Annotated in this window: 51 protein-coding genes and 1 tRNA gene (1 of these 52 running past the window's edge); 1 reads left to right on the top strand and 51 read right to left on the bottom strand. The window is 48.7% G+C overall.

The window, feature by feature from the left end; translation table 11 throughout:
• Positions 1-792: 792 nt before the first annotated feature.
• The 34 genes from lexA to dprA form a co-directional block, all read right to left on the bottom strand.
• Positions 793-1,437: a transcriptional repressor LexA gene (gene lexA, locus HMPREF1246_RS02930; RefSeq protein ID WP_009014752.1), complete on the bottom strand. Its 645-nt coding sequence runs from the start codon at positions 1,435-1,437 to the stop codon at positions 793-795.
• Positions 1,438-1,887: 450 nt separating this feature from the next.
• Entirely contained in the window at positions 1,888-3,018 is a 1,131-nt protein-coding gene (locus HMPREF1246_RS02935; protein ID WP_021736649.1) for a hypothetical protein, read from the bottom strand.
• A 16-nt stretch (positions 3,019-3,034) separates the two neighbouring features.
• Positions 3,035-4,312 (bottom strand): amidohydrolase, encoded by a 1,278-nt coding sequence (locus tag HMPREF1246_RS02940; RefSeq protein WP_021736656.1) that lies wholly within the window; start codon positions 4,310-4,312, stop codon positions 3,035-3,037.
• Between the two features lie 23 nt (positions 4,313-4,335).
• The gene (locus tag HMPREF1246_RS02945; RefSeq protein ID WP_021736669.1) at positions 4,336-5,142 is read right to left on the bottom strand and encodes an S-methyl-5'-thioinosine phosphorylase; all 807 of its coding nucleotides are present in this window, start codon (positions 5,140-5,142) and stop codon (positions 4,336-4,338) included.
• Positions 5,143-5,147: 5 nt separating this feature from the next.
• On the bottom strand, positions 5,148-5,816 hold the full coding sequence (locus HMPREF1246_RS02950; RefSeq protein WP_021736647.1) for an HAD hydrolase-like protein: 669 nt from the start codon (positions 5,814-5,816) through the stop codon (positions 5,148-5,150).
• Positions 5,817-5,984: 168 nt separating this feature from the next.
• Positions 5,985-7,142, bottom strand: coding sequence for a M20/M25/M40 family metallo-hydrolase (locus tag HMPREF1246_RS02955; RefSeq protein WP_009014747.1), 1,158 nt, complete (start codon positions 7,140-7,142; stop codon positions 5,985-5,987).
• Between the two features lie 16 nt (positions 7,143-7,158).
• A complete protein-coding gene (locus HMPREF1246_RS02960) occupies positions 7,159-8,319 on the bottom strand; it encodes a hypothetical protein (protein ID WP_014128466.1) in 1,161 nt (386 codons plus the stop codon).
• Between the two features lie 9 nt (positions 8,320-8,328).
• The gene (locus HMPREF1246_RS02965) at positions 8,329-8,709 is read right to left on the bottom strand and encodes a hypothetical protein (RefSeq protein WP_035224233.1); all 381 of its coding nucleotides are present in this window, start codon (positions 8,707-8,709) and stop codon (positions 8,329-8,331) included.
• A 257-nt stretch (positions 8,710-8,966) separates the two neighbouring features.
• On the bottom strand, positions 8,967-10,265 hold the full coding sequence (locus HMPREF1246_RS02970) for a glycosyltransferase family 2 protein (RefSeq protein WP_009014745.1): 1,299 nt from the start codon (positions 10,263-10,265) through the stop codon (positions 8,967-8,969).
• A 13-nt stretch (positions 10,266-10,278) separates the two neighbouring features.
• Positions 10,279-10,965 (bottom strand): CDP-diacylglycerol--serine O-phosphatidyltransferase, encoded by a 687-nt coding sequence (pssA, locus tag HMPREF1246_RS02975; RefSeq protein WP_009014744.1) that lies wholly within the window; start codon positions 10,963-10,965, stop codon positions 10,279-10,281.
• A complete protein-coding gene (locus HMPREF1246_RS02980; protein ID WP_009014743.1) occupies positions 10,962-11,603 on the bottom strand; it encodes a phosphatidylserine decarboxylase in 642 nt (213 codons plus the stop codon). Before HMPREF1246_RS02980 ends, pssA begins: the two co-directional genes overlap by 4 nt.
• Positions 11,604-11,653: 50 nt before the next feature.
• Positions 11,654-12,394: a WecB/TagA/CpsF family glycosyltransferase gene (locus HMPREF1246_RS02985; protein WP_009014742.1), complete on the bottom strand. Its 741-nt coding sequence runs from the start codon at positions 12,392-12,394 to the stop codon at positions 11,654-11,656.
• A gap of 20 nt (positions 12,395-12,414) precedes the next feature.
• Entirely contained in the window at positions 12,415-14,025 is a 1,611-nt protein-coding gene (locus HMPREF1246_RS02990) for a peptide chain release factor 3 (RefSeq protein WP_009014741.1), read from the bottom strand.
• A gap of 117 nt (positions 14,026-14,142) precedes the next feature.
• A tRNA-Pro gene (locus tag HMPREF1246_RS02995) sits at positions 14,143-14,219 on the bottom strand.
• 79 nt (positions 14,220-14,298) lie between these two features.
• The gene (gene thrB, locus HMPREF1246_RS03000) at positions 14,299-15,234 is read right to left on the bottom strand and encodes a homoserine kinase (RefSeq protein WP_021736654.1); all 936 of its coding nucleotides are present in this window, start codon (positions 15,232-15,234) and stop codon (positions 14,299-14,301) included.
• Between the two features lie 21 nt (positions 15,235-15,255).
• Complete coding sequence (locus HMPREF1246_RS03005) at positions 15,256-16,557, bottom strand: homoserine dehydrogenase (protein WP_009014739.1); 1,302 nt, start codon at positions 16,555-16,557, stop codon at positions 15,256-15,258.
• A 13-nt stretch (positions 16,558-16,570) separates the two neighbouring features.
• Positions 16,571-17,023, bottom strand: coding sequence for an ACT domain-containing protein (locus HMPREF1246_RS03010; protein WP_009014738.1), 453 nt, complete (start codon positions 17,021-17,023; stop codon positions 16,571-16,573).
• Between the two features lie 67 nt (positions 17,024-17,090).
• Complete coding sequence (locus HMPREF1246_RS03015) at positions 17,091-18,086, bottom strand: NAD(P)H-dependent glycerol-3-phosphate dehydrogenase (protein WP_021736670.1); 996 nt, start codon at positions 18,084-18,086, stop codon at positions 17,091-17,093.
• 10 nt (positions 18,087-18,096) lie between these two features.
• A complete protein-coding gene (gene plsY, locus HMPREF1246_RS03020; protein ID WP_021736672.1) occupies positions 18,097-18,711 on the bottom strand; it encodes a glycerol-3-phosphate 1-O-acyltransferase PlsY in 615 nt (204 codons plus the stop codon).
• 22 nt (positions 18,712-18,733) lie between these two features.
• The gene (gene der / locus HMPREF1246_RS03025; RefSeq protein ID WP_016459518.1) at positions 18,734-20,062 is read right to left on the bottom strand and encodes a ribosome biogenesis GTPase Der; all 1,329 of its coding nucleotides are present in this window, start codon (positions 20,060-20,062) and stop codon (positions 18,734-18,736) included.
• A 14-nt stretch (positions 20,063-20,076) separates the two neighbouring features.
• Positions 20,077-21,126, bottom strand: coding sequence for a type 2 isopentenyl-diphosphate Delta-isomerase (fni, locus tag HMPREF1246_RS03030; RefSeq protein ID WP_009014734.1), 1,050 nt, complete (start codon positions 21,124-21,126; stop codon positions 20,077-20,079).
• Positions 21,127-21,141: 15 nt separating this feature from the next.
• Positions 21,142-23,184, bottom strand: a complete 2,043-nt coding sequence (locus tag HMPREF1246_RS03035; protein WP_021736662.1) for a bifunctional 4-hydroxy-3-methylbut-2-enyl diphosphate reductase/30S ribosomal protein S1 — start codon at positions 23,182-23,184, stop codon at positions 21,142-21,144.
• Positions 23,185-23,187: 3 nt separating this feature from the next.
• A complete protein-coding gene (locus tag HMPREF1246_RS03040) occupies positions 23,188-23,793 on the bottom strand; it encodes a 1-acyl-sn-glycerol-3-phosphate acyltransferase (protein ID WP_035224235.1) in 606 nt (201 codons plus the stop codon).
• Positions 23,790-24,461 carry a (d)CMP kinase gene (gene cmk, locus HMPREF1246_RS03045; protein WP_035224241.1) on the bottom strand — a complete coding sequence of 224 codons (672 nt, stop codon included), beginning with the start codon at positions 24,459-24,461 and terminating at the stop codon, positions 23,790-23,792. The genes HMPREF1246_RS03040 and cmk overlap by 4 nt, the downstream gene beginning before the upstream one ends.
• 8 nt (positions 24,462-24,469) lie before the next feature.
• Positions 24,470-25,714, bottom strand: a complete 1,245-nt coding sequence (locus tag HMPREF1246_RS03050) for an NAD(P)/FAD-dependent oxidoreductase (RefSeq protein ID WP_021736661.1) — start codon at positions 25,712-25,714, stop codon at positions 24,470-24,472.
• Positions 25,707-26,447, bottom strand: coding sequence for a pseudouridine synthase (locus HMPREF1246_RS03055; RefSeq protein WP_009014729.1), 741 nt, complete (start codon positions 26,445-26,447; stop codon positions 25,707-25,709). The genes HMPREF1246_RS03050 and HMPREF1246_RS03055 overlap by 8 nt, the downstream gene beginning before the upstream one ends.
• Positions 26,448-27,059 (bottom strand): SMC-Scp complex subunit ScpB, encoded by a 612-nt coding sequence (gene scpB / locus HMPREF1246_RS03060; RefSeq protein ID WP_021736652.1) that lies wholly within the window; start codon positions 27,057-27,059, stop codon positions 26,448-26,450.
• Entirely contained in the window at positions 27,031-27,780 is a 750-nt protein-coding gene (locus HMPREF1246_RS03065) for a ScpA family protein (RefSeq protein WP_009014727.1), read from the bottom strand. The genes scpB and HMPREF1246_RS03065 overlap by 29 nt, the downstream gene beginning before the upstream one ends.
• A gap of 49 nt (positions 27,781-27,829) precedes the next feature.
• Positions 27,830-28,483 carry a site-2 protease family protein gene (locus tag HMPREF1246_RS03070; RefSeq protein WP_009014726.1) on the bottom strand — a complete coding sequence of 218 codons (654 nt, stop codon included), beginning with the start codon at positions 28,481-28,483 and terminating at the stop codon, positions 27,830-27,832.
• Between the two features lie 107 nt (positions 28,484-28,590).
• Positions 28,591-29,367 carry a GTP-sensing pleiotropic transcriptional regulator CodY gene (gene codY, locus HMPREF1246_RS03075; RefSeq protein WP_016459515.1) on the bottom strand — a complete coding sequence of 259 codons (777 nt, stop codon included), beginning with the start codon at positions 29,365-29,367 and terminating at the stop codon, positions 28,591-28,593.
• A gap of 14 nt (positions 29,368-29,381) precedes the next feature.
• Entirely contained in the window at positions 29,382-30,290 is a 909-nt protein-coding gene (gene xerC, locus HMPREF1246_RS03080; protein WP_009014724.1) for a tyrosine recombinase XerC, read from the bottom strand.
• Positions 30,291-30,357: 67 nt separating this feature from the next.
• On the bottom strand, positions 30,358-31,686 hold the full coding sequence (gene trmFO / locus HMPREF1246_RS03085) for a methylenetetrahydrofolate--tRNA-(uracil(54)-C(5))-methyltransferase (FADH(2)-oxidizing) TrmFO (protein WP_014128482.1): 1,329 nt from the start codon (positions 31,684-31,686) through the stop codon (positions 30,358-30,360).
• Positions 31,683-33,947 (bottom strand): type I DNA topoisomerase, encoded by a 2,265-nt coding sequence (gene topA, locus HMPREF1246_RS03090; RefSeq protein ID WP_021736657.1) that lies wholly within the window; start codon positions 33,945-33,947, stop codon positions 31,683-31,685. Before topA ends, trmFO begins: the two co-directional genes overlap by 4 nt.
• Before the next feature lie 18 nt (positions 33,948-33,965).
• Positions 33,966-35,069 (bottom strand): DNA-processing protein DprA, encoded by a 1,104-nt coding sequence (gene dprA / locus HMPREF1246_RS03095; RefSeq protein ID WP_009014721.1) that lies wholly within the window; start codon positions 35,067-35,069, stop codon positions 33,966-33,968.
• Between the two features lie 281 nt (positions 35,070-35,350).
• Between dprA and hydF the strand changes: the two genes are divergently transcribed.
• Positions 35,351-36,568: a [FeFe] hydrogenase H-cluster maturation GTPase HydF gene (hydF, locus tag HMPREF1246_RS03100; protein WP_021736663.1), complete on the top strand. Its 1,218-nt coding sequence runs from the start codon at positions 35,351-35,353 to the stop codon at positions 36,566-36,568.
• Positions 36,569-36,614: 46 nt separating this feature from the next.
• Here the strand turns inward: hydF and sfsA are convergent, their stop codons facing one another.
• From sfsA to HMPREF1246_RS03185, 17 genes are all read right to left on the bottom strand, one after another.
• On the bottom strand, positions 36,615-37,772 hold the full coding sequence (sfsA, locus tag HMPREF1246_RS03105; protein ID WP_009014719.1) for a DNA/RNA nuclease SfsA: 1,158 nt from the start codon (positions 37,770-37,772) through the stop codon (positions 36,615-36,617).
• Positions 37,773-37,840: 68 nt separating this feature from the next.
• Positions 37,841-40,762 carry an insulinase family protein gene (locus HMPREF1246_RS03110; protein ID WP_009014718.1) on the bottom strand — a complete coding sequence of 974 codons (2,922 nt, stop codon included), beginning with the start codon at positions 40,760-40,762 and terminating at the stop codon, positions 37,841-37,843.
• Between the two features lie 179 nt (positions 40,763-40,941).
• Positions 40,942-44,718 carry a phosphoribosylformylglycinamidine synthase gene (locus tag HMPREF1246_RS03115; protein ID WP_021736674.1) on the bottom strand — a complete coding sequence of 1,259 codons (3,777 nt, stop codon included), beginning with the start codon at positions 44,716-44,718 and terminating at the stop codon, positions 40,942-40,944.
• A gap of 11 nt (positions 44,719-44,729) precedes the next feature.
• Positions 44,730-45,911: an enhanced intracellular survival protein Eis gene (gene eis / locus HMPREF1246_RS03120; protein ID WP_021736671.1), complete on the bottom strand. Its 1,182-nt coding sequence runs from the start codon at positions 45,909-45,911 to the stop codon at positions 44,730-44,732.
• Positions 45,912-45,923: 12 nt separating this feature from the next.
• Positions 45,924-46,814, bottom strand: a complete 891-nt coding sequence (locus tag HMPREF1246_RS03125; protein WP_306511538.1) for a DUF2156 domain-containing protein — start codon at positions 46,812-46,814, stop codon at positions 45,924-45,926.
• 83 nt (positions 46,815-46,897) lie between these two features.
• A complete protein-coding gene (locus HMPREF1246_RS03130; protein WP_016459513.1) occupies positions 46,898-47,509 on the bottom strand; it encodes a histidine phosphatase family protein in 612 nt (203 codons plus the stop codon).
• A gap of 108 nt (positions 47,510-47,617) precedes the next feature.
• Entirely contained in the window at positions 47,618-48,175 is a 558-nt protein-coding gene (gene efp / locus HMPREF1246_RS03135; RefSeq protein ID WP_009014713.1) for an elongation factor P, read from the bottom strand.
• Positions 48,176-48,207: 32 nt separating this feature from the next.
• On the bottom strand, positions 48,208-49,260 hold the full coding sequence (locus HMPREF1246_RS03140; RefSeq protein ID WP_009014712.1) for a Xaa-Pro peptidase family protein: 1,053 nt from the start codon (positions 49,258-49,260) through the stop codon (positions 48,208-48,210).
• Between the two features lie 124 nt (positions 49,261-49,384).
• A complete protein-coding gene (locus tag HMPREF1246_RS03145; RefSeq protein ID WP_009014711.1) occupies positions 49,385-50,608 on the bottom strand; it encodes a U32 family peptidase in 1,224 nt (407 codons plus the stop codon).
• Positions 50,605-51,621: an endolytic transglycosylase MltG gene (gene mltG, locus HMPREF1246_RS03150; RefSeq protein WP_021736673.1), complete on the bottom strand. Its 1,017-nt coding sequence runs from the start codon at positions 51,619-51,621 to the stop codon at positions 50,605-50,607. The genes HMPREF1246_RS03145 and mltG overlap by 4 nt, the downstream gene beginning before the upstream one ends.
• A 12-nt stretch (positions 51,622-51,633) precedes the next feature.
• Complete coding sequence (locus HMPREF1246_RS03155) at positions 51,634-51,948, bottom strand: DUF1292 domain-containing protein (RefSeq protein ID WP_009014709.1); 315 nt, start codon at positions 51,946-51,948, stop codon at positions 51,634-51,636.
• Positions 51,949-51,952: 4 nt separating this feature from the next.
• A complete protein-coding gene (gene ruvX / locus HMPREF1246_RS03160; RefSeq protein ID WP_009014708.1) occupies positions 51,953-52,369 on the bottom strand; it encodes a Holliday junction resolvase RuvX in 417 nt (138 codons plus the stop codon).
• On the bottom strand, positions 52,366-52,629 hold the full coding sequence (locus tag HMPREF1246_RS03165) for an IreB family regulatory phosphoprotein (RefSeq protein WP_009014707.1): 264 nt from the start codon (positions 52,627-52,629) through the stop codon (positions 52,366-52,368). Before HMPREF1246_RS03165 ends, ruvX begins: the two co-directional genes overlap by 4 nt.
• 75 nt (positions 52,630-52,704) lie before the next feature.
• Positions 52,705-53,235 (bottom strand): TetR-like C-terminal domain-containing protein, encoded by a 531-nt coding sequence (locus tag HMPREF1246_RS03170; protein ID WP_009014706.1) that lies wholly within the window; start codon positions 53,233-53,235, stop codon positions 52,705-52,707.
• A gap of 15 nt (positions 53,236-53,250) precedes the next feature.
• The gene (alaS, locus tag HMPREF1246_RS03175; RefSeq protein WP_021736665.1) at positions 53,251-55,875 is read right to left on the bottom strand and encodes an alanine--tRNA ligase; all 2,625 of its coding nucleotides are present in this window, start codon (positions 55,873-55,875) and stop codon (positions 53,251-53,253) included.
• Positions 55,876-55,962: 87 nt separating this feature from the next.
• A complete protein-coding gene (locus tag HMPREF1246_RS03180; RefSeq protein ID WP_016459512.1) occupies positions 55,963-57,165 on the bottom strand; it encodes a pyridoxal phosphate-dependent aminotransferase in 1,203 nt (400 codons plus the stop codon).
• Between the two features lie 160 nt (positions 57,166-57,325).
• Positions 57,326-57,671: the final stretch of a hydratase gene (locus HMPREF1246_RS03185; RefSeq protein ID WP_009014703.1), read on the bottom strand. 1,955 nt of this gene lie beyond the right edge of the window; 346 of the gene's 2,301 nt are visible here — the last part of the coding sequence; its start codon lies off the right edge, out of view — the gene reads right to left on this strand; the stop codon is at positions 57,326-57,328.

Raw genomic sequence — 57,671 nt, forward strand, 5'->3', positions numbered from 1 at the left:
GAAAAATCCCTCCCCTCTCCTATTTTACTTAAGTTTCCAAGACAAGGCCGTCACTTGATGATTTCTCGCTCACAGCATCCCAGACAAGATTCTTTTAAAGGACCAAAGGGAATTGTTCCTGTATAGCAAAAGAGCTGCTGTCTCTAAGCTGCGGATCCCCTCTGATCGGATTTTACTCACCTTGCTGTTTATTTGGCAATCTACGTATTTTCTTTATGCCCATTTTGCCTCCTGTCCAATCTTCTTGTCCCAATAAATCAAGATTGACTGCTCCATTAGACCTTTGCTGAGTGCTGGATCGTTATGGATAAATAAGCACATATGTCACCATATTTCTCTTCTAAGACGATTTTAGAAAATGATAGACACCTCTTATGAGAAAACATGCTCTAAATGCAGATTTGAGCTTATAAGCCAGATTTCCATATCTGTAGGGCCATTATAAGAAAGACAGTCAGTTCGTCTTATGAAGAAATGAACAGCAGTCTTTTAGAAAAATGAAAATAATAAACAGCTGATCATGAGAAAAGTAGGAGCAAGTGGGAGCCATAGGAAAAAGCATCCTATATAACATCAAAATAGTAGTAAAAGGTAAAATGTGAAAAAGTGCTTCTTTCGAAAAATAAAACCGCCTCTATATTTTATGTTAGAGGCGGTTTTATTGAAATATGCATATATTTAATCATAAAATAGATAAAAGCCCTTAAAACGCAAATTTAAGCGTTTTAAGGGCATGAAACCTTTGTTGGGAATTTCATGGCTTATTATCTATCGTAAACGAGCAGAAAACAATCAAAGAACACGGAAAACACCTACAACAACTCCGGTAATCTTAATATTATCCGTACCAACGATGGGTGAATAAGCGCTATTTTCCGGAACTAGACGAATCTGTTTGAGTTCACGGAAATACCGTTTTATCGTCGTTTCTTCTCCATTTAAAAGAGCAACCACGATATCCCCATTTTGGGCGTAATCTTGACGGCGAACAAAAACATAGTCCCGGTCAAGAATTCCGGCATCTTTCATACTATCGCCTTCGACGACCATCATGAAGACATCGTCCTTGGTCCCGAGAAGTTCTGTTGGAATGGGGTACATATCCTCGATATGTTCATCAGCAAGAATGGGATCGCCGGCGTGAACAGCCCCAACAAGAGGCACGCCAACTACTTCCTTCTTGCGCCAGGCTTCATCAGAAACAAGTCCATACGTACGGGGTTTATCCGTATCCCAGTTCAAGAAACCTAAACTCGCAAGCTTCTTCATATTGTTATGAACACTGGCACTGGAGGCCAGGCCAACACCCTTACCAATTTCACGGACGGATGGGGGATAGTTATTTTCAGAGATATAACTTCGAATAAATTCAAGGATCATTTCCTGACGGTCCGTAAGTCCATTAGCGTGTATCGAATTTGCTTTAGGTCTGCCCATAAGAAAGCCTCCCATACAAGGTATTTTAAAGAAATATACTATATGTAGTAGTATATCAAGAGTTCAAATAATAGTCAAACGTACGTTTAGTAAAAGAGAAGAAAATATGAATAAAATAAAGATAATAAAAGAAAAACGAACAACGGAATGCAAAAGTAAAATCATGATAGATTAAGGAAAAAGAAAATAAAGTTTACGCTAAGAGAATTCCGAGATTAAGATACGTAAAAGAAGATTGTCATTTTAGATAGGAGTGTAGCTTGCAGGAATGGTTGGCTGCAGCCACTTAAAACTGTACGCAGCTAAGGACGTGGGGAACAGAAAAAGCATTTTTTAAGCAGAAATTTTTACGTCCTATAATATATATTATGTAAAATAGTATAAAAATAAAGGCCGTAAAAAAATCCCGGAACCCTCTTTTCCTAAGCCGTTCCGGGATTGTATCCGTTCTTAAGTTGATTTCTTTTTTTGACCAAGAAGTGTAAATGACTGTACGGCTCGTTTAAATGCACTGAGCTTCAGGTCATAGTTGATGGTATCATCTGTTTGAAAGTGGATAACATAACCTTCACCTTGTGGATTAAGGAGATATGCATTGAGTAGGAAGACTTTCTTTAAGTCTTCATTATCGGTCGACTGCGAAAGACTTCCGCGAAGGTCACCGACAATGATGGGTTCATGATGAAGGATTGTAATATTGGGTGTATAGCTTGTGATTTTTTCGATGAAGTTCTTTTCTGCTTCATTGATAGTCGCCTTTGTGGCAGACCCTAATTCCTTGAAACTGTCATCGCTGAGCCTTCGGATCATCATGGAATCCGTATGGACACTGCTCAAGCTGCGTCCAAAAAGGACATTATCGGCACGCAGTGTATAAATACGCCACCCACTGGGAATTTCCATCTGGAATCCGAGGTTGGGGACGGTTAGGATATTTTCATCCGTATAATGGATCTTTTTCAGATCTAGATCCTTTGTGATTGCTTTTAAGGCTTCCTTGCCAGCTTCTTCATTGGCCTGTGTTGTACGGACCGTTACAACGCATAGATTATTTTTCTGCGTTTGGTATGCCCGTCCAATGATAAAGGGACGTCTTGTCTTTTCTGGATCTTTGGGAACACTGCGAAAATCATAGCAGCCTGCTTGCATCTCTTTTTCTAACTGAGCCGATGGGTTGTTCTTTTTTCCGTGAAGTTTATCACGCAAAAGAGCTGCCTTATCAGTTGTTTGGCCAGTGGCCTTATCATCCATGCCTACAATCGTATTATCCTGATCATCTTGGATTTTCTTAAGGAATTTCGAAAGTTCCCGTTTCTGTTCTCCTGAGTATTGTTTCATGGGAACAGAAATAAAACTGGGCAGTGTATAAAGATCCGCACTGATGAGAAAGTCTTCCCCAACCTTAAAGCGAACACCTGTTGTTGTATGATACAATTCTGTACTGCCTGGCGGAATGGTCATGGTAAAGCCACCGCTTTTGGGTGTATAGCGCTGCGGAGCGGCCGCCATGGCAGGATGCTGGATGCTGAGGCTTAGGACTGTAAAGGCTGCCGTAAAGAGTGCAGCTATCCGTTTTTTCACTTCTCTCCCCTCCCCTTTAGGCCCTGGAAAGTCGCTCAGCACAGCGCTGAGCTTCGGCGCAAACTTTTTCGTAATCAAGGGTCAGATATTCGCCGTTTTCATAAAGCAATTTTCCATCTACAAAAACATGGCTGACACTGTGGGAACTGGCGGCATTGCAAAGAAGGGAATAGCGGTCATTGCGGGGGAACCATTCCGGTTCTTTCAGATCATAAAGGACAAGATCTGCTTTGTATCCTGTTGTGACGGCACCCACTTCATCAAAGCCGATGGCTTTGGCGCCTTCTAGGGTTCCGCATTTGATTGCAGTTTTAGCGGGCACGCTCCTAGGATTATCCTCTTTGACTTTGGACAGCATGGAGGCTAGACGTACCTCTTCAAGCATATCCAGATTATTGTTGCTTGATGCCCCATCCGTTCCAAGACCGAGGACAATGCCTTTTTGGAGCATTTGGCCGATGGGGGCAATTCCGCTTGCCAGTTTAAGGTTGCTCTGCGGGTTGGAGGCAATGCGTACATGATGCTTCCTTAGGATTTCCATATCCTTGTCATCAACATGGACGCAATGGGCAGCAAGGGTTCCCAGCTCAAATAAGCCCAGTTCTTCCATCAAGGCAATGGGCGATTTGTCATATTTCTTGAGACAGTCCGCCACCTCCCCTTTTGTTTCCGCAAGATGCATGTGGATTTCGGCTCCTTTTCGGGCCGCTTCCTTTACGATGCTGCAAATATATTCCGGAGCGCAGGTATATGGCGCATGGGGGCCATACATCACATGAATCCGGTCATTTTCGACGCCGTTCCACGTATCAAATAGAGCTGAATTCTCATCAAGACGGGCTTTGCCATCGGCTGCGGAAGACCCGGTAAGGCCCCTTGATAACGCAGCACGGATTCCCGATGAAGCCACGGCACGGGCCGTGGCTTCCATAAAGAAGTACATATCGGCAAATGCCGTTGTACCTGTACGGATCATTTCCGCTATGCCAAGGAGACTGCCCCAATACACGTCATTTCCCGTGAGATGATTCTCCATGGGCCAGATTTTGTCCTGCAGCCAGTCCATAAGGACCATATCATCGGCATAACTGCGAAAAAGAGTCATAGCGATATGAGTATGGGTGTTTACTAAGCCCGGCGCAAGAAGATGGTCTCTGCCATCGATTACGAGGCTGCCTTGAACCGGCTCTTGACCGATATAGGCAATGCGTCCATCCTTTATCCCAACTTGATAGGTTTTTCCGTCATTTCGATCCAAGATCTCAGCGCCTTGGATCACGGTATCGTAAAACATCTGTTGCTTGTACCCTCTTTTCTTTAGATTTTATCAATGGGAAAACCACCCACAGCATGAGCCGCTTCCCGGCAGTGACAAGATGCCAAGGTCTGTTCTTCCTCTGTTAGGAAGGCATGGATGATGCGAGCAATGGTTTTGGCATTTTCATCCATCATGGCAACAACTTCCTCATGAGATAGGGCCGTCCAAGAAAGACCGGATCCCATATTGGTCACTAGGCTGCAATTGGCATAGCAAATCTCTGCTTCCCTTGCAAGGACGGCTTCCGGCATTTGGGTCATCCCTGCTATATCACCGCCCATAAGTCCATACATCCGAACCTCGGCAGCAGTTTCATAGCGTGGCCCTTCTGTAGCTACATAGCAGCCAGCTTTACTGTGTCGTACGCCAAGTCTTGTGAGGATGCCGTTGAGCCGCTCCCGCAGGACTGGACAATAGGGAAAGCTGAAGTCAACATGGCAGACCGGCATGACACCGCCATCAAAAAAAGTATGCTCGCGCGATTTTGTAAAATCAAGGATTTGACTCGTATTGACAAACGTCCCAGGAATCAAGCCGCGATTCAGGGAGCCTACAGCGGTAAAAGATAAGATTTCCGTTACACCCAACTTCTTCAACGCATAGATATTGGCACGATATGGAATGCGATGCGGCGGCAGACTGTGCCCCTTGCCATGACGAGCAATGAAGTAAACAGATGTATCATCGATCTTGCCTGCAAATCCTTCCGCCGTACCAAATGGGGTTTCTACCGTAATGGGGGACAGCGTTCCAAATATGGAGGTATCTTCGACACCTGTACCCCCAATGATTCCAATTTTGCGCATAACGTTCACCTCTGCTGATTCAAACTTTTAATGATAGAGAGAAGTTCCGGTAAAGATGCAATCGTATAGTTCGGTTTTATTTCTTGCTGGAAACGTATGGGGTCAAAGCTGGACCACCCGACCTTGACTGAAGCACGGCATCCAGCTCGCATTCCGCTCACTAGATCATAAGGACTGTCACCGACACAAAGGCATTCCTCACCGGAAAGTCCTAGCTTTTTTAGGGCAAGAAGGCTGGGTTCTGGATCAGGCTTATGAAGGGCTGTATCCCGTACGCCAATCACACCTTCTATATAGGGAGAAAGCCCCAGACAGCGTAGTCCCCGTTCACAAGTCTCATTGGTCTTGCTTGTCACAATGATGGAATGGATCCCCTTTTCCTTTAGGCGCTGACAGCCAGCCAAAACAGAAGGAAAGGGACGGATCGTTTCATCATGAACAGAAAGCTGATACGTCCGATAAAAAGTCAGCAGCTCGTCGAGATGGGCTTCATCCCCACCACTCAGCTGCAGCATGGCCTGAGGCATAGGAAGACCAAACGTCGTCAAGATTTTCTCATCAGGCGGGACCTTTCCATAAAAATGAGAAAAGGTTTGATGGAAACAATGAAGGATGAGGGGTGTTGTATTGGCAAGGGTTCCATCAAAATCAAATAAGATTCCTGAAATGGTCATGAATGGCTCCTTTTGTGTGTCGCTTACGTTTCATCTGATAACAACTCATTTTACCATAATTTACCGTTGAAATAAAATGCGAACGTCCCAAAGGGTGTGAAAAGTCAGGGACATCTTTGCGTCAAATTCGGAGAAAAACCCCTCTGTCAGCAGACGGAGGGGTTTTTCTTATAAAAGATGAAGCAACGCAGCTGCAAGGACCGATCGTTCAAAGAGGGAACTGACCAGGGCTTTTTCTTCATCCGTATGGGCACCGCTACCAATGACACCCATTCCACAAAGCGTCGGTATCCCCAGGCTTGCGGCAAGGCCCGCATCGGATAAGCCGCCTACTTGAATGCCCTTAATTGGACTCATGGAATAAAAGGCGGCCGCTTCCTGAAGCTTCACAATCAGGCCTTTTCCCCCTTCTTTTAGGTCCATGGCAGGAATCAGATGGGTCAAATCAAGATCCGCCCACGTATCGGGAACGGTCTGGCTTGCCGTGGCCTCCTTTAGGTTTTCCTTGATTTCCTGGGCTAGGCTTTCCGTGCGGTAGCGGACCCCAATACGCAGCGTACATTCCCCAGGAATCGTATTTTCACCAATACCGCCATCGATGGCTCCGCAATTGATCAATTTTCCTCGGGAGATATCATTTTTGCTTTCCAGATAAATGATCTTATGAGCGGCTTCCAAGATAGCGGAACGTCCTTTTTCAGGGCTCGTACCGGAGTGGGCTGCACATCCATGTACATGGATGGATACAGGACCGCCGCCATAGCGTGAGAGAACGACCTGTCCGTTTTCGGCGCAAGGTTCAAAGTTTAAAAAGGCTTTTGCCCCTGTAATTTCCCTGCGCAGCACGGCTTTTGCATTGGAGTGCATATGAAGGGTTTCCTCATCCGTTACAAAAACAAATTTAATTGGAGGCGTGACGAGCGACAGTGCGCTAAGGGCTTTAACCGCATAGAGACTTACGACAAGCCCGCCCTTCATATCTAGGACACCAGGCCCGTGAGCATACCCCTCTTCGTCAATGAAAAAAGGGCAGGTCGACGCTTTTCCTTCCGGAAAAACGGTATCCATATGGCCGGAGAGGATGATGGGACCCTCCCCTTCCTCTTTTCCCCGTTCCGCTATAAGAAGGTCCGGGGCGCCCGAGACTTTTTGGAGCCGTATGGTAAATCCCATGGCGGCCAATTCTCCTGCAAGAAGGCTTCTTACCGATTCAACCCCAGTTGGCTGTTTGGGCCCGCTTTCTGTTTCTACAAGGGTTTTCCACAGCGATAGCATTTCTTTTTCATGTCCATATAGGTAGTGTGTCAGTTTTTCATTGTCTTCCATTGGCAAAGATTCCTCCTTACAATAGTGTGACGACAAATCCAGCAAGCAGGACAGATGTGATGGTAACGGTGACAAAACCAGCTACAAGCATCTTTGGGAGAAGGTAGTGCAGCAAGGCTGCACGTTCCTCCTCATTTCTTCCCATGGCAGCGGATACTTCCTGAGAGACAAGCATCGTTGTAGGAAAACCAAAGGTGCAAGTCACGCCAAGACTCACGCAAAGGGGAAAAGGCAGGGAAAAAAGCCTATTTGTCACAAGCCCCGCCGTAAAAAGCCCCAATATACCCAATAAGGCCGTAGCTGCAAGCGGCGGAAGGACGGAGAGCACTTCCTGCGGGGTTGTCCGGCTCAAAGAAGAAAAGATCACGATGGTAACGAAAAAAAGGATGATGCCGCTTGACTGTGTTTTTTGAAGGATGCCTTTTTCCAAGAATCCCAGTGCGTAAAAAAGGGTCCCAAGAAGAAGACACATGACAAGGTAATGAACCGCCCCACCCGTGAATCTTGAAGCATAATAAGCAATGGAAGCAACAAAAGATAATTTTGCAAGGTGTACGGAAGGACGATCAAAAAGACTGGGAAGGCGGAGCGGCTTTTTGACCTTATTTTCTTCCCCTTCCGACGCATAGCGTTTTACGAAATCCACGTCGTCCCTGAGATTTTTGGCCAAATGGCGCAGCATCAGGGAAGCAATAGGAATCCCGAAGAATTTTTGTGTCACGAGAAGGACAAGACAGAAGGTTCCTACTGTCTCGATTCCTTTTTCCTGTACCGCGTCAAGGATAATGAGCATGGCCGCGTTCCCGCCGGCAAAAATGGGAGACCCTGCGATGGCAAGGGCTCCATCCATGAAAAATGGACCTAAATAGATGATAAAAATAACGGCCATCGTAACAGAAATCACACTGACTGCTGCCACCTTCCACTGACGGCGAAGTTCAGCAAAATCAATGGTGGTGCCCAAGGAGACAAGAAGCATTCCCACGGTCAGCATTCCGATTCCTGGAATATGGGCAAGTTGAATGATATCCTTGGGTAAGAGATTGAACCAAAAACCGATGGTTAGGATTACGGAAATCCCAAGAACCGTTGATAGAACAGCATTTGAACGCAGGGCGATGATTTCGCTCAAGGCGTAAAGAAAAAATAAAATCGTTATGGCAAGGATACCAGGCATAATCACACCTCACAAATAACTTGACAGATTCTTTCGGTGGCCTTTTTCCGGTAAAGAAAAATGGTCAAAAGCGTAATGAGAGTCAAACAAAGGGCTGACCCCAGCATACTGATGATAGGAAAAGAGCAGGTACCGCAATCGATGGGCATCAGCAGGCCTGTGGACACCATAATAACCAACGAAGATGCTGATCATCACTCTAGTTGATATAATGGCTCCAGCTATGATCAGTCGATTGACAAACATGAAGAGATAAGGGGTTGTTACAGAGGTTCCGAAAGCAAGATTGATAAATAGACCGTGAACGGCAAGAGTCCTATCGTCGCGGCACTGTGGGTAAAGGATGGCTGCAAACGTAATCCGTCCGGGTACCATAATAAGCTCCATCATATCGAAGGCGCAAAGAAAAGAGCTTCCTCGTCTGTTCTATTTCAATACGGATAATAGGCAGAATGAGTGCTGCCAATGAAAGCAATCTTTTTCGTCATTATCCGGTTCCCCCTTTTCTTCTCTGCTGCTAGACTGCGCAAGGAAAATGTAAATCTTACCTTACACCTCTTTATCGCGCTGTGTCAATAAAGAAGAGAAAAATAGAAAAAACACCCTTCCCGTCTGTTTCATTTGATACGGTAAAGGGTGTTCATTGTTTAGGATTTATTCTTATCCTTTTCTTTGGAAAGGATAATCTGCTTGGGTCCGTGTTCGGAACTTTCCGGAACCAGTACATCATTGAAACTGATTCCCCTCGTATGAAGCGTATGGCTCCATACATGTTCATGACGGTGAAGGAATCCCAGCACCGTAATGGGTATCCAGCTATAAACAAAGATCGGATAAAAGATGGTATAGAACCAAGATTTAGGTGCTGCGTGGATTTTTAGAAGGATTACGGCAGGAATGACGTACTGACCAATCCCAATGACCTGCCAGATTTCATAAGGCAGGATGGCATAGAGCACGTTCGTGTAAAATGGAACATAGGTGTAGATTGTACTGGCAATGACAAACAGCGTTGAAAGAAGGAGGAAATAAGGCTGAAAAAGATCGATGACACCGTCAAGGATGATGATATCCCGTTTTTTGATGCCTTCCTTCAGGAGCTTTGGAATATACCGTTCCCCCACATCAAAGTGGCCTTGTACCCACCTTTTTCTCTGGTTCCAAGACTGTTTAAAGGTCAGGGCCTTTTCATCATAGACAATCGCATTGTCACACCAAGTCGTTGGAATGCCTTCCAAGAGGGATTTCATGGTAAATTCCATATCTTCCGTCAAGCAGGTTGCTTCCCATCCGTACTTCTTAAGGATATCCACGGCAATGCACATCCCTGTTCCGCCAAGAATGCTGGAAAGGCCAATATTGTATTTGGCTCTGGACCAAACTGCATTGGTGATCCAGAAGGAAATGGCAAAGACACCGCTTACCCACGTATCATTAGGGTTCTTGGAATCAAGATACCCCTGGATGAGGCGTTCCCCTTTTTGATAGCGGGAATTCATTTCCATGAGAAAGTCAGGATGGACAAGGTTATCGGCATCAAAAATAACAACCGCGTCAAATTGACGATTCATTTCAAAAAGCCGCTTGAACATCCATTCAAGGGCAAAGCCCTTCCCCTTTTCCGTATCATTAAAGCGCTCATGAACGCTGGCTCCGGCCTTGCGTGCGACGTCCGCAGTATGGTCCGTACAATTGTCGGCTACGACAAAAATCTCGTACATGGAATCGGGATAGCGAAGCATGCGAAGATTTTCCACTAGTTCGCCAATCACTCGTTCTTCATTATGAGCTGCTGCAATGACAGCAAAGGTTGTCTTCGGCGTTGTAATTTTCTTTTCTTTTTTTCCAGGCAGGATTCCGAATAAAGACAGGACAAAATAGTAAATGGTAAAAAATACAATCATGACCTGAAGCGGAATCATGATGATGTCAAAGTAACTCGTCATGAAGGACTCCTACTTACTCCCCTGCTTTTTTCCCCGTAACCTTAACATAAATGGCGTTGAGGACCCCGCAAATCGTGTAGGTAAACATGATGATAAAAGGCCAAGCATGGAAATTGGTTACAAGCATATAAAGACCAATGGCAAAAGACAAGATGACAGGAACCTTGAAAAGAGGATTGCCGTGTCCCTTGAAATCAGGGTAACGAACTTCACTGTACATCAATTTTGCCACTAACAGCGTCAGGATGGCTGTCCCCATCGGCCCAAATTGATAACCAGAAAGCACATAGGTCACAAGGACGCAGGCACCAGCCGGCGCCGGCATCCCTTCAAAATACCCAGAAACAACGCTCGTGTTGACATTGAAACGAGCCAGGCGCAGTCCCGCGCCAAAAGTGAAGAGGGACGATATGATCTGTCCCCAAAGACCCAGATCCGTAAGACCATAAGTATAAATCAAGACAGCCGGAGCCATTCCGAAAGAACAAACATCGCAAATGGAATCCATTTCCTTTCCGAATTCCCCACTGACGCCAAGAAGACGTGCAGCCCGTCCATCGCAGGAATCTGCAAGGACGGCTAAAATAATGAAGATGGCAGCCCTTGAAAATTCACCATCCATGGAAAGATAGATGGATAAAACCCCAAGGACCATGCTGAGACCACTGATGCTGTTTGGAACCATGCGTCTATAATTCATTGTACTTGCTGCCTCCCCATAATTGTTATGCCGCCTTTGACTTTATCTCCCTTTTTGACAAGGATTTCTACGTCGCGAGGAACGATAAGCTCCGTGCTGGAGCCAAATTTAATCATTCCGTACGTTTCCCCTTGCAGAAGCTGCTTACCAAGCGATGTCCAAGAGACAATGCGCCGAGCAAGGATACCCGCAATCTGGACGACGAGAACACGGCTTTGTTCGTTTTCAAGTCCAATGGCCATGCGTTCATTGACGATGGGCGCAGATCCCTTGAAAGCGGGCTCAAAGCCGCCGCATGTATAGCGCAGATATTTAACATAGCCCTTCATAGGTGCGCGATTAGTATGGACATTGAAAACGGATAAGAAGATGGTTACCTTCTTTGCTTCCTCATGAAGAAATTCGTCATCAAAGAATTCCTCGACAGCCATGACAGTCCCATCAGCCGGGGAATACAAGACATGGGGATCATCCGGCAGGGGGCGGTCCGGTTCCCGAAAGAAATAGGCAAAGTATATGGTCAGGATGAGCGGAATCCCAGCAAATGCCGGATCAGCCAAAAAGCCGACAAGGATGGTCGCTGCAAGACCTGTAAAAATGAACGGATAGCCGTCCTTTATGATTGTATATCGGGTCACGCCCTCACCTCCACTATTTGGTTATTATAATACAATTCAACACCCTTTGTCTATTTATGGGTTCTTTTTTCCTTCTGGACAGCAAGGACAAAACGCGGCAGGGCCATCATACGACCGATTCGGCTCGGTTCCTTATAAAGACGATAGAGCCATTCCAGGGAAGCTTTCTGCATCCAGTGAGGGGCCCGCGTCGTCTTACCGGCAAGTACATCAAAGGATCCTCCCAGTCCAATCCGGATAAGGGGCCGCAGCTGTTTTGCGTGATCACGCAGCCAGTACTCCTGCTTGGGCGCGCCAAGAGCTGCAAATAAGATCTGGGCCCCAGAAGCATTGATTTCGTCAATGATTTCCTCTATATCTGTTTCTGAAAAATACCCATTCCGCGTGCCAACGATGGAAACGCCGGGAGCCAACATCTCAGCTTTGGCTTTTGCAGCTTCTGCGATACCAGGAGCGGCTCCAAAAAAGTAGAGTTTGATTCCTTCCTCAGCTGATTTTTTGATCAGTTCCACGAATAAATCAAAACCAGCCACCCGTTCAGGGACTTCATATCCTAAGGTGCGGCCAGCCCAGACCGTTCCCGCCCCATCTGCAAGAACCAAATCGGCCTGTTGAAGGAGCGTACCATAGCGTTTGTCGTTCCGTGCCATCATGATGATTTCAGCGTTAGCCGTGACCACCTGTGTGGGCATCTTCTTTGCAATCCGATCCATGAGGAAGGAGACTGCTTCTTCCATGGAAAAAGGCGTAACAGGAACGCCAAGGATATTAATGGCCTTTTTCATGAGCATACCCTGCTCCTTTCCATAAGTTAGATGGCTCTTGCTTCAGATGGCACTTCTGTGAAATTGATACCAGGATTCCGCTCCAAGAGCCAGTTAAGATTCCATTCATTGGAAACAAGAACGACGGGACGGCCAAGTTTATCATAGACAAGCATCCCATTATCAAGGCCCTTCATATTACGAATGGCCTCGGCATCATCAGCATAGACCCAGCGAGCCACACTGTAGGGCAGGCGATCCATGAGAAGTTGGGCGCTGTATTCATTCTTAAGGCGATAATCCAGAACTTCTAACTGGAGGACACCGACTACTCCTACAACAAAGCTTTCCATGCCAATATTCTTTTGACGGAACACCTGGATGGCCCCTTCCTGTGCCAGTTGAACAATACCCTTTTCAAACTGTTTGCGTTTGAGGGAATCCTTAGGCTGGACCTTTGCAAAAATTTCAGGCGGAAAAATAGGAAAATCCTCGAATTGGATCTTATTCTTTTCACTTGTAAGGGTATCCCCAATGGTAAAGATGCCAGGATCGAAGACGCCAATGATATCACCAGGATAGGCTGTTTCTACGGTTGTCCGTTCCTGTGCCATGAATTGCTGGGGCTGGGAAAGCTTAACTGGATGATTGCCTTGGAGATGCCAGACGGTCATGCCCTTCTCAAATTTGCCGGAGCAAATGCGCATAAAACTGATACGGTCGCGATGGGCCGGATTCATGTTGGCCTGGATTTTAAAAATGAAGGCGCTAAAATTCTCATCGTCAGGCATGACGACACCGCCATCCTTTAATTTGCGAGGCTGCGGCGCGGGGGACAGTTCCAGAAATTTTTCAAGGAAAGGCCGGACACCGAAGTTTGTCATGGCAGACCCGAAGAACATCGGCGTCAGTTCCCCATCCAGGACCTTTTGGAGGTCAAATTCATCACCGGCTAGGTCAAGAAGCTCAATGTCATCGAGCAGTGTCTGATAATTGGCCTCGCCGATGGCTTCCTTGATGGCAGGATCGTTTAAATCCCCCGTCGTTGATTTAAGGATCTTGCTGCCATGGCTGTTATCATTGTCAAAGAGTTCCACCTGTTTTTTGATTCGGTCGTAGACCCCGATATAGTGCCCATCAACCCCAATTGGCCAATTGATAGGGAAAGCATTAATATGAAGGATCTTTTCGATTTCGTCCATAAGATCCATAGGGGCCCGGCCATAGCGGTCCAATTTATTGACAAAGGTAAAGATCGGCAGTTTTCTTCGGTGGCAGACCCAAAAGAGTTTTTTCGTCTGTGGTTCCACGCCCTTGGCCGCATCAATCAGCATGACCGCGGAATCGGCAGCAATCAAGGTTCGATAAGTATCTTCACTGAAATCTTGATGGCCCGGTGTATCAAGGATATTAACGCGGTACCCATCATAATCAAATTGGAGCACGCTGCTTGTAACAGAAATCCCTCTCTGTTTTTCAATTTCCATCCAGTCAGAAACGGCGTGACGATTTGTTTTGCGGCTCTTGACCGATCCGGCAAGATGGATGGCGCCCCCATAAAGAAGCAGTTTTTCGGTCAAGGTCGTTTTACCAGCATCCGGATGGGAAATGATGGCAAAAGTCCGCCTTTTATTGATTTTATCCTGTAATTCACTCATCGATGAAACTCCTCCTAAAGCCCGGTTAAGGTCAATTCCGTATGCTATGTTCATACCCTGAAAGAGGCATGAAAAAACGCCACAAAGTTTCGAACTTTATGGCGTCAAATCACAAATTGGTCGGAGCGGCGAGATTCGAACTCACGACCTCTTCCACCCCAAGGAAGCGCGCTACCAAACTGCGCCACGCCCCGACAACAGTAATAATTTTACTCGATATTCTCCATAAAGTCAACCCTTATTTTTGAAATCACGAAAATAAAGGAGGCTTCATCAGAATCTTTCCGCTTCTTCTGCTAGAGAAACAACGGCTCCTTCCGTGTCTAGGCTGACCTGATGAAGGGTGCACGCAATGCCAAGCTTGCGGAAGGGTGCTGCTAGAGCCTCTGCAATGCGGGAGCGATCCTTTTCCTCCGGTACATAGGCCATAAGGGTCGAACCCGATCCTGAGATGACGGCATTGTACGCACCGGCATCGCGAGCCCCTTTGAGGGCTTCTGACGCCCCCGGGATCAGGGGAAGCCGATACGGCGTATGAAGCTTATCTTCCAGCGCTTCCGGAAGGTTTTCAAAGTGTCCTGTAATGAGTGAGCCGACGAGCATAGCTGCGCGGCTTGCAGAATACACCGCATCCTTATGAGGAATCTCTTTCGGCAGAACCTTCCTTGCCTCTTCCGTGGATACATGAAGGGCTGGGACCAAGACAATCATGCCCAGAGGACAGGCCGGCAGAAAACGCAAGCTTTTGACCTTGTCATCGGCCATGATATTGATGGTGATCCCACCGAGGATGGCAGGTGCTACATTATCTGGATGCCCTTCAATGAGGGTTGCTTCCGTAACCAGTTCCTTTTTGGTCAGCGGTGATCCCAGCATGGCATTAGCTGCCATAAGACCAGCCACTACAGCCGTCGAACTGCTTCCGAGCCCCCTTGATACAGGTACGTGTATGACGCTTGTGACGCGGATTCCCGTTTCCTTTCCCTGATATTTCTCCCATAATGCATAAAAGGAAGAGACCGCCAGATTATGGCGGCCCAAAGGAAGGATTTCGGCACCTTCCCCTACCCCTGAGACTTCGATTCCCTGCGGAATCCGTTCAAAAGTAAATACATTATAGAGGGAACAGGCAAGTCCTAAGCAGTCAAATCCAGGTCCGCAGTTGGCGGAAGTTGCAGGGACTCGGACCGTGACTTTTTGAACGTCCATACTTTCCACTCCTTTGCTGACTTAACAGATGGATTGGTCATCTTCAACGCGAAGTACGTTGCTGATGCGATTGACGACTTTCGTTACTGCCAATTCCTTTGTGGCTTCTTCCAGGTCATAAACGGAAACAGGATGAGTAATTACAACAATTTCTGCTAAATCACCTAATTTACGAGTCTGCAGGACATTGAAGAGACTGACCTCGTGTTTGCCAAAGACACTGGCAATCTGTGCCAATACACCAGGCGCTTCGTCGACGAGAAGGCGCACGTAAAACTGGGAGAAAACTTCCTCCTTAAGCGCCAGGGCTTTCTCTTCATAGCAGGTACAGCCAACCCTGCCATTGCATCCTTCACGGATGTTACGGGCACATTCAATGATATCTCCGCACACCGCACTGGCCGTCGGAAAACGGCCGGCACCGCGGCCATAAAACATGGCCTCACCAATGGGCTGACCTTCGATATAGACGGCATTAAAGACATCATCCACCGACGCAAGCGGGTGATTCTTACGAAGCATCGTTGGATGGACCCCCACAGAAATCTTCCCATTTTTCAACTGCTTGGCGATTCCCAAGAGTTTGATGGTGTAGCCCAGTTCCTCTGCATAGACGATATCACGAAGGGAGATCTTTTCAATACCTTCAATTTCGACTTCATCCAAATGGACCCGTGTATTGAAGGCAATGGAAGAAAGGATGGCAATTTTTCGCGCTGCATCAAAGCCACCGATATCAGCGGTTGGATCCGACTCGGCATAACCTTTTTCCTGTGCCTGTTTGAGCACTTCTGTAAAATCCATATGCTCTTCAGTCATCCGGGTCAGCATGTAGTTCGTCGTCCCATTGATAATTCCCATAATGAGGGAAATCCGGTTGCTTGCCAAGGATTCTTTCAGCGGTCGAATAATGGGGATTCCCCCAGCCACCGATGCCTCAAAAAGAAAATCGACATGGTGGGCTGCTGCCAACTCAAAGAGTTCTTTCCCGTGAACAGCCACAACATCCTTATTGGCCGTAACAACGTTCTTACCGGCCAATAAGGCTTTTTTCATGTACTCAAGGGCAGGATGCTCCCTGCCAATCAGTTCAACAACAATATCAATATCAGGGTCACCGGTGATTTCTTCGATATCCGTGACAACTGGCAGGGACGGATCCAAAGCATGCACCTTTTCCGGATGCCTTGCCAACACCTTTTTGATACGGATAGGTGTCCCCACCCGTTCCGTAATGAGCGCTTCATGATCTTTTAGGACAAGAATCACGCCTCCACCGACGGTTCCTGTGCCCAAAAGCCCAATATTGATTTCTTTTTTCAAAATAAGGACCCCTTTAATCGACCTGACCAAGCACGTCCAGCCGTTTTACTCCTTCGATGAGGCGAACCTTATCCAAAAGGGCCTCCATATCGATGGTGAGGAATTTTGTTTCCACGGAAATGGTTGTGTTGGCAACACCCTGCAGGGGAACACCTTGGTTGATCGTGATAACACTTCCCCCATCAGCGGCAATTGTGTTGAGAACGCTAGAAAGAACACCTGGTTTGTGTTCCAGGAGCAGGGAAATAGTGATGACCTTTTCACGACTTGCATCATAGAAGGGAAAGACGTAATCCTTGTATTTGTAGTATGCACTACGGCTTAGCCCAACCTTTGCAACAGCTTCATTGACAGTCTTAAGTTTACCGCGTTTGAGGATTTCCTTGACCATAATGGTTTTTTTGATGGCTTCAGGTAGGATTTCCTCTCTGACTAAATAGAACTCTGATTTTTTTTCGTTTGTCATGTTGCATCTATCCTTTTCCAAAGAATGTTTATCCTTTCTAGAAGGACATTATATCATAATTCAATAATTAGTTCCACTCTTTCTTCCCCGATCGTGACATAAGATCATGGGCCGCAAGAGTGATTTCCTTATGATGGTACAGAACTTCATAAAGTTGATCGATAATAGGCATTTCGACACCAAGTCTGTGAGAAAGGGCATAAACGGTCTTTGTCGTACTCATGCCTTCAATGACCATATGGGTCCCTTGCTCTATGTCCTTGGCAGCTTTTCCTTGGGCAAGCAAGGTGCCTGCCGTATGGTTGCGGCTCAAAGGACTTGTGCAGGTCGCGACAAGATCTCCGATTCCACTTAGCCCGGCAAAAGTTTCCTGATGGGCTCCCAATTTAAGCCCAAGTCTTGTCATTTCTGCAAGGGCTCGGGTAATGAGAGCTGCCTGACTGTTTTCACCAAGCCCCAGACCCGAAATCATCCCTGTCACAAGGGCATAGCAGTTTTTCAGGGCACCGCATAACTGAACGCCAAGGATATCGTCTGAAATATAGGGCCGAAAATATCCATTGAGGAACAGATCCTGCAGGATTTTTGCTGCCTTTGGATCTTTTGAGGCGATGACGGAAGCACTTGGCTGCTTTTGGGCAAGTTCCATAGCAAGATTGGGGCCGCTTAATGCTGCGATGGCCTGTGCCTCAGGAAAATAGCGTTCCAACACATCCGACATCAGCTTTCCCGTATCCCGAGAGAATCCTTTTGTACAGGTAAGAAGGATCTTTCCTTTCCCTTTCGTAACCCTGGAAAGGTCACTGCATACAGTCCCCATCCCCTTTGATGGGACAACAAAGACAAGGACCTCCGCTGTTCCCACCCATTGAAAATCATGGGTTACATGAATGGATGGTGAAAGCGTAAGGTCTGGCAGATAATCGTTATTGATCCGCGTCTGTTCAATGAGCGCGGCTTTTTCTGGATTCCGAGCCCAAAGCACGACGTCATGGCCATTATCAGCAAGGATTTTCGAAAGGACGGTTCCCCAGCTTCCTGCACCAATTACAGCGATGGACATGGTTTCCTCCTTATTTTTTATCTTTCACGGACAGATGACCTTCCCGAATTTTGTTTTCCGTGCCGTGAAAGAGTCGGACCATATTTTCATAATGGCGGACAATGACAACAGCAGCGATGATTGCCGTAAAAATAACAAGAGGAAGATCGTAGCCTAAATAATAGGCGCCAAGAGGTGCGCAAAAGGCAGCCACAATGGAACCCAACGAGACATAGCGTGTGACAAAGACGATGGCAAGCCATACGGTGAGGGCAAAAACAGAAACATCAGGCATGAAATAAAGCAGGACACCAAGCCCCGTAGCAACGCCTCGTCCGCCTTTAAAATGGAGGAAACAGGAAAAACTGTGCCCCAAGATGGAGGTAGCTGCACAAGCAAGCTGCGGCCAAAGGTCAGTGGACACAAAACGGCTAACCAACAAAAGAGCCACAACGCCCTTGCCCAGATCCCCCAATAGGACCAGGGAAGCCATGCGCGCACCGACCGTTCGAAAGACGTTCGTCGTCCCAATATTATGGCTTCCGTACTGCCTAATATCAATGCCGCAGATGGCTTTTACAAATACGAGGCCACAAGGAATGGACCCCATGAAATACCCGATAAGAGCTCCTAACAATACACTCATTCCAATGCGCCTTCCTTATGGGTCAGTTATCTTCATTCTTACCGCGTACAATGAGATTGATGGGCGTTCCTTGGAATCCAAAGGCTTCCCTCAGCTTATTTTCAAGGTAACGCTGGTAGGAAAAGTGCATGATTTCCGGTTCATTGCAGAAAATCACGAAGGTCGGCGGTTTGACCTTGACCTGGGTTGCATAAAGAATTTTCAGGTGCTTGCCCTTTTCCATGGGCGGTTGGTTCATAGCCACGGCATCGGTCACAACCTGATTGAGGACGGATGTTGAAATCCGCATGGCATTAGCTTCGGCCGCATCTTTGATAAGATCGGGCAGGCGGCTGATGCGCTGCTGCGTCAGGGCCGAAACATAAACGACATTGGCATAAGGCATGAAGATGAGTTCTTTTCGAATAGTTTCCGTATAATGAACAGTTGACATCTCATCCTTTTGATACAGATCCCACTTATTGACAACAAGGACAATACCCTTGCCTGCCTCGTGGGCATAGCCTGCAATCTTTTTATCCTGTTCGGTAACGCCATCAACGGCATCGAGGACCATGAGGACAACATCGGAACGGTCCACTGCACGTAGGGTACGGATAATGCTGTACTTTTCAATCGGTTCATCGATTTTCCCTTTGCGGCGCATCCCTGCCGTATCGATGAAGAGGTAAGTCTGACCATCCTTCATGACAGGAACGTCAATGGCATCACGGGTTGTCCCTGCCACATCGCTGACGATGGAGCGGGTCTGCCCAATGATGTCATTGAAGATGGAGGATTTGCCCACATTCGGTCGTCCAATGATTGCAACCTTGATGACGTCATCATGATCATCATCATCGGATTCATCCTCATCAGGAAAGTGGGATACAACGGCATCAAGCAGGTCGCCGAGGTTAAGTCGGTTGGACGCCGAAATCATATAGGGTTCTCCAATGCCCAGGTTATAGAATTCATAGGCTTCCAGTTCCTGGGTCGGCGTATCGGCTTTATTAACAGCAAGGACGACCGGTTTTTGGGCCATACGGATCAGTTTGGCCACTTCTTGGTCTTCTGTCGTAACCCCTGTACGGGCGTCACAGACAAAGAGGATGACATCGGCTTCCTTGATGGCAATCTTAGCCTGCTCCCGGATGGAAACGGCAATGGAGTCGGTATTGGCAATTTCAATCCCGCCCGTATCGACCATCATGAAGCGGCGGTCTAGCCATTCTGCTTCGGCATAAAGCCGGTCCCGCGTGACACCCGGCGTATCTTCCACAATGGAGATGCGGCTGTCCGCAAAAATATTGAATAAAGTTGACTTGCCGACATTCGGTCTGCCGACAATGGCAACAATGGGTTTACTCATATAGGATTCCTCTTTCAATCATTCTGGTCATACTTCCGGAGCCATGAAACAGCTTGGGCCGTCTCGCCGGTTAGATAATATCGCGCCTCGTGAAGATCCCTGAAGGTTCTGCAGCCAAGAAGGGTATAAAAGTCAAGAACCTTGTTCAGCAACCGCTGCAGAAAATGAATGGTTTCCTCAGTTCCTTCCTGCTGAATCTTTTGCAGCAGATTACCTGCCATGGCAACCGCTGAAGCCCCAAGGACCTGGGCCTTGACCACATCAAGGGCGCTCCTGATGCCTCCTGAGGCAATGACCCCATTTCCCCAACCAACCGTCTGTACGACGGATAGCAGGGACAGGACCGTGGGGATGCCCCATTCCGAGAGCTCTTCATTGCCTTCTGGGTAACGCTGATGCTCGATGGCAGGGAAATTGGTTCCCCCTGCCCCACCAATATCAAGGAGTGTTACGCCAACATCAAGGAGGTCCTGGGCCTCTTTTTTGGCCATGCCGCAGCCTGTTTCCTTGACAATAACAGGGACCCCAACACCTTGTACCATAGCTTCTATATGAGATAGGCAGTTCGAAAAGTCCCGATCCCCTTCTTCCATCGCAAGTTCCTGGGCAGGATTCAAATGAATCTGAAGGGCGTCGGCAGAAATCATGTCAATAGCGGCCTTTGCCTGCTCTACAGAGGCAAAAGCACTTAAATTAGCAAAGATGAGCCCCTTGGGATTGCACTTTCGGACAATCGTATAGCTATCTCGATGAAGCCCCGTTCGCACCGTACCAAATTGGGAACCAACGGCCATGGCTGAACCCGTTTCGCGGGCGACAATGGCCAGTGATTCATTGATTTTTGCGACCGCGTCTGCCCCGCCTGTGATGGCATTGATGATAATCGGATGGGCCAGAGCGGGCAGGCCTGGCAGTAAGCAAGTCAGGTCCACCTCATTACGGCAGATGCCTGACAGGCAATGATGAAGCAAATGAACGTCAGAAAAGCCGGAAGCGCAAGGCCCATCCCCGACACAAAGTGCGTATCGGATATGATCGAGCTTACGACTTTCCCGGCTTTTCATTGGAGACTCCTTTAATTAGTTGGCTTCGTTTTCTACCTCAGCGAGTTTTTCACCCAGATCCTGGGAGAGAGCGCCTTTTTTGCCTAGGTACTGGCTCATTTCAGCCTTTTCAGCATCTTCCTTTGCTTTGGTGATGCTGAGGGCAATCTTCTTATGTTCCGTGTCAACACGCAGAACCTTGACCTTGACTTCCTGACCAACTTCCAGAACATCTTCCGGTTTTTCGATACGCTGTTCGGAAATTTCGGAGATGTGGATCATGCCTTCGTTCTTATCATTCAATTTGACAATCGCACCGAAGGGAAGGAAGCGAAGAACCGTACCGGTAACAATGTCACCGACATGGATGTTCTTTGCAGCAGCCTGCCAAGGATCTTCCTGAAGCGCTTTAACAGAAAGGCTAATACGGCCTTTTTCAGCGTCGAGGCCTTTGATGTAGACTTCAACTTTGTCACCGACTTTGTAGAGATCGGCCGGTTTGACGCTACGATCCCAGGAAATTTCAGAGATATGAACAAGGCCCTGAACAAAAGGTGCAATTTCAACGAACATCCCGAAATCGACGATGCTCCGAATCGTCCCTTCAACAGTTTCACCTTCATGGAAGGTTTCAAAAGCCTTATCCATGGCTTCCTTGCGTTCTTCTTCACGGCGAGCGCGTTCTTCCTTATAGGCAGCGTTTCTGGCAGCACGTTCTTCTCTCAGGACATTTCTGCGGGAGAAGACAAGACGTTTCTTTTCAGGGTTGATTTCAAGAAGGGAAACTTCAAGTTCCTTACCTTCATATTCCTTGACATCATCCACATGTCTAAGATCAAGGTGAGAAGCAGGGATGAATCCTGTTAGGCCTTCATAGGCAACGGTCAGGCCGCCTTTAACGGCACGCAGGCCTTTAACGGTAACCACTTTCTTTTCATCAGTGAATTCTTCCGGCAGTTTCAGCCAAGCCTGGTCAGCTTCAGCTCTCGTCTTGGAAAGAACAACGAGACCATCCTGATTTTCGCTGGCAATGACTTTCAGCGTGACCTTATCGCCTTTATTTACAGTGGGAGCGACGGTTTCCTTGGTACCACCCTGAACCCATTGGTCAAAGGGTACGGAACCTTCGCTCTGGTAACCAAAGTTAACAACCACTTCATCTTTGGTTACGTCGATGACCGTGCCCTCAACAATCATACCAATGTGCAGTTTCATGCTTTCTTCTTGTCCCAACAGTTCTTCCATCGTTTCCATAGCTACAATAGCCTCCTCAATAATTTCCTGCGGTGTAGATGCACCAGCAGTAATGCCAATTTTTTCTGCTCCGGCAAGCATGGATAAGGTAATCTCGCTAGCGTCCTGCAAAAGATAGGTTCGGGGATTGATAGGGCGTGCAAGTTCCGCCAAATGGCGTGTGTTGGCACTGTTTTTTCCGCCAAAGACAAAGAACGCGTCACAGTTTCCAGCAAGTTTCCTTGCTGCTTCCTGACGTTCAGCAGTGGCTGTACAGATGGTCCTTTCCACTTTGTAGTCACCAGATCGTTTCTCCTGCGACAGATGAAGCAGAAGGTTAAACTTCCCTGCCTCAAAAGTCGTCTGGCTCACTACACCAAACTTATCTCTTACAGGAAGAGATTCCACGTCATCAGCTGTTTCGATGACCAGAGAATCCTTACCTGCCCAAGCCTTGATACTTTGCACCTCAGGATGACGCTTCTCCCCAATGATGATGACAAACCGGCCTTCCTTGGAAAGGGCGGCGGCTGTCTTTTGTGCTTTCCGCACATGGGGGCAAGTGGCATCAATGATCTTAAGTCCTTTTTGTTCGGCTTCCTCATAAATTTGAGGAGCTGCACCATGGGAACGAAAGATAACCGTATCACCAGCAGAAAAATCGGCCAGTGTTTCCTTGCATTGTACACCTTTTTGCGCGAGCGATTCCACAACCCGAGGGTTATGAACAATTTCACCTAGGGTGGCAATACTAGTATTATATCCTTTTACGTTCATTTGTGCAATGTCTATCGCACGTTTTACTCCATAACAAAATCCACAGGGATCTGCGACAATGATCTGCATGGCTCAAATGCCCCCATTTTCCTTGATGAGACGGGATATTTCACCCATCAGTTCCTCCGTAAAGGCTTCCGTATCTTTTTTACCGCCTTCAGCCCCAAAGACAGAAATAGGTTGACCAAAAACAACTTTGATATGGGGCCAGAAGCCTTTTTGTACTCCCAGGTTGGACCCTAGGATGGCTGTGGGGACTACTTGTGCCTTTCCCTTGATGGCAATCGCCATGGCACCTGGTTCTGCTTTTCCGAGCTTTCCCGTCCGGATCCTGTGCCCTTCTGGAAAGATTCCAAGGACCTTACGGTCTTTCAGAAGTTTCAAGGCATGACGAATGGCATGCGTATCGGCAGCCCCGCGATGGACCGGAAAGGCGCCCAAGGAGCGGTAAAGCGTTCCTAGAACAGGAACAAAAAGTTCTGATTTGGCCATAAAGTGAATGGGTCTTGAAGCCGCCGTTCCAATCATAGGAGGGTCAAGGAGACTGACATGATTGGAAGCGATGACAACAGGTCCTTCGTGAGGAATGTTTTCGCGGCCAATGGTCTCCAAACGGAAAAAGATGGAAAACAGTACTCTAAAAAGCAGCTGTACAAATCGGTACCACATGAGATTCATCTCTCCTTTTTAGCCAAGGACAGGATTGTTTCCGTGACTTCCTGAATGGACATCTGTGTAGAATCAATGAGCACTGCATCATTTGCCTTTTTGAGAGGAGAAATCGCCCTTGTCTCATCTAAACGATCCCGCTCACTGATTCTCTTTTTAAGGTCTTCCAAAGAAACAGTCTCCCCCTTCACCTTAAGTTCCTCAAAGCGCCGGCGAGCCCGTTCTTCCACGGAGGCAGTCAAAAAGACCTTAAGCTGGGCATGCGGAAAGACGACCGTGCCAATATCACGTCCATCCATGACAATCCCACCATTTTTTCCCATCTTCCGCTGCTGAGCAACCATTGCTGTGCGAACGCCGCCATAGGCACTGACCTGTGAAACATTCCGGGAAACTTCAAGGCTACGAATGGCATCTGTAACTTCGTGATCATTGAGATAGACCTGGTTCCGGCCATCTTCATAGCGGAAAGAAATCTTGATGCCTTGGGCCATTTGAGTCGCAGCCGATTCTGTAAGAGAAAGTCCTGCAGTTAGGCAGGAAAGGGTCACAGCACGATACATGGCCCCTGTATCGATATAGGCATAGCCAAGACTGGCAGCGACTTTCTTTGCAATCGTGCTTTTCCCTGCTCCCGCAGGGCCATCTATAGCAATGATGATCTTTTTCAATGTCATTCCTCTTTTCAAAGTTCAGCTGCTTCTTTTCCCGCTACATAGCCGGAGGAAAAAGCCGCCTGCAGATTATAACCGCCTGTAAAGCCATCTACATCCATGACTTCACCGGCAAAAAAGAGATTCGGGTAAAGCCTGGAAGCAAAGGTCGATGGTGAGATTTCCTTGATGCTTACGCCGCCGCTTGTAACAATGGCTTCTTCAAGAGGGCGCGTCCCCGTAACCGGAAGGGGAAAACCCTTGAGGACATCAACGAGACGAAGGCGTTCCTTGCGTGTCAGCTGATTGACAGGCTGCTCAGGCACCAAACAGGCCTCTTCTATGACAAAGGGGATAAGGGCCTGGGGCAGCAAGTCGTGCATGCCCGCTTTGAGGCCTTTGCGGCTGTATTTCTGAAAATCCCGCTGAAGCCGCGCGTCAAGCTGCTCCCGGGTAAGCGCCGGCTTAAGGTCGATGGAAAGATTCAAAAAGCCTTGCGGATGGGCTTTGAAATAACGCGCCGCTTCCCGGGAAAGGGTAAGAATAATGGGTCCGCTGACTCCAAAATGAGTAAAGAGCATTTCGCCAAATTCCTTTCCTACCAGCTTTCCTTTATCCCAAAGGGAAGCCTCTACATTGCGCAGGGATAGGCCTTGGAGGGCCTTCATGTCCCCCAGGTCGCAATTCAAGGGAACCAAAGCAGGACTCGGCGCAATAATGGTGTGGCCGACTTGCTGGGCAAGGTCATAGCCGTCCCCCGTTGATCCAGTTCGCGGATAGGAAGCCCCTCCTGCCGCAATGATAAAGGCATCAGCTTCATAATAGCGACCATCTGTATCATATACGGCACTGACCTTACCTTCTTGACACGCTAGCTGCGTGATTCGGCGGTGAAAGAAAATCTTTCCTCCAAGTCCATAAAGGATTCCTTCCAGAGTCCGAACTACATCGGAAGCTTTATCGCTTTGGGGAAAGACGCGGCCTCCCCGCTCCACTTTGGTTTTTAGTCCATGGCTTTCCAAAAGAGCAATCATATCTTCATTGGTAAAGCGATGAAAAGCACCGAAAAGGAATTTGCCATTACCCGGGATATGGGCAATCATCTCATCCATCGTGCAGTGATTGGTGATATTGCAGCGCCCTTTCCCCGTAATCATGAGCTTCCTGCCAGCCCGTTCCATTCGCTCCAGAATAGTTACGTCGGCTCCCCTCTGGGCTGCAGAGATTGCCGCCAAAAGTCCCGCCGCCCCGCCGCCAATGATAATGACCTTATTCATGATGCATCACCAGCTTCTTCAAATGCACGACTTCATCATCTGTCAATTCGCGATAGGCTCCTTTTTTGACACCCTGTAAAGAAAGGAAAGCGACCTGAGTCCGTTTGAGTTTCCTCACAGGATAGCCAATGGCTTCGCACATGCGCCGAACCTGGCGATTGCGTCCTTCGTGAATGGTGACTTCAAAAATTGACTGATCACGACGGGAATCATAGCGTTTGACCTCCACGAGGGCAGGCGCTGTCATCCCATCACACAGACGGATACCCGTCCTCAGCTTGTCCAGCTTTTCTTCTTCAACGTGCCCGTCGACAACGACTTCATAGGTCTTATTGATGTGATAACTGGGGTGGGTCATGCCTTGGGCCAAGGCGCCATCATTCGTCATAATGAGAAGGCCCTCCGTCATGAAATCCAAACGGCCCACTGGATAGACGCGTTCCCGTTCCTTATCCATCAGCTCGGCGACCGTCCTGCGGCCCCGCGGGTCCTTCATGGTGGTCATGACGGCAGGCGGTTTATTGAGCAGGAAATAACGGTGTCTTTCCTTGCGCAAGGGACGCCCGTCAATGAGGATCCGATCCGTAGGAGAGACCTTTGTTCCAAGTTCTATCACGGGCTTGCCATTCACGGTGACCCGTCCTTGCAGGATGATCTTTTCACACTCCCGGCGGCTTGCAACGCCAGAGGCTGCCATCATTTTCTGCAGCCGTTCAACTTGTACTTCCGTCATTTATTCATGCCCCGTCTGGTCCAGACTGGGTACTCCTTCCTCATGTACAGATTCTTTATCTCTTCCTATGTCCGCCGCCTCTTCCCTTTCAAAGACCCCATCCAGAAGTTCTTCAGGCAGTTCCGGCAACGCAGAGAGGGATTCAAGGCCAAAGGTCACAAGAAACTTTTCTGTCGTGCCATATAAAATAGGCCGCCCCATGACTTCCTTGCGGCCAACTTCCATAATGAGTTCCATCTCCGTCAAGGTACTAACAACCCCATCAACCTTGACCCCACGAATGGCTTCAATCTCACTTTTGGTAACCGGCTGTTTATAAGCCACAATGGCGAGAGTTTCCATAGCTGCGTTCGAAATCTTCTGTTCCTGCTTTTCGTAAAGATCCCGGATCACACTAATGGCCTCTTTTTTAGTGACCGCCTGAACGCCCCCAGCGACTCGCCTTAGTGTAAGGCCCCGATCCTCCGCTTGATAGGACGTTGAAAGCAGACTCAAGAGATCATCGGCTTCATTCAGCGAAAGATGAAGCGCACTGGCTATCCTGTCAAGGGATAGGGGGTCACCAGCGGCGAAAAGCAAGGCTTCAAGCTGTCCCAGTTTCGATATCGCCATGAGCGGTCTCCTTTCGTTCTGTAATATAGATAGGGGAAAAGGCGCCATCCTGCTGAATGGAAATCTGCTTTAGGCGCAGCAGTTCTAAAAGGGCCAGAAAGGCAGCAATGGTTTCACTCCGATTATGTCTGGCATGGATAAAGTCGGTAAAAGCCAGTTTCTGTTTTTTACTTTTCTTTTTTCTCAGAAGGTGGAGAACTTCTTCCATTTTGTCCTGGACATGGAACTCCTGCCGCGGAATAACAGCCGGGCGCTCGTCTGGAGCAGGAATCATCCTGATCAGGGTGCGAAGCAGATCGGCCATGGTGTAGGACTTGATCTTTCTTGTCCCTGTATCCAGCTTCATCGGTGCCCGAACAGCAAAAAGGCGGGATTCCGTAAGGCATTCCCTAAGGAGTCCAGCCCTTTTCTTGAACTTTTGGTAGAGAACAAGCATTTCTACGAGCATGTCCCGCGGATCGTTCTCTTCATCCTCTTCCGCATCATCCTTTGGCAGGAGCATACGGGATTTAATTTGAAGCAGCATCGCTGCAATGAGTAGAAACTCACTTGCCATATCAAGGTCATAGACCTGCATCTCATTGATGTATGAGATATACTGCTGCGTAATTGATACGATGGGGATATCGTAGATATCGACTTTATCTTTTTCAATGAGATGGACAAGCAGGTCCAGCGGTCCTTCAAAATCAGGCAGTTTGACGGTCAAGGCTTCCGACATAAAACGCAATCCCCCACAAGCTGTCCCCCGTAACGCAAGGCCGCTTCCCTTACGGCAGGAAAAAGGCAAAAGGCGTCAGCAGAAGATAGCTGACTTCACTAGCCAAACGAAGATAAAGCGTTGCAAGAGGACTGATGATGATTCCAATTATACCTGTAAAACACAGGACAATCAAGATAAGGTTCGAATAAGGCCCAACAAGATTGGCATAGCGATATTGCGCACTGGGCGATAAGAAATAGCTCAGGACCTTGAATCCATCCAAAGGTGGGAGAGGCACCAAATTGAAGAAGGCAAACCAAACATTGTATAAGCTTAGCCACTGCAGGAAAAAATGGACGCTGTAAAACGTTCGGGAAGCAAAATAGCGCAGGAAAAATCCGTCCAGTGAAAGGGCCAGGAAACAGAGAAACAAATTGGCCAAGGGTCCAGCAAGGGCCACCTTCATCATGTCATGTCGGGGGTGCCGATAATATCTTGAGTCGACCATGACAGGTTTGGCCCAACCAAAACCGACAAGAAGCAGGACCAAGGTTCCGATGATATCCAAATGGGCCAAAGGATTCATCGTAAGGCGCCCCTGCGCACCTGGGGTTGGGTCACCCAAATGCGTGCTCATGGCACCATGGGCATATTCGTGAACCGTAAGGGCCATAAGCAGGGCCGGGATGCGGTAGATAATGGTTGCATCAAGGGAAAGCATAATGGTATTCCTTTCTGAAACAACATAAGGAAGCATGACGTGGAACTGTCCGCTGCCCTTCAGATAAAAAGCAAGGGTGCCGAATAGACCAGCACCCTTGATGCAGATTATTTTCGATGTTCTTTTAGACCATCCCGCAGATATTCATTGAGGATACGGACATAAGTTCCTTTCATTCCCAGGGATTCGGTCTCGAGGACGCCCGCGCTTTCAAACTTACGCAGGGCATTGACGATGACGCTGCGCGTAATACCGGCCTGGTCAGCAATCTTACTGGCTACCAGAAGGCCTTCATCCCCTGGCAGTGCCTTCAGGATTTCAGAGATGGCTTCCAGTTCGCTGTAGGACAGATTTGAAAAAGCAATCTGAACCATAGCCTTTTTACGGGAGGCTTCCTCGATGTGTACAGCCTTGTCATGGAGCAGCTGCATGCCGATGACAGTAGCTGCATATTCTGACAGGAGTAAATCGGAATCGATGAACTCCTTCTTGAACTTTCCAAGGATCAGTGTACCTAGACGGACCCCGTTTCCAAAGATAGGGACAACCGTTGTATATTTGCTTTCAAAAAGACATTTGGTATCATCACTGAAGGCACACATATTCTTGACAAGTCGATAGTTGGAAGAGGTCTCACGAATCTGTTCCAGCCACTTTACATAATTTTCAGGAAAACGGCCAACGTCAAGGACCTTTTTGATCATCAGTTCACATTCAAATCCATCAAGGATTGAATAGCCCAGCAGTTCACCTTCACTGGAAACAATGTAGATATTGGCCTTGATGACGTCCTTGAGGACTTCGGCCATCTTTTTGTAGCTGATGACTTCCGTGTTCTGCAGAAGCTTGTTGATCATTCTTGTTTTTTCTAATAATGCCAGCATGCTGTCTCCTCCCATTACGCTCTTGGATGATGTTTCTTATACACCGATGCAATTCGGTCCGCTGTGACATGCGTGTAAATCTGCGTTGTTGATAAACTTGCGTGTCCAAGCAGTTCTTGAACGGAGCGCAAATCCGCTCCGTGATCGAGTAGATGTGTGGCAAAAGTATGCCGAATCGTATGAGGGCTGACGTGTTTTTGAATGGACGCCATTTCCACATAACGGTCAAGGATACGTCTCACACTGCGTGCTGTAAGAGGCGTACCTCGATGATTGACAAAGATGAAGTCATGAGAAGGGACTTCATACTTTTCCATGAGTACGCGCCGAGCTCCTGTCAAGTAAGCGTTCATGGCCCTAATACAGGGATGACCTAAGGGAACGATCCGTTCCTTATGGCCCTTTCCCAAAAGTAGGGCATAGCGATTGGATAGGTCCAAACGGGTCAACGTCAGTCCCACAAGCTCCGACACGCGGCAGCCTGTTGAGTAGAGAAACTCCAGCAGTGCCCGATCCCGCTGACCTAGCTCCGTAGAAAGATCAGGCAGCTCCAAGAGATGATTCATCTCGAACTCCTCTAAAAAAACAGGCAGTTTTTTTTCGAGTTTTGGGGTCTTGACCTTGGTAAAGGGATTCTTGTCCGTAAGGCCTTCACGCATGAGATATCGATAAAAGGACCGCAGGGAAGAAATGCGTCGGGCAATAGTTCGTCTCGCCTTTTCCTCCCGATGAAGCTGGGCGAGATAAGAACGGATATCAAGAAGGGATACCTCAAGCCAAGTAGCTTTCCCCCGACCTGACAAAAACACGGAAAAAGCAATCAGGTCATCTTTGTAGTTCAGGATTGTATTGGGGGAATCATTGCGTTCTACACGCAAATAACGAAGAAAACGCTCAGCCATTGGGTCCAGTACATTATTCATGGCAAGCACCTCCCCCATTCATGAAATTGTAGGTAAAATCCTGATAATTCATACTAGCACATATAAGTTAATTGTGCAACAAATTTTTATAATTTTCCAAAATATCCAGTGCTCTCATCGCGATGGCGTGATTCTTCTCTTTTTTACCACGGATACGTGGACCGTCCCACGGGGCAATGAGTCCAAAATTAATATTCATGGGCTGGAAATGCTTGACTTCTGGATTGCTGATGTAATGAGACAGGGCACCAATGGCCGTTTCCCTGGGGAAAAGAAGCTTTGCCTTTCCAGAAAGGGTACGGGAAAGGTAGATGCCTGCAGCAAGGCCGGAGGCTGCCGATTCCACATACCCTTCCACACCTGTCATCTGACCGGCAAAATAAAGGTGAGGATGACTCCTCAGGCTGTAATCGGCATCGAGAAGAAGCGGTGAATTGAGGTAAGAATTTTTATGCATCACACCATAGCGGATAAATTCAGCCTCTTCAAGGCCGGGAATCATCCGGAAAACTCGTTTTTGCTCTGGCCAACGCAAATGCGTTTGAAAACCAACCATGTTAAAGAGGCTCCCTGCCCCATTATCCTGACGCAGCTGGACAACGGCATAGGGATCTTCCCCCGTTCGGGGATCGGGAAGCCCAACCGGTTTCAAGGGACCAAATCGCATGGTATCCTCGCCGCGAACGGCCATTTCTTCAATCGGCATGCAGCCTTCAAAGACCATCCCATGTTCAAAGTCCTTTACGTCGGCCACTTCGGCTGTGCGCAGAGCTTCCCAAAAACGCAGGTATTCCTCTTTGTTCAAAGGGCAGTTGTAATAGGCGGCCTCCCCTTTTCCATAACGGGATGCCTTATAGGCAATCTCCTCGTTGATGGATTCCAAGGTCACAATAGGCGCGGCTGCGTCAAAGAAATGGAAATAGTCCTGGGAAACAAGATTCTGGATTGCGCCAGATAAGGGTTCACTCGTAAGGGGGCCTGTTGCTACAATGACGTAATCTTCTTCTGGAAAGGAAAGATCGATTGTTTCCTCTTCAATGACTGTCACGAGCGGATGATTCCTGATGGCTTCCGTAACTCCTTGGGCAAAACCCATACGGTCGACAGCCAATGCCCCGCCAGCGGGGACGCGGTGTGCGTCCGCCTGAGCCATGATGAGGGAGTCCAACCGCCGCATTTCCTCCTTTAAAAGGCCGACGGCATTTTCAATGTTATCGGCCCGTAGGGAATTGCTGCAGACAAGCTCACTGTAATATGCCGTATGGTGAGCAGGATCTGATTTTTTGGGACGCATTTCGTGCAGCTTGACAGGGATTTTCCGCGATACAAGCTGCCATGTGGCCTCACTGCCTGCAAGGCCCGCACCAATCACATGAACAGTCATAGTTTCTTTCATTCCTTTCCAGTTTTTTTCACGGCGGTCTTTTTAGTGGAAGCGGTCTTCTTGGTAGACGCGGTCTTCCTTACGGCAGTCTTTTTGGCCGTTGTTGTTTTTTTTGCAGTCGTTTTTTTCACTGTTTTTTCAGCGGTTCCTTCTGTTTTCGCAAGAGCGGCCTTGGCACTGACTTTCTTTAGTCCGCTCTTTTTGGCGCCGCTGTTTGGACACTCAGGATTGCTGCAGTGGTGCACGACCTTCCCGCCGCGCTGAACCGCTTCCAGCATGATATGACCGCAAAGGGGACATGTTTCGTTGATGGGCTTATCCCAGCTTGTAAAATGACATTCCGGATAATGGGAACAGCCATAAAAAGTCCGTCCTGTCTTGGTTTTTCTTACAATCAGATCATGACCGCAGAGCGGGCAGGCGACGCCAATTTTTTCGTAATAAGGTTTCGTGTTGCGGCATTCCGGAAATCCAGGGCAGGCAAGGAACTTTCCATGACGCCCTGTTTTTACGACCATCATACGGCCGCACTTCTCACACTTTACATCACTTACAATGACTTCCTGAGGTTTTACAGGAATTTCACGGTCGGCAATTTCCAGTTCCTTTTCAAAGGGCCCATAGAACTCCTTGAGGACAGTTTCCTTTTTAGTCTTGTGCTCACTGATGGCATCCAATTCATTTTCCATATGAGCAGAAAAGGGCACATCAATCAGATTGGGGAAATATTGGGTCAAAAGTTCAATGGTCGTCATGCCCAATTCCGTCGGCATGACTTTTTTTGCCTCCTTGGCTACATAACCGCGGGAAAGGATGGTCTGGATGATGGTGGCATAAGTACTTGGCCGTCCAATTCCCTTTTCTTCCAGTTCCTTGACTAAGGTAGCTTCCGTGAAATAGGCAGGCGGTTCCGTAAAATGCTGAATGGCATCATCGACGGAAATGAGGGTAAGGGGCGTCCCCTCCTTAAGGTGTGGAACCTTCTTTGTCTTTTCCCCGGCAAGTTCCTTTTTATCCATCAAAGTCAGGAAACCATCAAATTTAACAACAGATCCGGAAGCGCGCAGTTCGTAGGGCCCGCCGTTAATGATGAGGGTTGTGACCTCACTGACGCTGGGTGCCATTTGGCAGGATACGGTCCGTTCCCAAATCAGGCGGTAAAGCCGCAGCTGATCCCGTTCAAGATAGGGCGCAACCTCATCGGGGGTACGCATGACCGAGGTCGGACGGATGGCTTCATGGGCCTCCTGGGCATTCTTACGGCTGCTGTATACGTTTGGCTTTTTCGGCAAGTAGGCATCGCCATAAACCTCGCCGATATAATTGCGAATTTCCGCAACGGCAACACTGGCCAGATGGACAGAGTCCGTACGCATATAGGTAATGAGGCCGACAGGAGTCCTTTTTTCAAGGGCAATGCCTTCATAAAGCTGCTGGGCCAGCATCATGGTCTTTTTCGTTGTAAAATTAAGCCGCTTGACCGCTTCCTGCTGAAGGGAACTGGTCGTAAAAGGAGCTATGGGGCGGCGGATCCTGTCCTTTACTGCCGAAGAAGCAACGGCATAGGACTGGTTCAGCAGTTCCTTGGTCACGGTCCGGGCTTCCTCTTCGTTATGGATGACAAGTTTTTTGCCCTCTTTTTTCGTCACCTCTGCCGTAAATTTATGACTTGGTTTATCTGCCGTAAGGGTTACGGAACTCGTCCAATATTCCTGCAGCTCAAAGGCATCAATTTCCTTTTGCCGGTCGCAGATGATCTTGACTGCTACAGACTGGACACGGCCTGCCGAAAGACCTTTGGCAATCTTGCGCCACAAAAGGGGCGACAGCTTATAGCCGACAATACGATCGAGGATGCGACGCGTCTGCTGTGCGTCGACCTTATCCATATCAATGGCAGCAGGATGCTTGATAGCTTCTTTGACCGCATGAGGTGTGATTTCATGAAAGGAAATCCGGCAGTTGCTTTCTGGATCGACGCCCAATAAATAGCCCAGATGCCAAGCAATGGCTTCCCCTTCGCGGTCAGGGTCCGTTGCAAGATATATCTTGTCCGCTTTTTTGGCAAGGGTCTTCAGTTCTTTGATGAGGTCACCTTTTCCACGGATGTTGATGTACTTAGGCTCAAAATCATGATCCACGTCCACACCGAACTGGCTTTTGGGAAGATCACGCAAGTGACCCATGGAGGCCTTGACAGTATAGTTTTTTCCCAAGAAACGACCGATAGTTTTTGATTTTGTTGGTGATTCTACAATGACAAGATTAGCCATAAAACATCTGACTCCTTTTTAGCGAACTAAATATCGATTGCCCGCGCTTTTACGGACCATGCCGGCAACTTCCATACGCAGGAGAAGCATGCTGACAAAAGAAAGCGGCCAGGGAAAATGGGCCATGATTTCTTCCATCTGTTTGCCATTTCCTCCCTTGATAAAATCATAAAGGGCTTCTGCTTTTTTCCGGTCGGGAACGGGAAATGTTTCAAATAAAGAAAGTTCTACTGCGTGGGCCCCCTTGGGAACGTCCTCGGGAAAATAGACGTCCAAAAGATCCTGCGGATCATCAACAAGATGGGCACCTTCCTTGATAAGGGCGTGGGTTCCTTTGCTTGTGAATGATTCAATGGGGCCCGGTACAGCATAGACATCACGGCCTTCATCCGCCGCTAAGTGAGCCGTAATCATAGCCCCGCTTTTTAGTGCAGCCTCGACGACAAGCACTCCGGAAGAAAGCCCGACGATAATGCGGTTGCGCATGGGAAACTGATAGGCCATGGGCGGAGTAAAAGGGGAAAATTCAGAGATGACAGCACCCGTTTCGGAAATACGTTGAAAAAGACCTTTGTGTCGAACTGGATAGGGGCGCGCCAGGCCGGAGCCCAAAACGGAGATTGTCTTTCCTCCGCCAAGGAGGGCCCCCTCATGGGCTGCTGCATCAATGCCATAGGCCCCGCCACTTACGATGGCAATCTTCTCCGACGCAAGGACGCGGGAAAAACGTTCTGCAATGGATAGACCGTATCCGGTAGCTTTGCGTGACCCAACAACTGCAAGATAAGCCGTCAGATTCGGCAGCTTACCCTTGACGTACAGGACCCAAGGCGGATCCGCAATCTCCCTAAGTGAAGCTGGATACCCACTTTCCTGGATGCCAAGAAGTGAAATATGGGCGATTTCACAGTAATCGGCTATTTTTTGAGGAAGGCCAGGATCATACCACTTTCGGTAGTGCTGGGCTCCTTTTTCTGTGAGTATGCCTGACGCTTTCACCTGTTCGAAAGAAGCCTCAAAGGCTTCCTTTGCCGACCCAAAATAGGCTGCAAGTCGAGGCCCCAAAAGAGCGGCGCGGGAACCCAAAAGATGGGCCAGGGCTGCCATATAATAGACTTCCACGATGGATTCAACTCCTACTGCAAATAGACTGCAAATTCTGTCTTACAATGCTATGAAGATACCACGAATGAATAAGAATGTCCAATCTAAATTGAAAATTTTTTGCAAAATATGGAGGGATATACCAGGGGATAATGCCGGTTCATCCAGCTTTTTTCATCTTTCAGCGCCGATTTTCACCCTTTTGGGAAAAATCCCATCGACGGAGCAGGGAAGATGAGGTATAGTATAGAAGTCAAAATTTTTGAGGGATGGGTTCCCATCCCAGAAAGGAGCTTGCTATGGCCTCTTCGCTTAATGAAACCCCAGCGGCTGAACGCGTCCACATTGGACTTTTTGGCTGCCGCAATGCAGGGAAATCTTCCCTGATCAACGCCCTAACAGGACAGGACCTCTCCATTGTATCCGACTTCAAGGGCACGACGACGGACCCCGTCTCCAAGGCCATGGAAATCCTTCCTCTTGGCCCCGTACTGATTACAGATACACCTGGCCTTGATGATGAAGGGGCTCTAGGTGAAAAACGCGTCAAAAAAGCACGCTTTGTCCTGCGCAGCACAGATATTGCCCTCCTTGTTGTCGATGCGGCCCTTGGCCTGTCAGAAGCTGATCAGCGTCTTCTTAAGGAAATCAAGGAACGAAAGGTTCCCTACATGCTCATTGTCAACAAAATCGATATATACAGCGCTCCCCTCCTACCTCAGGCAGAAAAGGACCATCTTCTTTTTGTCAGTGCCCAGACCCATGAAGGCATTACGGAGCTTAAGGAACGCCTTTCCCGGATGAATCCCACTGCAAAAGCGCAGCGCCCTCTGTTGGGAGATCTTTTGGCGCCCGGCGATCTGGTTGTTCTTGTCGTTCCTATTGACGAGTCAGCACCAAAAGCGCGGCTGATCCTGCCTCAGCAGCAGACCATCCGGGAAATCCTCGATTTCCATGGAAGGGCCATTGTTGTACAACCTGACGAACTGCCTTCCACCGTCAAGGCCTTTCATGACAGTATTCGCCTTGTCATTACGGACTCTCAAGCGTTTTCTACCGTGAAGGACATGGTGCCGGAAGATGTACCGCTTACCAGTTTTTCCATTCTCTTTGCCCGCTATAAAGGAGAACTGGAAGCCTTTATTGAAGGTGCCAATGAACTAAAACGTCTGAAAGAGGGCGACCGTGTCCTGATTTCCGAAGGCTGCACCCATCACCGTCAGTGCAACGATATCGGTACAGTGAAGATGCCTGACTGGATCCGCCGCTTTTCCAGAAAAACACCGGAATTTTCCTTTACAAGCGGCAAGGGCTTTCCCGATGACCTTTCTTCCTTTTCACTGATTGTCCACTGCGGAGCCTGCATGCTGAACCCACAGGAAGTTTCCTATCGGCAGCAACTTGCAAAAACCGAGAACATTCCCATGACCAATTATGGGATTGCCATTGCTTATATGAACGGCATCTTAAGGCGCGTTCTTTCCCCCTTTCCGGAACTTGTGAAAAAAGTCAAATAAAACATGGACCCACTCTGTATGTCATCACAGGATGGGTCCTTTTTCTTTACCCCTTTTCTTTTACTGCCCGGGCATCGAGACGGTTCATGCGGAACCTTTCGACGATATCCATGAAGCCTTTTTCATGAAGCGGGTTCTTTATAAACCCAAAAAGATGGGACCCATCTTCCGGGCAGTCTGTCGCACCAAAGTGAGAGATGGACCAGTCTGCGGCCTTTATCAGTTCCCGCGCCATGAGATGTTCCAAATCATCCTGGGTCCTTACGGGAAGGGCAGCAAGAACCTTGGCTTCATTACGAAAATAATCAATATGCCAATGCATTCCCTTGCGCTTCCGTTTATGCCGTTCCAGCCGTTTCATGAGATTTTTTTTTGCAGATCCGACATAGACATAAAAGCCCTTGGGAAAATGTACTTTCCCTAAACTGCCTACGGCAATATCTCGATTTTCGGCAAGTTCCAGAACCACAAAGTAGTCCCCGGCGTCCTGATTTTCCTCTGCAAGGAGCGTCTCTGGGTACATAAGAAGTTTTCCTGGTTCAGGATAAGTAAAGGTCTTATCCCAGGAAAGGGAAAAGGCCTTCCAATCAAGGCGGGGTGCGCAGCGCCGAAAGGCTTCCGCAAAAGCAGGATCTGTATGGTAATCAGGAAGGAACCATTCAGCCCGGTTCCAGTGGGCGAGGATGAGAAGTCCCGTCCTGATTCCCTCATCATGCATGGCGGCAAGTTCCTCGATATGCTTGCGGCCCCTTTCGGTGACCGCGTCCGGGAACATGGCACCCTTACGACCAAAAAGGGTGCATGATTTGACTTCTACATAAAATGGCTGCCCCTCCTGCTCAAGAAGCAGGTCGAAGCGGCTGTCCCCCACTGTGACTTCCCGCTTTACGACACGGCAGGACTCCCAGCCAGGGATCAAATGGTTCCGGATAAGGTACTCTGCCACATCATTGTTATACTGTGTATCAAGCAGAATCGGGACACCGTCACGCTCAATCCCGACAACATCATAGGGCGTTTTACGCGCTGGATCCTTGGCTTTTCGAAGGTAAAGCCGCGTCCCCTCATAAAGGAGCTCCCACATGCGACCCGGGTTGGGCATATGACAAGTAACAACAGCATCCCCCATGACCGCCTTTGTCACAAAGCGATTGGGCCTGCTGACAAAGGCCGCTGGAATCAGCACTTGATGATCATGCATCATCGTTTGTTCCTCCTTAGGAAAAAGGACTGCCGCCCTATGGGTGAGCAGTCCTTTTCAGATTTTTCTTCCTAGGCCTTGAAAATCTTCTCAAAGACATCCTTATTTTCTTCAATGGCTTCCTTGCTGCCTACAACGCATCGATATCCATCAGAAAGAACGTCCCGCACAACAGGCGCCAAAGCCCTGATATCTTCTACCGAGCAGTCAATGACTTCATCGCGGTAGGTCTGGGCAAGGTCCTTGGGCAGGCCGCGCAGATAGGTCGTAATGGCTTTTTCAAGCCGCATAGCATTTGTCAGCGGCGTATCAAGCAGACTGATGGTCCCGATGACATACTTGGTCATTTCCCGTTCTGAGGCTTCAAAATGTTCCAGATACTCAGGCAGTCCTTCATAGGTGCTGAGCGTCTTCATGAGCTGTGGATCGCGGTAGCTGGACAGATAGAACAGCCCGTTCTGATCAAAGCGCGCCCCTGCCCCATAAGCACCTCCCTGAACACGGATCTTGGTCCAAAGATAGCTATAGCGAAGGATAGTTTCAAGGACCTTCATGGCGCCCGTATAGTCATGGCCATGGGCACGGAAATTGCCGCCGGCAAGAACATACTGGACCTTGCCGCTGGTCGTAATGCCCTCATTAAGGCCCGGTGCAGCAAACTCCGGCACTGGCTTTCCGGCAAAGGAAGAATGGGGCAGCTGATCGACAAAGGATTCCATCTTCTTTTCTGCCGTTTCCCTGTGGCTTTCGTCACAGCAAAGGCTCATAACAAGACGGTCCTTATTGAAGAAAGCGGACATCAAAGTCTTCAGGTTTTCAATGACGCGGTCCGCCTTTTCCTCAAAATGCGCGCACAGATCCTGGAGGAACTGGTAATAGGTCAGCTGATCATGCTCGCTGGAGCGGCCGGAATCGGAGAAATAACTAGAAAGACGGATGGTGGCAACGGTCATGCCTCGTGAGAAAAACAATGCATCCCAACCCGCCTTGACTTCTTCCACGATTTCCTTGAGGCGGGCCTTGTCCCCCACATGGCTGGTTAGTGCCAGGGCTTCAAGAAGCTCAAAGAGCCGGTCCTCATTATGTTCCAGAACTTTGGCCGTCACCTTGAAATAGTTCCTGAAGTCATTCATGTCCCGATAGGAGGTATAAGGCTGGATAGCAAAGGAAAGTCCTCCAATATATTGGTCTGTAAACGTGTTTAATTCTTCATAGGTGAATGTATCCGTATTGACCTTTCCGAGGACGTCAGAAAGCAAATATGCGCATGTGAGAAGGTCTTCCGGTACGCCTGTCATATCAAAACACCAATCATAATAGACGATTTGGTTCGTAAAGGCAGGGCGGTAAAGCAGGGTATAGCTCCCCTTTTCCGTGACTACAGGTGTTTCAAAGGAAACCGTCCGCTTGATATCATCCCGCTTTAATAAAGGAATTGTTTCCAGTGCTTCCGGTGAGTCTTCTGCCGCCTGACGGGCATGGAGTTCATCGGCAATGACCTTGATTTCATTGATTTCATCCTGTGAGAGGCCTTCTTTGATGGCCTGCATCTTTTTTCGGAAGAGGGCGCCGTCCTTTTCTTCCTTCCCCGGCTCCGGCTTCAGCGTCAGGAGCACTTTATGCGTGTTATCAAGAAGGAGCGTTTCAATGAGGGACTCATAATAATGCGTGCCGATTTTACCGCGCAGGAAATCCAAGGTTTCCGTAAATTTTAGGCACGTCGTAGGATCCCCACCATAAAGCCAGGTCTCCATGATCGAAAGTCCATAGATGAGTCCTTTTGGGTAGACATTGAAATCAGCTTCGCGCATCTTGAATTCTTCGCTGCTGAGTTCTGCTTCCATAAGTTCCTGCGGGATGCCCTTGCGGGAAAGCTCCTGGAGCGTGCTGTAAAGAACCTTGATGAAACGGTCTTTTTCACTTTCCTCACTGCCGCTAATGCGGATAGAAAGAACGGGCTGGAGCTGGGAGGCATTGAGGCTGCCTGATACATCGCTGCCGAGACCGGCCCGCAGGAGGGCAAGGCGCAAGGGGGCGTTATCGCCTTCAAAAAGGACCTTTGTAAGGACTTTAAGGGCCATGGTCTGTTTCTGGTCAAGGCTTGATCCCATAACAATGTTAAGGGAAAGATAGGTCTTGTGATCCACGTCCACCCCCTGGGCTTCCGGATAGTAGGCCGTCACTTCTTTTGTCCGGTCAAAGGGGGCCTGCAGGGGAATCTTGACGGAAAAATCCGGATCTTTATCAAAATGGCTCAGGTAAGCTTCATCCAAATAAGACAAATAGGCATCAATATCCATATTGCCATAAAGATAGATGAAACTATTCTGGGGACTGTAATAAGTCTTATGGAAATCAAGGAACATTTCCTGCGTCAAAGTAGGAATCTCCTCTGGATAACCGCCCGATTCAAAACGGTACGGCGTATCCGGGAAAAGGGCCTTGTTCACCTCATTTTCTTCTACGGCATCAGGGGAAGAATAGACCCCTTTCATTTCATTGTAGACGACGCCGTTATAGACAAGCTGGCCCGCTTCATCGAATTCATAGTGCCAGCCTTCTTGACGAAGCGTGAAGGGGTTTTTATAGGTATTGGGATAAAAGACAGCATCAAGATACACATCGACTAGATTCCTGAAATCCTTATCATTGCGGCTCGCTACAGGATAGACCGTTTTATCGGAATAGGTCATGGCGTTGAGAAACGTATTGAGGGACCCTTTCACAAGTTCGACAAAGGGTTCCTTGACCGGGTATTTGCGGGACCCGCAAAGTACGGAATGTTCCGTTATATGGGCCACACCGGTATCATCCCGACTGGGCGTCCGAAACCCAATGGTAAAGACTTTGTTGTCATCGTCAGAAGCCACATAAAAAAGACGGGCCCCACTTTTTTCATGGGTCATTTCATAGCCCATGGCCTTGATATCACAAAGATCGGTGATTCGATCCACGCGAAAGCCATGGACCTTATCATTCAGGGAAAACTGCATATTGGATAACCTCCATTCAGGGAACAAAATCAGCAAAGATGGATTCTGCATCTAAGAACTGTATCACCCTGCATTATAGTAGAAATTGATGAAAAAAGCCATAGCCACCCCTTCCGGCACAGAAAAAGGACCCACCCCCCAAGGAGGTGGATCCTCTGTTTAGACAGGAGCTGAACAACTTATTTGAAGTACTGTACACCGGACAGGAAGATTGGCTGGAACTTGTTGCCCGGAATGTTCTTCATGAGGCCATCGGTGTAGCGTTCGGAATGGCCCATCTTGCCGAGGACGCGGCCATCGGGGCTGGTAACAGACTCGACGGCATAGAAGGAACCGTTCGGGTTGTACGGGCTTTCCATGGTCGGATTGCCGGCAAGGTCAACATATTGGGTGCCAATCTGGCCATTGGCAACAAGGTGTTTGATTTCCTCCTCCGTCGCTACGAAACGGCCTTCCCCATGGGAAACGGCGATGGTATGGATATCACCAGGTTCGCAAAGGCTGAGCCACGGAGATTTGTTGGAAACCACTTTTGTGTCGACCATTCGGGAAATATGACGGCCAATGGTATTGAACGTCAGCGTCGGGGAATCATCCTTCAGCGGTACAATATGACCGTACGGCACAAGGCCGAGCTTGATCAGGGCTTGGAACCCGTTGCAGATTCCAAGGATCAGGCCATCACGGTTCGTCAAAAGATCTTCCACGGCTTCTGTAAGAGTTGGGTTGCGGAACATGGTGGCCATGAACTTACCAGAACCATCCGGTTCATCACCGGCAGAGAAGCCACCGGGAAGAGCCATGATCTGCGCCTGTTTCATTCGTTTGGCCATTTCTTCCACCGATTCCTTGATGGCGTCTGGCGTCAGGTTGCGGATTACGAAGATATCCGTCTTCGCTCCAGCGGCTTCAAAGGCGGCAGCCGTATCATATTCGCAGTTGATTCCTGGGAATACGGGAATGAAGACCGTCGGTTTGGCAACGTTATAGGGAGCGGTCAGCGGAAGATCATTGGTGTAAGCCGGCATGCGTACATCCTTCTTTTCTTTCCGCGGTGCCTTCATGGGGAAAATCTTATCCAGGGTCTTCGTATAGGCGGCTTCAATTTCAGCAAGACTGATTTCTGTATCGTTGACGACCACTTTGCCCTCATCGGTCAAGGTTCCCAGAACGAGAAGATCCGTCCCCGCAAAAACTTCTTCCGCATCTGCCCCATCTTCAAGTTCTACAAGGAAACCAGCAGGCTGCAGTGTGAAGAGACATTCCTCGTGAAGGAATGGCTTAACAAAGGAAAATCCGAGCTCGTTGCCAAGGCACATGGCAGAAATCGCGGCAGCGACACCGCCTTCCTTGACCACACCAGCCGTAATGACCCGCTTGGAAAGGATGCCCTTATGGAGGGAAGCAAGGAGTTTCTTTAAGGCGTCGTAATCAATGACTTCATGTTCATCACAGCTAGCAGGCAGGAATACCACGGTATGACCGGCTTTTTTGAATTCATTGGAAATCGTGTCCCGACCATCCATGACGCCTACAGCAAAACTGATGAGCGAAGGCGGAACTTCAAGATCCATAAAAGTACCACTCATGGAATCCTTTCCGCCAATGGCAGGAAGGCCCAGCTCGCAGCAAGCTTCGTAGGCTCCTAACAGTGCGCTGAGCGGTTGTCCCCAATGCTTGCTGTCATGGAGTTTTGGGAAATATTCCTGCATGGAAAGACGCAGCTTGCTAGGATCGGCGCCAAGGGCTGCTGCACGGCAGACAGATTCCACGACTGCGTACATACCGCCATGATAAGGACTCCAGCAAGCGACGTTTGGATTATAACCAGCGGCCATGACAGAGGCCGCCGTCGTTTTGCCGCCCAGTACTGGAATCCGGGCCGCCATCCCTTCGGATTGAGTCAGTTGACGCTTACCGCCAAAAGGCATGATGACAGTCCCACGTCCGATGGTCCCATCAAAACGTTCCCCCAGCCCTTCCTGACTGCAGACGTTCAAGCGGTCCAGGTTACGGAGCCAGCGATCCTTGATGGACGAAAGGCCCTGCACTTGTTCGGGGATTTCATTGAAAGGAGAAGGCGCCGTAATGGCTTCCACTTCAACGTCAGCCTTTTGGGAAATCCCATTCGTATCGAGGAAGGCACGCGAAAGATCGACGATTTTTTCCCCACGCCAGTACATGACAAGGCGTGGATCCTTGGACACCTCGGCAACAACCGTTGCTTCCAGGTTCTCTTCATCGGCTGCATCCATGAATGCCTTCAGGTCCTTGGCGGCAATGACAACAGCCATACGTTCCTGGGACTCACTGATGGCAAGTTCCGTACCATCAAGGCCTTCATATTTCTTGGGAACCTTATCCAGATTAATGACAAGCCCCGGAGCAAGTTCCCCAATCGCTACGGAAACGCCGCCTGCGCCAAAGTCGTTACAGCGCTTGATGAGACAGGTCACTTCAGGATTGCGGAAAAGACGCTGGATCTTACGTTCGTTGGGAGGATTGCCCTTCTGGACCTCTGCCCCGCATTCACTGAGGGATTTGGTCGTGTGTTCCTTGGACGCACCCGTTGCGCCGCCCATACCATCACGGCCCGTACGGCCGCCAAGAAGTACAACAAGGTCACCATCACTGGGTCGTTCACGGACGACGGCATCACGAGGTGCCGCGCCGATTACAGCGCCGACCTCCATCCGCTTGGCTACAAAACGGTTGTGATAATATTCTTCTACAAGACCTGTAGCAAGGCCAATCTGGTTGCCATAGGAACTATAGCCAGCAGCGGCGCCTTGGGTGATTTTACGCTGTGGCAATTTCCCAACAAGGGTCTTATCATAAGGCGTACGTGGGTCACCTGAGCCCGTGACACGCATGGCTTGATAGACATAGCTGCGGCCGCTCAATGGATCACGGATGGCACCGCCAAGACAGGTTGCCGCACCACCAAAAGGCTCAATCTCCGTGGGATGGTTATGGGTCTCGTTCTTAAACATGACGAGCCATTCTTCTTCGTTTCCATCTACCGTAATGGGGACAACAATGCTGCAGGCATTGATTTCCTCAGAGGCATCCAAATCAGGCAGATGGCCTTCTTTTTTCATCTTCTTGGTCGCAAGGCAAGCCATGTCCATCAGCGTGACAGGCCGCTCTGTATCCTTGCCATAGACAAATTCTCGATCCTTCAGGTAGCGTTCCAAAGCCTGCTGGATAGGTTCCGTATAGACGCTCTCCTCAATATTGATTTTCTCAAGATTGGTTTCAAAAGTGGTGTGGCGGCAATGATCGGACCAGTATGTGTCAAGAACCTTGATTTCAGTAATGGAAGGATTCCGGCCTTCTTTCTGGAAATATTCCTGGATAAAAGCAAGGTCTGCTTCACTCATGGCCAGTTCCTGTTCCGTAAGGAACTGATGGAGTTCTTCCTTGGAAAACTGCGTGAAGCCCTTGATGATGGCAACTGGTTTCGGAGCTTCCCAGCTCATTTCCAGGCTGTCAGGTTTTTGTGTGGAGGCTTCCTGGGCTTCTACAGGGTTGATGGTGTACTTTTTGATTTTTTCAACGTCAGCATCGGTCAGATTGCCTTCCAGAAGGATGACCTTTGCAGCAGCAACTGCGGGCCGTTTACCCTGACTAATGAGCTGTACACACTGAGCGGCAAAGTCTTCCCGCTGGTCATACTGGCCAGGCAGGAGTTCAATGGCAAAGCTCTTCACGCCTTCTGGGATTTCCAGCGTCTCATCATGAACCGTATCTACCGGCGGTTCAGACAGGACAACCCGTTTAGCAGCTTCATAGTCCTCATCGGACAATCCTGCAATATCGTAGCGATTGACGATACGCAGCCCCGTCAGCTGGGTCATGCCCAAGGTTCCCACAAGATCTGCCAGGAGTCCTGCTGCTTCAACAGCATACTCCTTCTTTTTTTCCACATAAATCCTTCTCATCGATTCGCTCATGACAGCCTCCCTTAAAAATATTCATTGATAAAGTTTACTTTTTTGGGGAACAACGTTTCAAGCGTCCACAGGGATGATTCTTCTTCCACGTGGATAAAGCCCGCGTCTTTCAGCTCCCGGGCCCCGTACGTCCCGAAAAAGAGCTGGGTCAGACTGGAAATATCCATGAGAACCGTTGGATCATCAAGCGTATTGAAAAGGGTTATCCCTTTTTCATCAAAATGCATCTTCACGAGCATCGTATTGAGGGGCACCTGCTCGTCCCGGATTCCAATGACGAGTTCCCTACCTACAAGGCAATCCGGAACGGAAAGACTTTGCAGGACCTGGGCCGCGTTCACAATCCTTCCCATCATAAAAGGGACCATCCGGGGCGCCAGCTGCTGACTGGAGAGCCTCAGGTACAGCAGGTCATCACAGGGACCAAGATAGGAAAGCTTCTCAAAGGTTCCGTAAAATCCCTTGAAATAACGCAGAAGCTCCAGCTTGGCAGCCGGGGCAAGCGCCATCAGTTCCTGGATGGTTATGATTCCTTTCCCTTTCTGATAGAGGGCATAACCACAGGTTTTTTCTCCGTTTTTGAGCACAACAGTTTCGAGGCCTTCTCGGGATCCTGACCCAAGAAGATTTTCCCACTCCTGGTGGTTTCTTTTGACATATCCTGTATAAGCCGCCATGGCGTCATCATAAACCGGCGCCAGCAGCGCCTCGGCCTCTTTGGTAGAAATCCTATGAAAAGTATACCCCGTAAGGCTCTCGCCTACAAGGTCAATCTCCCGCAGGGGCAATTCATACTGGGTGCGAAGGGCCGTAAAACTAAAGCCATAAGGCAGGTAAATCCCGGCATGGATTGGCATCAGGACGACAAAGGGGACCTTCATGGCCCGCAGCATGGTAAACGTCTTATCCATGAGTTCGCCCATTACGTGGCGTCCTCGGGCTTCTGGAGCCGTGGCGACGCCAACCAAATAAGGCACGCGGAAATCCTTGTTCCTTACATGGATCGTGTAGGGGTTCAGGTGCACCATTGTCATCAGCCGATGATCCTCAAAACCGCCTAACATCTTATTCTGCTTCAATGCATACTCGGAAAAATACCATTCGTAAAATGGGGTCCCTTTTTTTTCGAAACATTCATCCCAGAGCGCCGCCACTTGGGGCAGCGTCTTTTCATTGATGAGACGAAAATCCATGCTCCACCTCCCTTAACGAATGATTGTATTGTATTTCTTGACCATGAAGATGGGGTTATAGGATTCCTTGGCTTTTCGAAGTCCTTCCTTACCCATATCCTCTTCTCGGTTGATAAACTGCACATCTGGCCAGGCATTTTGGACAAAGTCCTTATTGATGGCTGTAAAAAGTCCGCGGACATTGGGATCTGCTTTTTCGACATGGACAACAGCCGTGTGTTCACTGACCTTTTCCCCAAAGGTAAAGGCTTTTACCTGACCATCCAAACGGATGAGGCCGCCACGGATCTTCAGGAATTCCATATTATTCAGTCCTTCTTCAATGGCGCAGGCTTCGCATTTGATCGTTGGATCGGTCTCAGCCCGCTGGGCACACCACGCCTTGCCAAAGGCAATACATTCATCTTTGTTTGCCGCATTGATTTCTTCATAGACGTAATCGGGGTGTTCCTTGATGAATGCATTGTAATGGTTCTTCTTGCTGTGATACTTTCGTCCCGATAAGGTCGCAAGTTTCTCCCGGTCATAGACGTAATCCCAGTTATCCCGGTCCTCTGTGTACTCCGTAATTTCCGGCATGGTTCGTTTGAATCGTTCCATCGTTGATTCATAAATTCCATGAAATTCAAAAGGCCCGCCAAAATATTCTTTCAGTGCGTTCACGATAAGGGGCATATCCTCATCCTTGCCGCCGAAAGGAGGCAGGACGAAGGTAACCCCATTAACGGTGACCTTGAGAATAAGGGCACCATGGCTGATTGCCCAGAATGTGTCATAGCAGCCACGCCAAATGAAGGTCGATCCAAAGCAGCATTCTGAGCCGCGATAATCCGCTTCATTATAGTAGTCATCAAAAATAGGTTTATCCGATATATCGACATGTTTAAATTCTAAAATAAAAATCTCTCCTAACTTTTTTGGATGATACCATTATACCAGATATCATCAAGAGGGGAAAATGACCGCAAAAGGAGAGTGCCTCCGACTTAGGTCAGGGATCCCATTTGATTCAGGTAAATTAAGCGATACCCCATCAAATCATCATAGGTCAGTTTGGTCACACTTGTATTATCCAATGTCAAGTGCCACATGCAGTCAATAGGGGCTTGAAGAATGCAGCATAATAACAGGCGAATCATCCCGCCATGGCTTACGACCATCACTGCCGTGCCATCTTCCATGGCATCCTTGACTTCATTAAGTCCTTTCATTCCCCGTGCCTGGGCCTCTTGAAGGTCTTCAGCACCGGAGAGTGTCACTTGAGTCGGTGTCAGCCAGAGCGTCTGCAGGCGCTTCGAGTCCGTTTTTCTTAAGTCTCTGATCCGGCAGCCTTCCCACTCCCCAAAGGAAATTTCCCGGAATGCAGCAAGGGCCTGTGGGACAAGTTGTTTTTCCTCAGCAAGAGGCCGAGCTGTTTCCTTGGTCCTCATAAGATCGGATGTATAAAGGGCCGTAACCATAAGGTCACGGGCTCGTTTTTTTAGGGAAAGGGCCTGCTCCTGTCCAACTGGACTGAGCGGATGGTCCTCCCAGCCCTGGAAACGGCCTTCTTCATTGGACCTTGTTCGTCCATGACGGACGAGGTAAATGGTTTTCATGTCGCTTTCCTTTCTGTACAAAAGGGCTGGTTGCCGTCATATAGAAAAACGAGCCTATTTCCGAGGCTCGTTTTCGATTGGAAAATCCTGCCTTGGGCAGGAAGTCCCTTATGCTCTTTCGATGTATTCGCCCGTACGGGTATCGATACGAAGCACATCGCCTTCGTTGATGAACAGAGGGACTTTTACCACATAGCCCGTGTCCATGGTTGCATTCTTGTTGCCGCCCGTAGCGGTATCCCCTTTGATGCCCGGTTCCGTTTCAACAACGGTCAGTTCAACCGTATTCGGCAGTTCGACCCCGAGGATCCGGTTATCAAAAGAAGAAATCTTGACGTTCATATTTTCCTTCAGGAAATTCATAGCGCTGCCCAGTTGATCTTTGTTAAGCTCAATCTGTTCGTAGGTTTCATTGTCCATAAAGACATACATGCCATCATTTTCATAGAGGTACTGCATTTCACGGCGAACGACCTCAGCATTCGGGAGACGTTCAGCGGCGTTGAACGTACGTTCAACAACAGCACCCGTGCAGAGGTTGCGCATCTTGGCACGGACAAAGGCTGCCCCTTTCCCCGGTTTGACGTGCTGGAATTCAACTACCTGCCAAGCATCGCCGTCAATTTCAACTGTTACACCTGTTTTAAAATCGTTCGTAGAAATCATTGAAACACCCTCCAAAAATTTTCTTGTTAAGCTTATAGGATTTCCATAAGTTCCTTTTCAACCAGCGTCAGCCGCTCACAACCCCATTCCGTTACAATGACGGTATCTTCAATGCGGACACCGCCCTTGCCCGGCAAATAGATGCCCGGTTCCACCGTTACAATGGCACCCACAGGAATCGGATCCGGATTGCCTTTATTGAGGTTCGGCTTTTCGTGGATATCAAGACCCACACCATGACCCAGTCCATGACCGAAGTAGGCACCATACCCCTTGGACGCGATAAAATCACGAACGGCCTGATCCACTTCAATACCCGTCTTGCCAGGGAACAGGACTTCTTCCCCCAGTTCATTGGCGGCAAGGACAATCTCGTAGATTTCCTTTTGCCAAGGAGCCGCTTTTCCCATGACGACCGTGCGAGTCATATCACTGCAGTAACCGTCATAGATGCAACCAAAATCAAAAGTGACGAAGTCACCTTCCTCAATGACCTTATTTGAGGCCACTCCATGAGGCAGGGCGCTGCGCACGCCGGAAGCAACAATCGTATCAAAAGAGGTTTTCTGGGCCCCTCTTTTTCGCATATTATACTCAAGTTCTGCAGCAAGTTCAGATTCCCTCCGCCCCACTTTGATATGGGGAATGAGTTCATGAAAAGCGTCGTCAGCAATGGCGGCAGCTTTGAACATTTTACGCTGTTCCTCTGGGGATTTGACTGCCCTCAAAAAGACGAGATTCACATTCTTGAAACTTGCTTTAGGAAGGGCCTTTTGCAAGGCCGTGGCTTCCGTATAGGAAAAATAGTCACCATCAAGGGCCAAACGCCATGCTGGTCTTACCTGATCCACGACGGAAAAAAGGCCATGCTGGTGTTCCAGGATTTCACATTCAGGAGCCTGCTGCTGCGCCTGCAGGATGTAGCGCGAGTCCGTAATAAGAACGGCCCGTAAAGCGTCTACATAAAGAAGACTTTCTCCGCCCGTAAAGCCCGTGAAATAGCGAATGGATGAATCCCCCTTGATGAAGATTCCCTGTACGCCTTCCTCTTGGAGGAAGGTTCTGAGCGTAGGTAATGGTTTCATAAGCGACCTCCCACAAAAGTACCCTACTATATTAGCATATTCCCTGCAATTTGCCTATATTGAAACGGGAAAATTTTAGGGAAAGTGTACAAAATCATACGGAATTTTATAGAAAAACCTTTTTCTAGGCTTTTTTGAGGCGCCTTACGAGGGAATAGGGTTCCATGCGGGCGTCCCCAACGGCCGTAAAGATCATCTGTGCATGAGGTGCGGCAGCAATGGGCGTGCCCGTTTCATCCTCCATGTCCGACAAGGTCCAGGGAAAGACCGTTCCCCCAGGCGTCAAGATTTCAAGGGTTTCCCCTTCCTTCACATTGTTTCGCTGCTCCAGCGTCACCCGCCCCGAAGCAGCGTCGTAGTCGTTCACAAGGCCTACAAAATCCGCTGTCTGTTCATAGGAACTTGTTGTATAGACCTGACCGTCTGCTTCCGGTCTGTGTTCAAAAAAGCCCGTCGTATAGGGACGATGGGAAATTTTGAGCAGTTCTTCCTGCCATTCAGGCAGCACGGAAAAGTGTTCCGGATCCCTCAGATAGGCATCAATGGCCTTGCGATAAACGCTCACCACTGTTGCGACATAATGGACACTCTTCATGCGACCTTCAATTTTGAGACTTTTTACGCCGCTTTTGATGAGGTCCGGCAGATGATCCAAGAGACAAAGGTCCTTTGAATTCATGATGTACGTGCCTTGCTCATCTTCGGCAATATCAAAGGCTTCATCAGGACGGTTTTTCTCTTTTAAGGAAAACTCCCAGCGGCAGACTTGTGCACAAGCGCCTCGGTTGCTGTCCCGACCCGTAAAGTAGTTGCTCAAAAGGCAGCGGCCTGAATAGGAAATACACATTGCACCATGGACAAAGACCTCAACCTCTGCATGGATGTTCCGCACGATTTCGGAAATCTCCCCAAGGGACAGTTCCCTCGCAAGGACCACCCGTTCAGCACCGAGCGCCTCCCAAGCCTTGGCGGCCTCATAGTTTGTCACGTTAGCCTGGGTACTGACATGAAGGGCCAGATTCGGTACGATTTTTCGGGCCATCATCCATACCCCGAGATCAGAAACAAGGAGCGCATCCACACCGGCGTCCTCTAGGTCCTTTAGATACGAGGGAAGCTGGGGAAGATCACCATTATGAGGAACAACGTTCACAGTCACATAGACTTTTTTATCCAAGTTATGGGCAAACGTGCAGGCCTCCCTGATTTCTTCCATTGAAAAATTTGCGGCAAAAGCCCTCAGTCCGAAAGCCTTGCCGCCTAAATAGACTGCATCGGCACCATAGCGGAGCGCCATTTTACACTTATCGAGGCTTCCGGCAGGTGCAAGAAGTTCAATTTGATTCATATGTCTACATCTCCATGGATGGCTCGGATCATCGCCTTATGTTCCTCATAGGTCTTGGTAAAACGATGATAGCCATCCTTATCTGCTACAAAATAGAGGTAATCCGATTTTTGGGGATTGAGGACAGCTTTGATTGCCTGCTCGCTGGGACTTGCAATCGGTCCTGGCGGAAGCCCAGGATACAAGTACGTATTATACGGAGAATCCACTTTAAGGTCATCATAGCGAAGGTCACCCTTTTGATGCCCTAAAAGATATTGGATGGTCGTATCGGATTGGATGGGCATATTCTTATGAAGGCGGTTCAGAAATACACCAGCAATAAGAGGCATCTCATCTTCATGAACGGCTTCCTTTTCCACCATGGCAGCAAGGTTCACCACATCACGAATACTCATGCCGCTTGCTTTGATCTGATTCTTTAGCTCCTCATCTAGACGACGGTTAAATTCCTTGACCATGGTGGCAAGGATTTCCTTTTCCGTGGCGCCTTCCGGCAAATCATATGTAGCCGGATAGGCAAAGCCTTCCGCCTTATAGATTACATGGGGATTGGGCGTCTCCATATAAGGATACGGTGCATAATCAATGGCCGCTTGTTGGAAAGCTTCGGCCGAACCCAACTTTTCTTTTTCCAGTTTGGCCGCAATCTGAGGGATGCTCGAAGCTTCAGGCACAGTAAACTTGTTGTAGCGCGTCTTTCCCGACGCAATGATGTCAATGATTTCGGCATCACTCATGCCTGCCGTGATTTCATAATTTCCCGCTTTCAGCATACTTTCCTTATGGGTCAGCTTTGCCGTCAGGAGAAACAATTCCGGACTGCGTACGGCCTTCTCCTCATGAAGCAAAGCAGCTATATCCCGTGTTGTCATGCCATCCTTGATGGTAAAATGGACCAATGCCCCTGTTGCAAGGTTAGCATTGCTGTTGAATCCGTGGAGGTACCAGTAGACAGCGCCACTAAAGGCTGCCAAAAGAACCAGAAGGACACATACAAGCTTTTTGGCCATGTCCTTTGCTCCTTACTCTTCATCCATCTCCTGGGTGATTTCTTCATAGGCCTTTTTAACGGCCTCAAATTCTTCATCCGTCGGATCCACATAGACAGGTTCGCCGTCAGTATCGAACTCAATGCGGGCAATCATGACCGCGTCATCTTCTTCCAAGGCTTCTGCTTCCTCTTCATCCATAGGTTCACGGACAAGAAGGGCAAAACTCTTGTTATCAATAGGGATGACCATTTCTTCTGCATAGTAGGTCTTATTCCCCTTATCGTCAGTAACAACAACCAAAGCCTCTTGATCTTCGGTTTGGAGCATATCTTGATCTTTTGTCATGGCATTACCTCCTTAGGCTGTCCAGATAATTTTGTAAGATGACGACGGCCGCCATCATATCAATGACTTTCTTGCGTTTTTTACGTGTCAGATCTGCATCGATAAGAACCTTTTCCGCCGCCACCGTGGAAAGCCGTTCATCCCAAAGGGTAATCTTTGCATCGGGGAATTCGGTTTGCAGCAATTTGGAAAAAGCCTCACTCGCTTTTCCGCGCTCACCAATGGTTCCATTCATATTTTTGGGGTAGCCCAGGACAAAAGCCCCCACTTCTTCCTTTTGGACCAATTCATGAAGGCGTGCCAAATCATTCTTGGTTCCGCTGCGCCGAATGGTTTCGATGCCGCGCGCAATCAGTCCCATCTCATCGCTTACAGCGACACCGATGGTGCGTGTTCCGAGGTCAAGACCCATGATCCTCATTTTTGGGGCAATTCCTTCAAATAGGATTGAAGAAGGGCTTCAATGAGTTCATAGCGATTGAATTGGCGGATCTTCAGACGGGCATCCTTATAGCTCGTCACATAGGCTGGGTCCCCACTCAAGAGGTAGCCAGCCAATTGGTCAATGGGATTATAACCTTTTTCCTGGAGGGCTTCCACGACTTCGTGGATGGTCCGGGAAACCGTTTCCGTCTTGGAAACGGGTTTAAACATCGTGGTTTCTTGAGTCGTACGTGACATGAACAGTCCCTCCTTTTGGGAAAAACAAGCAGCCCGCTTCCGAAACGAGCTGCACAGCATAAAGTATCTCGGCCATTAGTAAAAATACTGACTGATGGAAACAGGAATCGATTCCTGGAAGAGGACCAACATGACCTCAATAGGAACCTTCATTCCATCCATCATCCAGCGCATGGTCATTTCTTCCCCGCCATAAACAACCATTTCCACGGCAAACTGAATATGGGGGTCGTGGACGTCCACCCCATAGTGCCTCAGCATCATGGTATAGGCATCACGGACAAAGCGCCGGTTGGTCCGGCGAAAGTGCTCATTATCATCACTCTCATACAGATGGCGGAAGAATCCCTCATATTTTTTATACATAAGGAATTTCTTATAAAGAGCTTCGGACCAACTTTTGCTGCCCAGGATATCGCGGCCATGGACGGCAAGAATATGAAGAAACTCATAATGGGCCAGTTCCGTCATAGACGCAAAGGTCCTATCATATGCGTCCCGAGTGACACCGGATTCCCGAACAAGCTCTTCAACACTGATGCATTTTAGCGGTTTCTTCGTAAGGAGCCGACCCATGGCCTCTCCCATCCGTCTTTTAGCATCCATGTAACGACACCTTCTTTATTGAATCATATTTTCAATAACTTTCAGGGTTTCCGCCATGGCCTCGGCAATCTTTCCACTGTTCTTGCCGCCAGCTTGGGCCATATCGAGACGGCCGCCGCCGTTACCGCCCAAGACCTGGGCAGCGGCTTTGACAATCTTGCCGGCGTGGGCCCCTTTCGCAACGGCTTCTTTGGATGCCATGGTCAGAATGTTCACCTTCTGCGGTGCCATAGCTGCAAAGAGGACAACAATGCCGCCCGTCTTGTCACGGAGCTGGTCTCCCATGCTGCGAAGGGCCGATACATCATCGACCTTTACTTCATCAATGAGGACAGGAATCCCCTTGACATCCTTTACTTTATCTCCGGCGGACTGCGCGGCAGCGGCAACCAGTTTTTGTTCAAGTTCAGCCGCGTGATGCTTTTCTGCTTTCAGTTCATCCTGAAGCGCTTCGATCCGGCTCAGTAGGGTGTTGGGACGACCCTTCACCTTCTGGGAAGCGTCCTCGAGGAGGGCTTCTAGTTCCCGGGTGTAAAGAAGTGCTCCATGTCCTGTAACCGCTTCGATACGGCGCAGCCCAGCACCGACGCTTGATTCGCCAAGGATCTTGAAAAGACCAATGCGGGACGTATTGGAGACATGGACGCCGCCGCAAAGTTCCATGCTGTGACCTGGCACATTGACGACGCGGACAATCTTGCCGTATTTTTCACCAAAAAGTGCCATAGCCCCCATTTCCTTGGCCTTATCAATATCCTCTTCGGAAATCTGGACGTCGACCGCATCAAGGATAGCTTCATTCACAAGGTCTTCCACACGGCTTACTTCCTCAGCCGTAAGCGGTGAAAAATGAGAGAAGTCAAACCGGAGCCGGTCCGGTCCAACATAACTGCCGGCTTGGTTTACATGACCGCCCAGGACTTTCTTGAGGGCAGCATGCAGAAGGTGGGTTGCCGTATGATTGCGGGCAATGTCAGCCTTGCGGTCAAGGTTGACTTCAAAGGTGACCGCTTGACCCACCGAGAAAGCACCCGATTCTACCGTTCCTAGGTGGATAGTCGTGCCATCAGGGAGTTTCTTTGTATTTTCCACATCAAAGATTCCCGCGTCAGAAATCAGGCGGCCCGTATCACCAAGCTGCCCGCCCCCTTCGGCGTGGAAGGCAGTATTGGTCAGGATGATCGCAAGGCTGTCCCCTGTATGGCCTTCTTTGATTGGCGTGGTTTCACCTTCTTGATACAGGGCGGCGACCACGCCTTCCTTAGAAGCTTCATCCACCGTGAGTCCTTCCAAATGAAGGCTTCGCGTATCATACATAACAGGGCGGCCTTCCTTATCGTTGCGAGCCTTACGGGCCCGCTCCTTCTGGGATGCCATGGCCTTGTCGAACCCTTCCTTATCCATGGTCATGCCCTGTTCCTGAAGGATTTCATCCGTCACTTCCCAAGGAAAACCAAAGGTATCATAAAGTTTAAAGGCATCGTCACCGCTAAGGACCGTCTTGTTTTCTTTTTTCATGGCGGCAATCTTTTCATTCAGCAGATCCGTACCCTGGGAAAGGGTCTGGAGGAAGCTTGTTTCCTCCATATCGATGACCTTGTCAATGAATTCCTTCTTTTCCACGAGCTCCGTGTAATGCTCACCATACATGGAAATGACCTTATCGGCAAGGGCGGCAAGGAACTTGCCCCGAATGCCAAGGAGACGTCCATGACGGATGGCACGGCGCAAAACGCGGCGCAGGACATAGCCTCTTCCTTCATTGGAAGGAAGGATTCCGTCCCCAATCATGAAGGTCAAGCTGCGAGCATGATCAGCAACAACCTTAAGCGAAATATCGGTTTTGGCATCTGCATTATATTTCTTATGGGAGAGTTCGCAAGCAAGTTCGATGATGGGGAAAATAAGATCGGTCTCAAAGTTTGACGGCTTGCCTTGGATAACGGAAGCAAGGCGTTCAAGGCCGGCACCGGTATCGATATTCTTATGTTTGAGCGGCGTGTAGGTCCCGTCAGCGTTCTGGTTGAACTGAGTAAAGACAAGATTCCACAATTCAAGGAATCGACCGCAGTCACAGCCAGGACCACAGGTTGGTTCCCCACAGCCTTTATCGGCGCCAAGGTCGATATGGATTTCCGAGTCCGGACCGCAGGGACCGCTGCCGATTTGCCAGAAGTTATCTTCCAGACGAACAATACGTTCATCAGGGACGCCTACGACATCGTGCCAGATATGATAGGCTTCGTCATCTTTGGGATAAATGGTGATCCAAAGCTTATCCGCAGGCAATTCCAACTCTTTGGTCAAAAATTCCCAAGCCCAGGGAATGACTTCCTTTTTGAAATAATCGCCAAAAGAGAAGTTGCCCAGCATTTCAAAATAAGTATGGTGACGAGCTGTGCGGCCGACGTTTTCAATATCGTCCGTACGAACACATTTTTGGCAGGTCGTAATGCGCGGAGAAGGCGGTTTCATCTTCCCTGTAAAAAACGGTTTGAACGGTGCCATTCCAGCCCCAATCAGCAGCAGGGTCGGATCATCATGCGGAATGAGCGAGGCACTGGGAAGAACCAAATGACCGTGTGCCTTGAAAAAATCCAAATATTTTTGACGGATTTCATTACCAGTTAAATATTTCATGCAAGTATCTCCCTCGGTTCAGTTCGTTTTGCAAGCTTAACATGCCGATGAGGCATTCCTTAAGTATATAAAATTTACAGATACGTGTCAAACACCGCCCGGTTTGACGCCATATTCCTCGGCCAATTTCCTAAAAAGCGGCAGGGACCGTTTAATGGTATCCCGATTGATGCAGTATGACGCACGGAAATAGCCTGGCACGCCAAAATCTGTTCCCGGTACTAAGAGCAGATCATACTTCATGGCCCGTTTACAGAAGGCATGATCATCTTCTTCCAGGCACTTCGGGAAAAGATAAAAAGCCCCCTGCGGACGTAGACAGGTAAAACCGACACCAATAAGACCCTGATAAAGCAGTTCCCCGTTGATGCGATACGGTTCCGCATCCGTTGGTTTGCCTGCACAGCGGGCCACGACAAGCTGCCAGAGGCTGGGAGCATTGACATGGGTGAGGACCCGAGCCGCTCCGCAAATTGCAGGATATACTTTTTCAAAGCCTGTCACTTCACTGGGAATAACGATATAGCCAATTCGCTCCCCTGGAAGGGAGAATGATTTACTATAGGAGTAGCAGACGATGGTATCCTTATAATATAGTGGAATATAAGGCACTTCATAGCCATGGTAGGCAATTTCCCGATAAGGTTCATCGGAGATGATATAAATGGGATGACCGTATTCCTTTTCCTTGCGCAGTAAAAGCGCGCTAAGGGCTCGGATGGTTTCCTCCGAGTAGATGGCCCCGCTCGGATTATTGGGGGAATTGACAATGACCCCTTTAGTATGGCGTGTCAGGGCCCTTTCAAAAAGGTCCATATTGATTTGGAAATCTTCAACCTGAGCGGGAACAACCACGAGACGGGCCCCGGTTGCCTCAACAAAAGGCCGGTATTCCGGGAAAAACGGGGCAACAATGACAAATTCATCGCCAGGTTCGGCAAGGGCCTTGAAGGTAATGGAAATGGAAGCCGCCGCGCCAGCGGTCATGAACAGATTGTCCTTTGTAAAATGCGTGCCAAAACGACGGTTGATATCCTTTGCAAGGATCTCCCGGACCTCTGGATTACCCGGAGCCACCGTATAGCTGTGGATCTTTTGGGTCGGCACGGTATCAAAGATATCAAGGACAGCCTCCTTGATGTAAGAGGGAGCCGGTACGTTCGGATTTCCCAAGCTGAAATCGTAGATATTTTCCTCTCCGACCTCCTGTGCCCTTTTCCTTCCATACTCAAAGATTTCACGGATCGTCGATTTTTTCGATCCAAGTTCATACATTTTTTCATTGACCATCAGGTTATCCCTACTTTCTGCATCAAAGGCAGTCCGTGAATTGGATGCACTTAGTTGTATTTTAGCACGCTTCCACAACCCATGCCAGTAGCAATTCGACAGGCAGACTGCTAGTGTCTAAAAAAGCCCTCCCTGAGGGAAGGCTCTTTTAGTGAGGTTGTTATTTTCTTTTGCTGCGATTGAAATTAATGAGGCAGCCGGCTTTGATGATTTCCTTTTCTTCCTCGTTAAGGGGCAGGATATAAAGGGTAATGGCTTTTGCCATGCCATCTTTCAGGACATAGGCGGGAATCTCATCCATGGACCCTGCGAGGATTTTCTTGATGGAAGGAACAAAAATGAAATCGTTGACATCAAAGGCAATCGTCTCATCTTTCAAATGAAAGGGCAGCATCCCCCAGTTGATGACGTTGCTGCGATACCGTTTGGTCGCATATTCACGAGTGATGTTGGCAAGGCCGCCGATGACGCGCTGACAGCTGGCTGCCTGTTCACGAGCACTGCCA

This window comes from Acidaminococcus sp. BV3L6, assembly GCF_000468835.1.
In the GTDB taxonomy this organism is placed as follows: Bacteria; Bacillota; Negativicutes; order Acidaminococcales; family Acidaminococcaceae; genus Acidaminococcus; species Acidaminococcus intestini.

Coding starts and splice junctions, on each gene's coding strand:
- lexA (WP_009014752.1), bottom strand. CDS start 1,437: ATGGGCAGACCTAAAGCAAATTCGATACACGCTAATGGACTTACGGAC.
- HMPREF1246_RS02940 (WP_021736656.1), bottom strand. CDS start 4,312: ATGTTTTACGATACCGTGATCCAAGGCGCTGAGATCTTGGATCGAAAT.
- HMPREF1246_RS02945 (WP_021736669.1), bottom strand. CDS start 5,142: ATGCGCAAAATTGGAATCATTGGGGGTACAGGTGTCGAAGATACCTCC.
- HMPREF1246_RS02950 (WP_021736647.1), bottom strand. CDS start 5,816: ATGACCATTTCAGGAATCTTATTTGATTTTGATGGAACCCTTGCCAAT.
- HMPREF1246_RS02955 (WP_009014747.1), bottom strand. CDS start 7,142: ATGGAAGACAATGAAAAACTGACACACTACCTATATGGACATGAAAAA.
- HMPREF1246_RS02960 (WP_014128466.1), bottom strand. CDS start 8,319: ATGCCTGGTATCCTTGCCATAACGATTTTATTTTTTCTTTACGCCTTG.
- HMPREF1246_RS02965 (WP_035224233.1), bottom strand. CDS start 8,709: ATGATGGAGCTTATTATGGTACCCGGACGGATTACGTTTGCAGCCATC.
- HMPREF1246_RS02970 (WP_009014745.1), bottom strand. CDS start 10,265: ATGACGAGTTACTTTGACATCATCATGATTCCGCTTCAGGTCATGATT.
- pssA (WP_009014744.1), bottom strand. CDS start 10,965: ATGAATTATAGACGCATGGTTCCAAACAGCATCAGTGGTCTCAGCATG.
- HMPREF1246_RS02985 (WP_009014742.1), bottom strand. CDS start 12,394: ATGCTCATGAAAAAGGCCATTAATATCCTTGGCGTTCCTGTTACGCCT.
- HMPREF1246_RS02990 (WP_009014741.1), bottom strand. CDS start 14,025: ATGAGTGAATTACAGGATAAAATCAATAAAAGGCGGACTTTTGCCATC.
- thrB (WP_021736654.1), bottom strand. CDS start 15,234: ATGGACGTTCAAAAAGTCACGGTCCGAGTCCCTGCAACTTCCGCCAAC.
- HMPREF1246_RS03010 (WP_009014738.1), bottom strand. CDS start 17,023: ATGACAAACGAAAAAAAATCAGAGTTCTATTTAGTCAGAGAGGAAATC.
- HMPREF1246_RS03015 (WP_021736670.1), bottom strand. CDS start 18,086: ATGTCCATCGCTGTAATTGGTGCAGGAAGCTGGGGAACCGTCCTTTCG.
- plsY (WP_021736672.1), bottom strand. CDS start 18,711: ATGAGTGTATTGTTAGGAGCTCTTATCGGGTATTTCATGGGGTCCATT.
- der (WP_016459518.1), bottom strand. CDS start 20,062: ATGAGTAAACCCATTGTTGCCATTGTCGGCAGACCGAATGTCGGCAAG.
- fni (WP_009014734.1), bottom strand. CDS start 21,126: ATGAAAAGCCGGGAAAGTCGTAAGCTCGATCATATCCGATACGCACTT.
- HMPREF1246_RS03035 (WP_021736662.1), bottom strand. CDS start 23,184: ATGCAGATCATTGTCGCAGATCCCTGTGGATTTTGTTATGGAGTAAAA.
- HMPREF1246_RS03040 (WP_035224235.1), bottom strand. CDS start 23,793: ATGAATCTCATGTGGTACCGATTTGTACAGCTGCTTTTTAGAGTACTG.
- cmk (WP_035224241.1), bottom strand. CDS start 24,461: ATGACATTGAAAAAGATCATCATTGCTATAGATGGCCCTGCGGGAGCA.
- HMPREF1246_RS03050 (WP_021736661.1), bottom strand. CDS start 25,714: ATGAATAAGGTCATTATCATTGGCGGCGGGGCGGCGGGACTTTTGGCG.
- HMPREF1246_RS03055 (WP_009014729.1), bottom strand. CDS start 26,447: ATGACGGAAGTACAAGTTGAACGGCTGCAGAAAATGATGGCAGCCTCT.
- scpB (WP_021736652.1), bottom strand. CDS start 27,059: ATGGCGATATCGAAACTGGGACAGCTTGAAGCCTTGCTTTTCGCCGCT.
- HMPREF1246_RS03065 (WP_009014727.1), bottom strand. CDS start 27,780: ATGTCGGAAGCCTTGACCGTCAAACTGCCTGATTTTGAAGGACCGCTG.
- HMPREF1246_RS03070 (WP_009014726.1), bottom strand. CDS start 28,483: ATGCTTTCCCTTGATGCAACCATTATCTACCGCATCCCGGCCCTGCTT.
- codY (WP_016459515.1), bottom strand. CDS start 29,367: ATGCTGGCATTATTAGAAAAAACAAGAATGATCAACAAGCTTCTGCAG.
- xerC (WP_009014724.1), bottom strand. CDS start 30,290: ATGAATAATGTACTGGACCCAATGGCTGAGCGTTTTCTTCGTTATTTG.
- trmFO (WP_014128482.1), bottom strand. CDS start 31,686: ATGAAAGAAACTATGACTGTTCATGTGATTGGTGCGGGCCTTGCAGGC.
- topA (WP_021736657.1), bottom strand. CDS start 33,947: ATGGCTAATCTTGTCATTGTAGAATCACCAACAAAATCAAAAACTATC.
- hydF (WP_021736663.1), top strand. CDS start 35,351: ATGGCCTCTTCGCTTAATGAAACCCCAGCGGCTGAACGCGTCCACATT.
- sfsA (WP_009014719.1), bottom strand. CDS start 37,772: ATGATGCATGATCATCAAGTGCTGATTCCAGCGGCCTTTGTCAGCAGG.
- HMPREF1246_RS03110 (WP_009014718.1), bottom strand. CDS start 40,762: ATGCAGTTTTCCCTGAATGATAAGGTCCATGGCTTTCGCGTGGATCGA.
- HMPREF1246_RS03115 (WP_021736674.1), bottom strand. CDS start 44,718: ATGAGCGAATCGATGAGAAGGATTTATGTGGAAAAAAAGAAGGAGTAT.
- eis (WP_021736671.1), bottom strand. CDS start 45,911: ATGGATTTTCGTCTCATCAATGAAAAGACGCTGCCCCAAGTGGCGGCG.
- HMPREF1246_RS03130 (WP_016459513.1), bottom strand. CDS start 47,509: ATGAAAACCATTTACCTCGTCCGTCATGGACGAACAAGGTCCAATGAA.
- efp (WP_009014713.1), bottom strand. CDS start 48,175: ATGATTTCTACGAACGATTTTAAAACAGGTGTAACAGTTGAAATTGAC.
- HMPREF1246_RS03140 (WP_009014712.1), bottom strand. CDS start 49,260: ATGAAACCATTACCTACGCTCAGAACCTTCCTCCAAGAGGAAGGCGTA.
- HMPREF1246_RS03145 (WP_009014711.1), bottom strand. CDS start 50,608: ATGAATCAAATTGAACTTCTTGCACCTGCCGGAAGCCTCGATAAGTGT.
- mltG (WP_021736673.1), bottom strand. CDS start 51,621: ATGGCCAAAAAGCTTGTATGTGTCCTTCTGGTTCTTTTGGCAGCCTTT.
- HMPREF1246_RS03155 (WP_009014709.1), bottom strand. CDS start 51,948: ATGACAAAAGATCAAGATATGCTCCAAACCGAAGATCAAGAGGCTTTG.
- ruvX (WP_009014708.1), bottom strand. CDS start 52,369: ATGAGGATCATGGGTCTTGACCTCGGAACACGCACCATCGGTGTCGCT.
- HMPREF1246_RS03165 (WP_009014707.1), bottom strand. CDS start 52,629: ATGTCACGTACGACTCAAGAAACCACGATGTTTAAACCCGTTTCCAAG.
- HMPREF1246_RS03170 (WP_009014706.1), bottom strand. CDS start 53,235: ATGGATGCTAAAAGACGGATGGGAGAGGCCATGGGTCGGCTCCTTACG.
- alaS (WP_021736665.1), bottom strand. CDS start 55,875: ATGAAATATTTAACTGGTAATGAAATCCGTCAAAAATATTTGGATTTT.
- HMPREF1246_RS03180 (WP_016459512.1), bottom strand. CDS start 57,165: ATGGTCAATGAAAAAATGTATGAACTTGGATCGAAAAAATCGACGATC.